This window comes from Streptomyces hokutonensis (genome assembly GCF_042751305.1).
Classification (GTDB): domain Bacteria; phylum Actinomycetota; class Actinomycetes; order Streptomycetales; family Streptomycetaceae; genus Streptomyces; species Streptomyces hokutonensis_A.
Window position 1 is genome coordinate 33,841 of sequence record NZ_JBHYWD010000036.1, and the last position, 52,692, is coordinate 86,532.

Genomic DNA, 52,692 nt, shown 5'->3' on the forward strand with positions numbered 1-52,692 from the left:
GTGTGGGGGGGGGGGGGGGGCGGCCCCGGCCGGGGGCGCGCCGCGGGGGGGGGGGGGGCGGGGGGGCCGGGCGGGGGGCGCGCCGGCGGCCGGCGCCGCGTCCCCGGCTGGATCGCCGTGGTCCCGCTGCTCGTGTTCGTCGCGGTCGCCTTCGGGGTGCCCGCCATCGCGATGCTGAACGGCGCCTTCACCGTCAAGGACCAGACGACGGGCGCCACTTCGTACAGCACCGCCAACCTGACCGAATCGCTCAAGGGCGCCTACTTCACGGCGCTGGTCGGCAGCGTCAAGCTGTCCGCCGTGTCGGCCGCCCTGGGCACCCTGTTCGGTCTCCCGCTCGCGCAGGTCGTCGTCACCTCCCGCTTCCGCGCGCTGCGCGAGGCCGTCCTCACCGCGTCCGGCGTCCTCGCCAACTTCGGCGGTGTCCCCCTGGCCTTCGCGTTCGTCGCCACCCTCGGCAACGCCGGTGTGCTGACAACCCACTTGGGCCTCAAGGACAAGGGCTGGGACCTCTACAGCTTCTCCGGCCTGGTCCTCGTCTATCTGTACTTCCTCATCCCGCTCATGGTCCTCACCATCACCCCCGCCCTGGAGGGCCTGCGCACCCAGTGGCGCGAGGCCGCCGCGAACAACGGCGCCACCGGCGTGCAGTACTGGCGCCACGTGGCCCTGCCGGTGCTGCTGCCCTCGCTGCTCGGTGGGTTCGTCCTCCTCTTCGGCAGCGCGTTCGCCGCGTACGCCACCGCCGCGGCCATGGTGGGCAGTTCGATCCCGCTGGTCACCCTTCAGATCGCCGACGCCATCTCCGGCAACGTGCTGGTCGGCCAGGAGAACGTGGCCCTCGCCCTCAGCCTCGACATGGTCCTGGTCGCGGGCCTGGTCATGGCCGTGTACCTGCCCCTGCAACGACGGAGCGCGCGATGGCTGGACGCCTGAACATCTGGCGGTGGGTCGTCCTCGGCCTCGCCGCCCTGTACTTCCTGGTCCCGCTCGCCGCGTCGGTGATCTTCACGGTCGACGTGCCGGGAGAGGGCGTCACCTTCGACGCCTACACCCAGATCGTCTCCGCCGACGGCTTCACCTCCAGCCTGGTCCTCTCGCTGGAACTCGCCGCCGCCACCATCGCCGTCGTCCTGCTCCTGATGGTCCCGGCCATGGTCGCGCTACGGCTCGGCGCGCCCCGGCTGCGCCCGGTCGTCGAGGTGATCTGCTCGCTGCCGCTGGTGGTCCCGCCGATCGCGTTCGTCGCCGGTATCGCCACGGTCCTGAAGTGGGGCCCGGACTATCTGTCCCGCACCCCGCTGTTCGAGACCTTCGTCGCCATCCAGAACCCGAGCTTCCCGTTCATCCTCGTCCTCGCCTACGTCGTGATGGCGCTGCCGTTCGTGTACCGGGCGCTGGACTCGGGGCTGCGGGCCATCGACGTGAAGACCCTTGTCGAGGCCGCCCGCAGCTGCGGCGCGGGCTGGCCGCAGGCCCTCGTGCGGGCCGTACTGCCCAATCTGCGTGGGGCGTTGCTCAACGCGTCCTTCCTCACGCTGGCGCTGGTGCTCGGCGAGTTCACCGTGGCCCAGCTGCTCGGCTTCCAGCCCTTCGCCGTGTGGATCTACAGCGTCGGCGGGTCCAACGCCCAGCTCTCCGTCGCCGTCTCCGTGCTCAGCCTGGTCGTCACCTGGGCACTCCTCCTCACGCTCGCCGGTGTCGGCGGGCGCGACAAAACCGCCAAGTCCCGGGGATGAACCATGACCGCCACCACGCTTGAGAAAACCACGACGGAGAACGCCGCCACCGTCGAATTCCGGGGCCTGCGCCGGGAGTTCGGCCCCACGGTCGCCCTCGACGGACTTGACCTGACCGTCGAGCCCGGCGAGTTCCTGGCCCTGCTCGGCCCCTCCGGCTGCGGCAAGACCACCGCCCTGCGCATGCTCGCCGGCTTCGAACACCCCACCTCCGGCGAGGTGTTGGTGGACGGCAAGGATGTGACTGACGTCCCGGCACACCACCGAGACGCCGGGATGGTCTTCCAGTCGTACAGCCTGTTCCCGCATCTCAACGCGCTCGACAACGTCGCCTTCGGACTGCGCATGCGCAAGGTCCGTACGGCCGAACGACGGTCCCGCGCGGGCGAGTTGCTCGATCTTGTCGGGCTCGGCGACAAGGGCGAGCGCTTCCCGCACCAGCTCTCCGGCGGCCAGCAGCAGCGCATCGCGCTGGCCCGCGCGCTCGCCCTGCGCCCGCGCGTGCTGCTCCTGGACGAACCGCTGTCGGCGCTCGACGCCAAGGTGCGGCTGTCCCTGCGCGAGGAGATCCGCCGCCTCCAGCAGGAACTCGGCATCACCACCCTCTTCGTGACGCACGATCAGGAAGAGGCCCTGTCCATCGCCGACCGGGTCGCCGTGATGCGCGCCGGAAAGCTCGAACAGTGCGCCGCACCGGCCGAGTTGTACGGCCGGCCCGCGACCGCGTTCGTCGCCGAGTTCGTCGGCACGATGAGCCGCCTCCCGGGACGGCTCGCGGACGGGGTCGTCGAAGTGCTCGGCGGCCAGCGGCTGCCCGTCGACGGCGAGGCCCCGGCCGGACCCGACGTGGACGTGCTCGTACGCCCCGAGGCGATCGACGTGCGCGCCGACGACACCGGTGACGCGCGTGTCGTCGCAACCGCCTTCCTCGGCTCGGTGGTTCGTGTCACTGTTCAGATCGCCGACGGCACCGAGGTCAAGGCCGACCTGCCCACGCACGAGGCCACCGCGCTGGGCGCCGGAGTCGCCGTGACGGTGTCCTTGCCGGAGCGCCCGGTACTCGTGGCGGAACGCATCAACCCGTAGGGCCGCAGTTGCCCCCCTGCAGTGCCCGTACTGAAAGAGAGAAACGTGACCCCCCACACCCAACTCCCGCTCCAGGCCGTCCTGTTCGACATGGACGGAACGCTCGTCGACACCGAGCGGCTGTGGTGGGAGGCGGTGGAGCAGGTCGCGGGCAGAACCCTCACCGACGCGGACCAGTCGGAGGTGCTCGGCCGTCCGGTCGAGCACACCGCCGACTGGCTCGCCACCGCCACGGGCGCGTCGGCGACGGACCTCGCGGCCGAACTGCACCGGGAGTTCGCCGCCCGCGTCCGCACCGGCATCGTGCCCCGCCCCGGCGCGCTCGACCTCCTCGACGCCCTGGCCCGCGACGGCGTCCCCACGGCCCTCGTCACCGCGTCCCCCCGCGCGGTCGCCGACACCGTCCTCGACGCCCTCGGCGCGAGCCGCTTCGCGGTCTCCGTCACCGCCGACGACACCGGGCCCACCAAGCCCGCCCCGGACCCCTACCTCGCCGCCTGCCGCGCCCTCGGCGTCGACCCGGCGGCCTGCGTGGCCGTCGAGGACACCCAGACCGGCGTCAGCTCCGCCGAGGCGGCCGGCTGCGCGGTCCTCGCCGTACCGTCGCTGGCCCCGATCGACACGGCCCCCGGCCGGACGGTACGGGAGAGCCTCGCCGGCATCACTGTGGCGGACCTGCGCGCGATGGTGACACCGGGCACGGCCCACGAGCTACGCGTGTTGACCTGGAACCTCTGGCTCGGCGGCAGCAAGGTCGACGACCACCGGACCAAGCAGCTGAAGGTCATCGCGGAGACCGGCGCGGACGTGGTCGGCCTCCAGGAGACGGGCGGCACAGCCGCCGAGGAACTGGCCGAGGCGCTCGGCTGGCACCACCACCGGGCCGGCGAGAACCTCGGAGTGATCAGCCGCCACCCGATCACCGCCCGCTTCGGCGACCCGGACGTCGGCTTCTACGGAGCCGCCGGGGTACGGATCGCCGTAGCCGACGGCCGAGAGATTGACCTGTGGACCTGCCACCTCGACTACACGCCCTACGGCCCCTACGAATCCGCCTTCGACGGGCTCCCGGCCGCCGAGCTGATCGCCCACGAGAAGGTACGGCTCGCCCAGATGCGGGACACCCTGGACCGGATCGCGGACGCGGCCGAGGACTCCGTACCCGTGGTCCTGGTCGGCGACTTCAACAGCCCCTCGCACCTGGACTGGCCGGACGTCGAGTGGCCGGTCACCAAGGCGGCGGCGGACGCGGGCCTGCGCGACAGCTACCGGGAGGCCCACCCGGACCCGGCCGCCGACCCCGGCCACACCTGGTCGCCGATCCACCCGCTGCACGAGGACGGCAGCGGGCGCCCCGAACCGCAGGACCGCATCGACTACATCCTGCACCGAGGGCTGACGGTGCTGGACTCCCGCACGTTCGTCACCGGCACGCCGAGCCCCTGGCCGGACGTCTCCGCCAACTGCTGGCCCTCGGACCACGCGGCCGTCCTCACGGTCTTCGCGGTGCCCAACCGGTAGGCGAGCAGCACCCACTCCTCGGGGGCGGGCAGCTCCCTGGCGTCGCCCCGGAACCGTCGCGCGTTCTTCGCCTCGTCGGCGGCGTCCATGACGGGGTCCGTCTCCGTGCACTCGTGGGAGGCGTACCCGCCGATGTGCAGCGGTCCGTCGACGACGATGTCGCCGTACGTCTGCTCCCACGTCTCGGCCGGCTCCCCGGCACGGGGATGGCCGGGGAGCGTGACGGTCTCCTCGACGGGTGTCCCCTCGGGGACGTACACGCCTCTCCGGCCCGTGCGCTGTGGTCCGGCAGCTCGGGAAACCCGAAGAGCAGCAGGCGGCCTTCCGTCGGCATCGGGAGACCCGTCACCCCCTCGGGGCAGAGCCGCGCAGTCGAGGGTGGCGAGTAACGGGAACCAGGCGTCGGGGACGTCGGCGGGCAGCAGCAGCGGACCGCCGAACCTGCCGACGACCGGCCCGTCCCCACGGGTGACGAGGGTCGCGCAGGGACGGGCGGCGGCGATCCACTGACAACGGGTCCGCCGCACCGGAACGACCTGTTCCCACCAGGCACGCAACGAATCGCCGCCCCACCGCACCCGCACGCAACAAAACGCTCACCGTCGCGCAACGGCTCCTTCTTGTCCGGCCCAGCCGCTCGGCCGTACCGTCTAGGTGGCCCCCGAAAGGTGCCTCTTCAACCTCTTCAACCTTTTCGTACCGGTGAGGAACCCGCATGCGCACCGCCCTGCTCCAGAGCTCCGGCCGTCCCGGCTCCGTCGTCGAGAACCTCAAGGTCCTCGACGAGGCCGCCGGCCGGGCCGCGGCAGGCGGTGCCGCGCTGCTCGCCGCGCCGGAGATGTTCCTCACCGGATACGCGATCGGCGACGACATCGGCCGCCTTGCCGAGCCCGCCGACGGCGACTCCGCCGACACGGTCGCAGAGATCGCCACCCGCCACGGGCTCGCCATCGCCTACGGCTACCCGGAGCGCGACGGCGACACCGTCCACAACTCGGCCCAGTTGATCTCCGCCGACGGCGACCGCCTCGCGAACTACCGCAAGACCCACCTCTTCGGCGACTTCGAGCGCGCCCACTTCACCCCCGGCGAACAGCCCGTCGTCCAGGCCGAGTTGAACGGCCTGACCATCGGCCTGATGATCTGCTACGACGTCGAGTTCCCGGAGCCCGTCCGCGCCCACGCCCTCGCCGGCACCGACCTGCTGCTCGTCCCGACGGCGAACATGGTCCCGTTCCAGCTGGTCGCCGAGTCCGTGGTCCCGGTGCGGGCCTGGGAGAACCAGATGTACGTGGCGTACATCAACCGCATCGGCCAGGAAGGGGAGTTCGACTTCTACGGCCTCTCCACGCTCGCGGGTCCGGACGGAGTCGCCCGCACCAAGGCCGGCCGCGGCGAGGAACTGCTCCTCGGAGACATCGACGCCGAGTTCCTGGCCAACTCCCGTGCGGCGAACCCGTATCTGACGGACCGTCGCCCCGGCCTCTACGGCTCCCTCGCCTGAGTCCCCTCCCCGCCACCCCTGTTGTCCGCAAGGAGTCCCCACCCCATGACGTCCACGGTGCCCAACGCCGTCCAGCACGCCGACGAGCGGCAGCCGCCGATCACCATGTTCGGGCCGGACTTCCCCTACGCCTACGACGACTTCCTCGCCCATCCGGCGGGCCTCGGCCAGATACCCGCGACCGAGCACGGCACCGAAGTCGCCGTCATCGGGGGCGGATTGTCCGGCATCGTGGCCGCCTACGAGCTGATGAAGATGGGCCTCAAGCCCGTCGTCTACGAGGCCGACCGGATCGGCGGCCGACTGCGCACGGTCGGCTTCGAGGGGCCCGGCACCGAGGAACTGACCGCCGAGATGGGCGCGATGCGCTTCCCGCCCTCCTCCACCGCCCTCCAGCACTACATCGACCTGGTCGGTCTCGAGACCCGCCCGTTCCCCAACCCCCTTGCGGAGGCGACCCCTTCGACGGTCGTCGACCTCAAGGGCGAGTCCCACTACGCGACGACGGTCGACGATCTCCCGCAGGTCTACCGCGATGTGATGCACGCCTGGAACGCCTGCCTCGAAGAAGGCGCCGACTTCTCCGACATGAACCGCGCCATGCGCGAACGCGACGTCCCGCGCATCCGCGAGATCTGGTCGAAGCTCGTCGAGAAGCTCGACAACCAGACCTTCTACGGCTTCCTCTGCGACTCCGAGTCCTTCAAGTCCTTCCGGCACCGCGAGATCTTCGGCCAGGTCGGCTTCGGCACCGGCGGCTGGGACACCGACTTCCCCAACTCGATCCTCGAGATCCTGCGCGTCGTCTACACCGAGGCCGACGACCACCACCGAGGCATCGTCGGCGGCTCCCAGCAACTCCCGCTCCGCCTCTGGGACCGCGAGCCGCAGAAGATCGTCCACTGGCCCTACGGCACCTCGCTCGCGTCCCTGCACGTGAACGGCGAACCCCGCCCCGCCGTGACCCGGCTGCACCGCACGGCCGGCAACCGGATCACCGTGACGGACGCCAACGGCGACATCCGCACCTACCAGGCGGCGATCTTCACCGCCCAGTCCTGGATGCTGCTCTCCAAGATCGCCTGCGACGACTCGCTCTTCCCGATCGACCACTGGACCGCGATCGAGCGCACCCACTACATGGAGAGCTCCAAGCTCTTCGTCCCGGTCGACCGCCCGTTCTGGCTGGACAAGGCCGTCGACGACAGGGGAAATCCGACCGGCCGGGACGTCATGTCGATGACCCTCACCGACCGTATGACGCGCGGGACCTATCTCCTCGACGACGGCCCGGACAAGCCCGCCGTCATCTGCCTCTCGTACACCTGGTGCGACGACAGCCTCAAGTGGCTGCCGCTGTCGGCCAACGAGCGGATGGAGGTCATGCTGAAGTCGCTCGGCGAGATCTATCCGAAGGTCGACATCAGGAAGCACGTCATCGGCAACCCGGTGACCGTCTCCTGGGAGAACGAGCCTTACTTCATGGGCGCGTTCAAGGCCAACCTGCCCGGTCACTACCGCTACCAGCGGCGCCTGTTCACCCACTTCATGCAGGACCGGCTGCCCGAGGACAAGCGCGGTGTCTTCCTCGCCGGCGACGACATCTCCTGGACGGCCGGCTGGGCCGAGGGCGCCGTCCAGACCGCGCTGAACGCGGTCTGGGGCGTCATGCACCAGTTCGGCGGCGCGACCGACCCGACCAACCCCGGACCCGGGGACGTCTACGACGCGATCGCACCGGTCGAACTGCCCGAGGACTGACGGGAGTTCAGACCCCGGCCGCCCGCGCCTTCTCGTACACCTCGGCGGCGACGGCCTTGAGTTCCTGGGCGTCCCGCGGGGTGGTCTGGAGGTCGATCAGGATCTCCTCCAGGCCGACCTCCGCATGGGCCACCAGGTCCTCGACGATCTGGTCGGCGCTGCCCTGGAAGGGCTGGCGGTCGGGTCCGTCGTAGGGCTTGGCCGTGTACACGGTGTTGACCCGCACGACCGTCTGGATCGGTTCGGTGCGTCCGCGTTCGGCCGCCAGGTCCTGCAACTCCTGCCACTGGGCGGCCAGTTGCTCGGCGCCCATGCCCACCGGCAGCCAGCCGTCGGCGTGGTCGACCAGCCGCCGCTGGGCCTTCTTGTTGGTCGCGGCCAGCATGATCGGGATCGGCCGGGCGGGCTTGGGACCGACCACGGCGGAGGCGATCTTCGTCAGCTGCCCGTCGTACTTCACCGGGTCGGGGCCCCATATCGCCCGGCACACCTCGATCAACTCGTCGAGCACAGTGCCGCGGTCCTCGAACGGCCGGATTCCGGAGGCCGCGTACTCGTCGAGCGACCAGCCGGTGCCCAGACCCGCGATCACCCGGCCGCCGCTCGCCGCGTCCAACGAGGCCAGGGACTTGGCCAGTTGGAATGGCGTGTGCAGCGGCGCCACCAGCACGCTGCTGCCCAGCCGCGCCCGCTCGGTGGCCGCCGCCGCGAGGGTCAGCGTGACCAGCGGCTCGGCCACGTTCCGGTACGCGTCCGGCCAGGGCAGGCCCGGGACGCCGTACAGGCCTTGGGTGGCGGGCTCGGGGAAGAGGGCCCGCTCGAAGACCCACAGGCTGTCGTAGCCGATCTGTTCGGCCGTGCGGGCCACGTCGGGAACGTCCGCGCCGATGCTGTACTGCCGCATCTGGGGAAGGCTGAGGCCGAGCCGAGTCGTCATACCGGTGCTCCTTCGCAGTCGGGTGGCGTGCCGTCAACGTAGGGCGATCACCGGGAGATTCCGAAGCGGCTCGCACACCGATCGGATCAGGCCACCTCAGCCGGGCAGCGGGGTGAGCATCATGCGGCCCGCGAGCCCCACCGCCGAGTCCAGCCGTTCGGTGAACTCCTCGGCCACATCGGGCAGTCCGCGCAGCGCCCACAGGGCCCGGGCCGCCGTCCAGGTGGCGTCCCGGGCGCGCTCCAGGCTCCACGAGCCGAGCAGATGGGTGAGCGGATCTGCGATCTGGAACAGGTCGGGACCCGGCATCAGCTCTTCGCGGATGCGCTCCTCCAGCGACACGAGGAGATCGCCCACGCGGTCGAACTCGTCCTCCAGGTCGGCCGGTTCGCAGTCGAGCGTACGACAGGCGTCCACCACGGCGAGCGCGAGGTCGTGGCCGATGTGCGCGTTGATGCCCGACAACGCGAACTGCATTGGTCGTACGCCGGGATGGCGGCGCAGCTGGAACAGCGGTCGCCAACACGCGGGCGCGCGCCGCCCGTTGGTGACCGCGTCCACCGCCGCCAGATAGCGTTCGGCGAACCTTACGTCCAGCGTGATCGCGGCCCGTGGGTCCGTGAACCGCCCGGCGTCGACGCTCCGGTCGACAGCCTCCGTGACGGCGAGGTAGACGCGGTTGAACACCGCGATCCCGTCCCGGGCGGGCAGCTCCTCGTCGAGCGCGCGCAGCCGGGAGACGACCTTGTCCACGGGTGTGGTGAAGTGTGCCAATTGCCCCATGGGGGCAGCGTCCCAGTCCTAGGCTGGCCGAGGTGTCGGCGGGCCCGACACTTCCCCAGAACGGGGGAACGGGCGCGACGCACGGGAGGGGGCGGCAGCGTGGCGGGTTCGCGTGGCCGGCGGCGCGGGCGGGCCGCCCGGCGGAGCGTGCTGGTCGTGGCCGCGTCGGTCGTGGTCGCGGTCGGCACGGTGACCGGGATGATCAAGGCACTGGACGACGGCAGTGGTGCGGACTCGGCGCGGCGGCCCGACGCGACCGGGGCGACGCTGCTGGTGCCGCTGCCCGAGGTGCCGTCGGCGTCCAACTCCCCGTCCGCGAAGGCGAGTTCGTCCGCCCGTCCGAAGAAGACCGCCACGACCGGCACCGCACGCAAGCCGCGACGGACCGCCACCGCCGCCCCGCGCCTCTACCGCCACCCCGAGTCCCAGGTCCTCGACTGGGTCCGCGACCACCCCGACGACCCCCGTACCGAGGTCATAGCGGACCGGATCGCCGACCAGCCCGCGGCCGTGTGGTTCGCCGACTTCACACCGTCGACCATCACCTCCCGCGTCCGCGCGGTCACTTCGGGCGCCGCCGCGCAGGGCAGGGTGCCGGTCGTCGTGCCGTACGCGATCCCGGACCGCGACTGCGGCGGGGCCTCCGAGGGCGGCGCGTCCGACTTCGCCGTGTACGACGGCTGGATCGACAACTTCGCGGCGGGCCTGGGCTCCCGGGAGGTCGTCGTGATACTCGAACCCGACTCCATAGCCCAGGCCGACTGCCTCGACGACACCCAACGCGCCGAACGTTTCGAGGCGTTGGCCCGCGCGGGCCGCGTCATGAAGGCCGCCGATCCGCAGGCCCGCGTGTACTACGACGCCGGCCACTCCGACTGGAATCCGGCCGGGCAGCAGGCGGCCCTGCTCAAGCAGGCGGGCGCGGCCTCCGCCGAGTCCTCCGACGGGATCTTCAGCAACGTCTCGAACTTCCACACCACTTCGGCCGAGATCGCCTACGACCGTCAGGTCCTCGACGCGCTCGGCGGCCCCGCGGATCTGGGCGCCGTCATCGACACCAGCCGCAACGGCAACGGCGCGCCGGCCGACGGCCAGTGGTGCGACCCGGCCGGCCGGAAGATCGGCCGGGCACCGACGCTGAACACCGGGGAGGACCGGATCGACGGCTATCTGTGGGTGAAACTGCCGGGGGAGTCGGACGGCTGCAAGGGCGCGGCGGGCACGTTCACGGCGTCGTACGCCTATGACTTGGCCCGTTGATCCGCTCGTCCACGGGAAAGGACTGTGCGCCGGCACGAAAGACGGCTCCGCCACGCCTTGGCGGAGTCGTGCGCGAGTCACCGCCCGGGTGTCTCGGTCGGTACTCGTGAACTGTGAACGGTGGCGGAACGAACATGTCAGAGGCGGGCATCAGCACCTACGCGATGGGGCGAACCTCCGCGGAGACGGCCAGACTTGATGTCCAGGACGCGCTGTACGGAGGCTTCACCGAATACTTCTTGAGGGCCGCCGGCCTGCGGGAGGGAATGCGCGTCCTCGACGTCGGCTGCGGCACGGGCGGAGTGTCACTCGCCGGCGCGCGAATCGTCGGCCCGCAGGGCCGCGTTGCGGGCGTCGACATGTATCCGGAGGTACTGGAGACCGCGCGCCAATGCCGCAGCGGCCGCGCTGGAGAATGTCGTCTTCGAGCACCATGTGCTGCCCGATGTCGAACTCGCGGAACCCGTCGACGCGTTGGTGGGCCGGCTCATCCTGATGCATCTCGCGGACTCCGTGACGGTCGTGAAAGAGCTGACCAGGTGTGTACGCCCCGGGGGTCTCGTGACATTCCAGGAGATCAATATCTCCCGGGCACGCGCCATTCCGGACGTGCCCCTGGTGACGACCTGCCGCGAGTGGATCTGCGCGGCGCAGCGAGAGGCCGGCAGCAACCCCGACATGGGCGAACAACTGGCCCAGGTACTGTGGTCCGCGGGGCTGGCCCGTCCCGAAGTCGCCGTCGCCGTCTCGACGGGCGGCGCGGATTCCCCGGCGGTGTCCCTCATCGCCGAAACCGTGCGCAGTCTCCTGCCGCTGATCGAGCGCGGCGGTGCCGCCGACGCCCGGACCGAGGACATCGACACGCTGCGCGGCCGCCTGCTTGCACGCGTGCGAGCAGGCGCAGGCGATCGTCTACCTGTCGGAGCTGGTCGCCGCGTGGGGGCGGCTCGAGTAGTACGCGGGGTTCGGCGGATGCCGTCCGCCGGGCCCACGCATCGCCGACCCGAGTACGAGGCCGGGCCCGCGCATCGTTGACCCACATTCGACGGCCGACACCGCTACCGGGCGGCCTCGGCCACGGGCTTCCGATCGCCCATCTCACCGTCCCCGACCTGCCGTTCGGCGGTGTGGGGGAGGGTGGGTCGGGCAACTGCCACGGCCGCACAACCATTGCTCTCGCGCGGGGAATTCGGACTCTCAGCTCGATTCGGGCCAGTCGGCGTACCGAATACGGCGCAGGTCGAGAACATCGCCGACGGTGCTCCACTCGTCTTTTCCGAGGCGTGCCAGGGGGCGTAGGCGCGTGATTTCCGGATGGCCGTTCTCCAGCACGGTTTCGTCGATCGCGATATGTACCACCCGTCCGAATACCACCGTGGAGTCACCCAGCCGAAGGGTGCTGTGGAGTTCGCATTCCAGCGCCACGGGGGAGCGGGCGACGCGTGACGCCTTCACGCGTGCACTGGCCTCGCGTGCCACTCCCACCGCGTCGAACTCGCTGACACCGTGCGGAAAGTCGGTGGCGGTCCTGTTCACCTCGTCGACAAGCGGTTCCGGAGCGAGGTTGACCACGAACTGCCCGGTGGCCTCGACATTGCGCAGCGAGTCCTTACGACCGACCGACGTGAACTGAACGATGGGCGGCGTGACCGACGAGATCGTGAAGAAGGAGTGCGGGGCGAGATTGTCGACGCCGTCGGCGGAGACGGTCGAAACCCAGGCGATGGGACGCGGAACGACGGTCGATGTGAGCAGCCGATAAACCGCGATGGGTTCGAGCTCGGCCGGGTTGTATTCAGAGCGCATACCAGCGATATATCAGATGCCCGTGCGGCGCTGTGCCGCTGTCCCGGCGGTCGTGGCCCGACACCACGTGCGTGAGAAATAACTGTGCGCCGACGCGAAAGCGGGGCGGCGCCGCTGGGTCCGAGCCCCGTCGCGAGGCTCACCGTCTCCGTATATGAAGGCGGTCCGGACCATTGCCACGTGTACCTGGCAGTCCTACGCTCACACGGTCCCACTCATGAACTGCGTTCACATTCATGATCGGAGTCGCCTGGTGAGTGCACCGATGAGATCCCTGGTGAATGCGAGACCGAGACTGGGCGTCCTGCTCGCGGCGGTGGCCACGCTGACCGCCGTGGTCGTCCCCTCCGCCGCCGCGCGCCCGTTGTCGGCCGCCCCCGGCACCGCCGTTCTCGACGGTGCCCGCCTGCAGCAGACCAAGCTCCGCCTGCACGACGGCGACCCCCAACTCCGGCGCGCCCTCGGCAACTTGACGACCCGCGCCGACAACTGGCTGAATCAGGGCCCCTGGACGGTCGTGGACAAACCGAAACCCTCCCCCGGCGGCGACGTTCACGACTACCTCAGCCAGGCACCGTACTGGTGGCCCACGACCACCCCGACCGCCGACAACCCCTGGGGCTGCCCGTACGTCCAGCGCGACGGCCAGCGCAACCCCGAGGTCGACACGGGCACCGACCGCCAGGACGTCGAGAAGGTCTTCGACTCGACGTACGACCTCGCGCTCGCCTGGTACTACACCGGCGACAAGCGCTACGCGCAGAAGGCCGGCCAGGTCCTGCGCACCTGGTTCCTCGACCCGGCCACGAGGATGAACCCCAACCTGAACCACGCCCAGTTCATCCCCTGCAAGTACGACGGCCGGGCCATCGGCATCATCGACTTCTCCCAGTCGTACACCAGCGTCGTCGACGCCCTCGCGATCCTCGCCACCGGTGCCCCCGGCTGGACGAAGACCGACCGCACGGCGATGACCAAGTGGAACTCCGACTTCCTCGGCTGGCTGAAGAACAGCGACTTCGGCAAGGCGGAGGGCGCCGCCGCCAACAACCACGGCACGTTCTACGACATGCAACTCGCCGCCCTCGCCTACGCGACCGGAGACAAGGCGCTGGCGAAACGGACCGTGCTGGACGCCCGCGCCAAACGCATCGACCCGCAGATCGCCGGCGACGGCAGCCAGCCGCAGGAGCTGGCACGGACCCGGAGTTGGCACTACTCGACCTTCGACCTGGTCGCGTACACCCGGCTCGCGGCCATCGGCCGCCATGTCGGCGTGAACCTGTGGACCTATCAAGGCTCGGACGGTCAGGCCCTGTTGAAGGCCGTGGACTACCTGCTCCCCGCCGCGACCGGAGCCGTCCCGTGGCCGCATCCGGAGCTGGAGTTCTACCGCTACGCGGCGAGCGACATCGTGCACGCGGCGGCAGACGCGGGCGACGCACAGGCCAGGTCCGCCGTACCCAAACTCCAGACACCGCCCGGCGGCGACCTGTGGGCACTGCGCCCGGCGGCCGAGCAGCTGGACTCGATCGCAGGCTGACCGGGGCGAGAGGGCCTGCCCGTCGTGGGCTGGCCGGCACGCGGGCCCGTCCGCCGTCGGCCGTCCAATCCACGAGGCCCCGCCCATTGCCGACTGACCGGCACGCGAAGGCTCACCTGTGGTCGGCCGGCCAGTTCGTACAGGCTCGCCGGTTGTCATCGGGCGACGCACGGGCCGGGGCTGCCGCTGTATCGAAGCTGGTGGCACGGCCGGGAGGCGACCTGCGGGCGCTGCGCCCGGCGGCCGAGCAGCTGGACTCGATCGCAGGCTGACCGGCGCGCGAGGGACTGCCGGCCGTCGGCCGGCCAATCCACGTGGGACTGGCCGCCGTCGGCGGTCCAATCCACGAGGGCTCGCCCATCGCTGGGTGACCGGCCCGCTAAGGGCCGCCTGCCATCGGCTGACCGGCCCGCCAAGGCACGCCTGCCGTCGGCCGACCGGTCCGTACAGGGCCGCCTGCCGTCGGCCGACCGGCTCGTACAGCCCGCCTGATGTCGGCCGACCAGCTCGTACAGCCCGCCCTCGGCCGACCGGCCCGCGCAAGGCCGCCGGTCGTGGGTCAGCCAACTCGTACAAGCCCGCCGGTCGTTTGCCAGCCAACTCGTTCAAGCCCGCCGGTCATCGACCGCCCGACCTCCGCAAGCCCACCCGTCACCCGCCACCCGCCGCCCGACCCGCACAGGCCCGCCCGACCTCGGCCTCTCGAACAGGGGTTCCTGAGCGGTCGCTTAGAATGGGGTGTCCCCACAGTCTCCACCGCCCCACTCAGCACCGCTCGGGAGCCCCGCCGTGACCGTCGAATCGCCGTCCGCCACAGCCACCGCCCTTACCCACGGCCGGCTCATCCCCGTCACCGTTCACTTCGACGACCTCGACGCCCTCGGCATGCTGCACAACGCCCGCTATCCGCTGCTCGTCGAGCGGGCCTGGACCGAGCTGTGGCAGGAGCACGGTGTCAGGTTCGACGGCGACTGGGCGAGTGCCGGCGACGCCTGCAACGTCGTGAAGGAACTGCTGATCAGCTATGAGGCGCCGGTCACCAAGCCGGGCACGTACGCCGTACACCTGTGGCTGGACCGGCTCGGCACGACCGGCCTGACGTACGGGTTCCGGCTCTGCTCGGCGGACGGCTCGGTGACGTACGCGACCGGCACCCGCGTGCTGGTGCGGCTGGACGCGAAGACGTTGCGCCCCGCGCCCTGGAGCGAGGACTTCAGAGCTGCCGGTCGGGCACTGCTGCGCTCGGAGCGCTGACCTTCGGGCGGTCCCGGTCCCCGGCGCGCAGCACGCCCGCGAAGACGGCGAGCCCACCGGCCAGCGCCGTGACCAGGCAGAACGACACCACCAGGCTCGTCGCCTGCGCGACCCCGCCGATCAGGCTCGGCGCGATCAGCCCCGAGGTGTAGGTGATCGTGGCCACGCCCGCGATGGCCTGGCTGGGGTTCGGCCCGCTGCGGCCCGCCGCCGCGAAGCACAGCGGTACGACCACGGCGATGCCCAGACCGAGCAGCGCGAAGCCGCCCATCGCCAGCGCCGGGCTGTCCGCGACGACGATCAGGAGCCCGCCGCAGACGGCCAGAACCCCGCCCGCGCGGACCGTGCGTACCGAGCCGAAGCGGTTCACCACCGTGTCGCCCACCAGCCGGGCCACCGCCATCGTCAGCATGAAACCGGTCGTCGAGGCCGCCGCCAGCCCTGCCGACGTGCCCAACTGGTCGTGCAGATACACCGCCGACCAGTCCAGGCTGGCCCCCTCCGCGAACACCGCGCAGAAGCCCACCGCACCGATGAGCAGCGCCGACCGGGGCGGCAGCGTGAACCGGGGCGGCGCCTCCTCCTCCACCCCCGGCTGGATGTCGAGCACCCAGCGACAGGCGGTCACGCCGAGCAGCGTGAGGATCAGGGCGGCGATGAGATGGTGCACGCGCGCGTCCGAGCCGAGATGCGCGGCGAGCGTGCCGCCCGCCGATCCGATCAGGGCGCCCGCGCTCCACATGCCGTGCAGACTCGACATGATCGACTTGTCCATGAGGCGCTCGATCTCGACGCCGAGCGCGTTCATCGCGACGTCGGACATGCCCGCGCTCGCCCCGTACGTGAACATCGCCAGGCACAGGGTGACGAGGTTCGGCGCGAGGGACGGCAGCACCAGGGACATCGTCCACAGCGAGATCAGCCCGCGCAGCGCCGTACGGCTGCCGAAGCGGTGGGTGATCCAACCGGCCAGCGGCATCGAGCAGGAGGCGCCGAACGCGCCGAAGGCGAGCGCGAATCCGAGCCAGCCGGCGGCGACATGCGCGTGCTCCTGGATCCATGGCACCCGGGTCGCGAAGGAGCCGGTGACCGCGCCGTGCACGGTGAAGACGGCCGCCACGGCGTACCGGGCGCGCTTCACCTCGTGTCGGTCGTAGACCACTTCGCTCATTCTCCGGCCCTCCCGCTGTTCGGATCCCGACCCCGCTGTCGGTCCCCGTCCCCACTCGCGTCGCGTAAACTATCAGGAACCCTGCCTGATAGATAGAGAATTACCGGCCGCCCGTCGCACCCCCTCGATCTGGGAGGATCCCGGCATGCCCGCATCCCCGAGCACCGCCCGGGCCATCAACGACCGGCTCGCCCTGCGTCTCCTGCAGCGCGAAGGCCCGCTGACGGCAGGGCAGTTGAAGCAGCTCACCGGACTGTCCCGGCCCACCGTCGCCGACCTCGTCGAACGCCTCACGGCCTCCGGACTGATCGAGATGGTCGGCGAGTCGGGGGCCCGACGGCGCGGTCCGAACGCCCGGTTGTACGGCATCGTCGGCGACCGCGCCCATCTGGCCGCGCTGGACGTCCGCCTGGAGAGCGTCTCCGTGCTCGTCTCCGACCTGGTCGGCCGGGTCCTCGCCGAGGCGTCCGTGCCGATCGACGCCGATGCGGGTACGGGCCCTGCGGTGGAGCAGGCCGTCGCGCTGGTGGAGCGTGCGGTGAAGGAGGCGGGAGCGGGGTCGGGTCCAACTGGGCCCGAGGAGACGGGCGTTCAGCGCCGCGAGTGGGGCAGTCTGCACACCGTCGGCATCGGCGCCCCCGGCCTCATCGACCCGGCCACCGGTGAACTCCGCGACACCACCGGCCTGCCCGCCTGGCACCGCAGCCTGGTGGGCGCCCTCCAGGAACGGCTGCCCGACGCCCGCGTCGTCGTCGAGAACGAGACCAACCTCGCGGCCCTGGCGGAGATGCGCGACGGCGCGGCCCGGGACCGGGACACCTTCGTCCTCCTCTGGCTGGACATGGGCATCGGCGCCGCGGTCGTCCTGGACGGCGCACTGCGCAGAGGAGCGTCCGGCGGCGCGGGCGAACTCGGCTTCCTGCCGGTGCCGGGCACACGGGGACTCCCGTCGGCGACGGATTGCGAGGGGGGTTTCCATTCGCTGGCCGGCGCGGCGGCGGTGCTCGAACTGGCCCGGGAATGCGGGGTGTTGGGCACCGGTGGCGCGGGGGATCAGGCGACCGCGGCGGAGGTCGTGCGGTGGGCGGCCGCCACGGTGACCGATGTCCGTGCCGCCCGCTTCCTGGACACCCTCGCCGATCGCCTCGCCCTCGGTGTCGCGTCCGTCGTCGCTCTGCTGGACCCCGGGTGCGTGGTCCTGGGCGGTGAGGTCGGACAGGCCGGCGGTGACGAACTCGCCGTACGCGTGGCCGGACGGATCGCCGCCATGTCGCCGCTGCCCGTGGAGGTGCGCCCCAGCGTCCTCGGCGACGCGGCCGTGCTGCGCGGCGCGCTGCTGACGGCACAGGACGGCGCGCAGGACGAGCTGTTCGGCTGAGGGGCCCGGGCCTGATCGGCTGAGAGGCCCGGCGGTGGGCAAGGGCCGTCGTCACCACCGCCGGACCGGTCCAGGGGGATCCTGTCTGGAGTCCGAGATCCAAAAAGGACTAGACCAGATGATCCAGCAGGTGAGGGCTGCTTGAGAAGTCCATCGACACCCTCTGTGAGCCACCCCACACACTTCACCTGGATGGACCCTTGCCCGGCGTGGCACACTTGCCGTGTACCAGAAGCAGCGCACTCCGGGGTCGGTGAAAGTCCGAACCGGCGGTTATAGTCCGCGACCCGTCCGTGTAGTTCAGCGGCCGGTTGACCAGGTGGAATTCCTGGACCGACGGTTAAAGTCCGGATGGGAGGCAGTGCGCGGCGGGCGGGCATTCGTGCGCGCCGCCGTATCGGCTCGTCCTGTGTGGGCGGGTTCTGTCCGGCGTCGTCCTCGGTGCTTCCGTTCGTTTCATTCTGTCGTCTTCGACAGGCCCCGGAGTCCGTGCCCCGATGTGGCAGGAGGACCCGGGAAGTGTTCACCGGAATCGTCGAAGAGCTGGGTGAGGTCACCGCCGTCGAGAGTCTCGACGACGCCTCCCGCTTCCGTCTGCGCGGCCCGATCGTCACCGAGGGCGCGAAGCACGGCGACTCCATCGCCGTGAACGGCGTCTGTCTCACCGTCGTCGAGCACGAGGGTGACGAGTTCACCGCCGACGTCATGGCCGAGACCCTGAACCGTTCCAGCCTCGGCGCCCTCGCCGTCGGCTCCCGCGTCAACCTCGAACGCCCCATGGCCCTCGGCGCCCGCCTCGGCGGACACATCGTGCAGGGCCATGTCGACGGCACCGGCGCGGTGTTGGAGCGCAAGCCGTCCGAGAACTGGGAGATCGTGAAGATCTCGCTCCCCGCCGACCTCACGCGCTATGTCGTCGAGAAGGGCTCCATCACCGTCGACGGCATCAGCCTCACGGTCGTCGACGCGGGCCCCGACTACTTCACGGTCAGCCTCATCCCCACCACCCTCGACCTGACCACGCTGGGCCTCAAGCAGCCCGGCGACCCGGTCAACCTCGAAGTGGACGTCATCGCCAAGTACGTCGAGCGGCTCATGGGCGACCGCGAGGTGACCCCGTGAACTGGCTCAACTCCGAGGCGTTCGTCCTGTTCGGCCAGCACATCAAGTGGTCGGACATGATCGGCAACGTCGTCGGCCTGATCGCCCTGGCCTTCGGCTGGCGGCGCTCGATCTGGAGCTGGCCCACGCAGTTCGTCTCCGGCGTCATCCTGTTCGCCGCCTTCGCCACCGCCCACCTCTCCGGCAGCGCCGGCAAGCAGCTCGTCGTCATGGTCGTCGCGGTCTACGGCTGGTGGCAGTGGAACCGCGGACAGGGCGACTCCGCCGACGGCCACATCACCCCCCGCTTCGCCACCTGGCGCGAGCGCGCGATCCTCGTCGCCTCCGCCGCCGTGGGAACGGTCGCGGTGGCCGCCCTCTTCAAGGCGTACCCCTCGCTCTCCTGGGACCCGTGGCCCGACGCCTACATCTTCGTCGGCACGATCGTCGCCATGTACGCCCAGGCCCGCGGCATGGTCGAGTTCTGGTTCGCCTGGCTCCTGGTCGACGTCGTCGGCGTCCCCCTCAACTTCGCCAACGGCTTCGCCTTCTCCGGCTTCGTCTACGTCATCTACGGCGCACTCGTCCTGTGGGGCATGCGCGACTGGTGGCTGCGCTCCCGCAAGGCCCCGCAGCCCGTCCTGGAAGGAGCGCCGGCATGACAGCGGCACCGATCCTGTACAGCACCGACGGTTTCGAGGACTTCTCGCTCGACCCGGTCGAGCAGGCCATCGCCGACATCGCGGCCGGCCGCCCGGTCGTGGTCGTCGACGACGAGGACCGCGAGAACGAGGGCGACCTCGTCATCGCCGCCGAGAAGGCCACCCCCGAGATCGTCGCCTTCATGATGAGCGAGTGCCGAGGCCTGATCTGCGCCCCCATGGAGGGCGACGAGCTGGACCGGCTCCGGCTCCCGCAGATGGTCGAGGACAACACCGAGTCGATGAAGACCGCGTTCACCGTGTCGGTGGACGCGTCCGCCGCCCACGGCGTGACCACCGGTATCTCGGCCTCCGACCGCGCGACCACGCTCAGGCTCCTCGCGAGCGGCACCACCGAGGCCGACGACTTCGTCCGCCCCGGCCACATCTTCCCGCTGCGCGCCCGCTCCGGCGGAGTGCTGACACGCAACGGCCACACCGAGGCCGCCGTCGACCTCGCCCGCCTCGCGGGGCTGCGTCCGGCCGGCGCGATCGTCGAGATCGCGGGCGAGGACGGCCGTATGCTCCGCCTCCCCGAACTGATCCCGTTCGCCCGCAAGCACGGCCTGACGATCATCTCCATCGAGGACCTGATCACCTACCGGCAGACCGCCGAACCCACCGTCCGCCGTGAGGCCGAGGTCCAACTCCCCACCCGCCACGGCCAGTTCACCGCCTACGGCTACCGCTCCACCGTCGACGGCGTCGAGCACGTCGCCCTTGTCCACGGCGAGATCGGCGAAGGCGAGGACGTCCTCGTCCGCGTCCACTCCGAGTGCCTCACCGGCGACGTCTTCCACTCCCTGCGCTGCGACTGCGGCCCCCAGCTGGAGGCCTCCCTGGAGCGCATCCAGGAGGAGGGCAGGGGAGTGGTGGTCTACCTGCGCGGCCACGAGGGGCGCGGCATCGGCCTGCTCTCCAAGCTCCGTGCGTACGAACTCCAGGAGCGCGGCCGGGACACCCTCGACGCCAACCTCGAACTCGGCCTGCCCGCCGACGCCCGGGACTACGGCGCCGGCGCGCAGATCCTGGAGGACCTCGGGGTCCGCAGCCTGCGCCTGATGACCAACAACCCCGACAAGACCGACGCGCTCGTCCGGCACGGCCTCAAGGTGACCGGCCGGGAGCCGATGCCGATACAGGCGGGCGAGCACAACCTCCGCTACCTGCGCACCAAGCGGGACCGGATGGGCCACGACCTGCCCTGGCTGGACCCGGCCCCCGTGTCCACCTGCGGCAACCAGTAACCAGTAAGAGAGCGACGAGGAGAGACGTACGTGAGCGGCAAGGGCGCACCGGAACTGTCCGTACGCAACGTCGGAGACCTGCGGGTCGCCGTCATCGCGGCACAGTGGCACGAAAAGGTGATGGACGGTCTGGTGGACGGCGCCCTGCGCGCCCTGCACGACCTGGGGATCGACGAGCCGACCCTGCTCCGGGTCCCCGGCAGCTGGGAACTCCCGGTCGTGGCAAAGGTGTTGGCGGGCCGGGGCTACGACGCGATCGTCGCCCTCGGTGTCGTCATCCGCGGTGGCACCCCGCACTTCGAGTACGTGTGCCAGGGCGTGGTCCAAGGCCTCACCCAGGTCTCCGTCGAGACTGGCGTCCCCGTCGGCATGGGCGTCCTGACCTGCGACACCGAGGAGCAGGCCCTCGACCGGGCCGGTCTGGAGGGCTCGAACGAGGACAAGGGGCACGAGGCGGTGACGGCGGCCGTGGCGACGGCGGCCACCCTCCGCTCAGTATCTGAACCGTGGCGTTAAGCCCACGATTGTTTGCAATAGGGTGGGCAGCACCATGTCCAATAAGACGTTCGAGGAGCTCTTCACCGAGCTCCAGCAGAAGGCCGCCACGGGCGACCCCGCCACTTCCCGCACCGCAGAGCTGGTCGGCAAGGGCGTCCATGCCATCGGCAAGAAGGTCGTCGAAGAGGCCGCCGAGGTCTGGATGGCCGCCGAGTACGAGGGCAAGGAGGCGGCCGCCGAGGAGATCTCGCAGCTGCTCTACCACGTCCAGGTGATGATGGTCGCCCGCGGAATCTCGCTGGACGACGTCTACGCCCACCTGTAAAAACACCTTCAGAACCGTTTGCGACACTTCACCCCTTTTCACGCGAAGGAAGCCGACCTCATGCTGCGCATCGCCGTCCCCAACAAGGGTTCCCTGTCAGGACCTGCGGCGGACATGCTGCATGAGGCCGGCTACCAGCAGCGCCGGGAGTCGAAGGAACTGCGGATCGTCGACCCGGTCAACGAGGTGGAGTTCTTCTACCTCCGCCCCCGCGACATCGCGATCTACGTCTCGTCGGGCCGCCTCGACATCGGCATCACCGGCCGCGACCTGCTCATCGACTCCGCGGCCTCCGCCGAGGAGATCCTCCCGCTCGGCTTCGCCCGTTCCACGTTCCGCTTCGCCTCAAAGCCCGGCGCGGCGAGCAGCGTGGAGGACCTGAAGGGCAAGACGGTCGCCACCTCGTACGAGGGCATCGTCGCGGGCCACCTCGCCGACAACGGCATCGACGCCTCCGTGGTCCACTTGGACGGCGCCGTGGAAACGGCCATCGAACTCGGTGTCGCCGAGGTCATCGCGGACGTCGTCGAGACCGGCACCAGCCTGCGCAACGCGGGCCTCGAGGTCTTCGGCGAGCCCATCATGAAGTCCGAGGCCGTCGTCATCCGCCGCAAGGGCGCCGAGGTCGAGGAGCCCAAGGTCCAGCAGTTCCTGCGCCGCCTCCAGGGCGTCCTGGTCGCCCGGACGTACGTGATGATGGACTACGACTGCCGGGTCGAGCAGCTGGAGAAGGCAGTCGCGCTCACCCCCGGGCTGGAGTCCCCGACCGTCTCCCCGCTGCACAACGAGGGCTGGGTCGCCGTACGTGCGATGGTCCCCGCCAAGGAGGCGCAGCGGATCATGGACGACCTCTACGACATCGGCGCCCGTGCCATCCTGACGACGGCCATCCACGCCTGCCGGCTCTGAGAAACACGTCGAGAAGTACGTCGAGGAACACGCCAGCCATGTCTCAACTCCCCGCCCTACCGGTCACGTTCCGGCCGGGCCGTACCCGGGCCGTGCTGCTCACAGCGGGCGTCGCGATCTTCGTCGTCATCACGACCGTCGCGATGCTCCTGGAGCAGCTCACCCCAGGGGAGAAGCTCAGCTTCGTCTTCACCGGTGCCCTGCTCTTCGGCGTGCTGGCCGTCCTGGCCCGGGTGAAGGTCGTCGCCGACGAGTCCGGGGTGACCGTCGTGAACATCGTCAGCAGGCGCCGTCTGGAGTGGGCCGAGATCCTCCAGGTGAACCTCCGCCCGGGTGACCCCTGGGTGTTCCTCAACCTCAGCGACGGCACCAGCCTGCCCGTTCTCGGCATCCAGCCCGGCATCGCCAAGGAGCGCGCCATCGCCGACGCGCGCACTCTGCGGGCGCTCACCGAGGCCCACTCGACAAGGGATCTGCCGTAGATGGCCATGTCTTGATTAATCTGTTGTCGGTGGCGTTTTTCCTCACGCCTCCGCCACCGGTGTTCCCCCCTGTCTTCCGAGGCCCCCTGCTACCCGAGGAGTGACTCCCTCCAGCGATGGACGGATCGTCCTGTAGTACCTGCGCCGCCCTCTCCCGACATATCGAGGCGGCGGCATGACCATCCCCCTGCTGCTCCTAGGTGCGGCGATCCTGCTGATTCTGGCCAACGGCTTCTTCGTTGCCGCCGAGTTCGGGCTCGTCACCGTGGAGCGTCCCGAGGCCGAGAAGGCCGCCGCCGAGGGCGACCGACGGGCCGCCACGGTCGTCGAGTCGCTCAAGGAGCTGTCCTTCCAGCTCTCCGGCACCCAGCTCGGCATCACCATCACGTCCCTGGTCGTCGGCATGCTCGCCGAACCGGCCCTGGCACAACTGCTGCACGGCCCGTTCAGCGCGATCGGCATCCCCGAGGGTGCCGTCTCCGGTGTCGCCGTGGTCGTCGGCATGCTGCTGGCCTCCGCCGTACAGATGGTGATCGGCGAACTCGTGCCCAAGAACTGGGCGGTGTCGCGGCCCCTGCAGGTCGCGCGCTTCGTCGCCGCGCCGCAGCACGCCTTCGCCCGCCTGTTCCGCCCGGTGATCGCCGCGCTGAACACCGTCGCCAACCGGCTCGTCCGCGCCCTGGGCGTCGAGCCCACCGACGAGCTGGCCTCCGCCCGCACCCCCGGCGAGCTGGTCTCCCTGGCCCGCCACTCCGCACAGGCCGGCGCCCTGGAACAGGACACGGCCGATCTCTTCGTACGGACCCTGTCGCTGGGCGAGTTGACCGCGCAGCACGTCATGACCCCGCGCGTGAAGGTCAGCGCGCTCCAGTCGTCGGCGACCGCCGAGGACGTGGTCAACCTGACCCGTGCCACCGGTCTGTCCCGCTTCCCCGTCTACCGGGAGAAGATCGACGAGATCGTCGGCATGGTCCACCTCAAGGACGCCCTGGCCGTGCCCGCGCACGCCCGACTCCGCACTTCCGTCACCAGCATCGCCAAGTCCCCGCTGCTGGTCCCCGAGACCCTGCCCGTCCAGCCCCTCCTGGCCCGGCTGCGCAGCGAGCAGCCGATCGCCGTGGTCGTCGACGAGTACGGCGGTACGGCCGGTGTGGTCACCCTGGAGGACATCGTCGAGGAACTCGTCGGCGAGGTCCGCGACGAGCACGACGGCCAGGACGTACCCGAACTCGCCGCGGCTCCGTCCGAGGACGGCAAACCCGCCTGGGACGCCGACGGCAGCTGCCGTGTCGACATCCTCCAGCGCATAGGCCTGGACGTGCCCGAAGGACCGTACGAGACGGTCGCCGGCCTGGTCGCCGACCTCCTCGGCCGCATCCCCGCCCCCGGTGACAAGGCCGAACTCCCCGGCTGGCGGCTCTCGGTGCGCCAGGTCGGCCACTACCGCGCCGAGCGGGTCCGCCTGGTCCGCACGGCCCCCGCGGTCAACGCCATGGAGGCGGCCCGATGACCGTTCTCCAACTCCTCTTCGCCGTACTGCTGGTGCTCGCCAACGGCTTCTTCGTCGGCGCCGAGTTCGCCCTCGTCTCCGTCCGCCGCAGCCAGATCGAACCCCTCGGCACGGCCCGCGCCCGCCAGGTCCTCTACGGCCTCGAGCGCCTGCCGCAGATGATGGCGGCGGCCCAATTCGGCATCACCGTCTGCTCGTTGACGCTCGGCGCGGTCGCCGAGCCGACGGTCGCACACGTCCTGGAGCCGGTCTTCGAGTGGATGCACCTGCCCGACGGCATGATCCACCCCCTCGGCTACGTCCTCGCCCTGGCGGCCGTGGTCTTCTTCCACCTGGTCATCGGCGAGATGGTCCCGAAGAACCTCGCGATGGCCGCGCCGGAGAAGGCCGCGATGTGGCTCAGCCCCGGCCTGGTCGCCTTCGCCAGGATCTGCAAGCCGATCACCATCGCCCTCGGCGCGGTCGCCCAGGCCATCCTGCGGCTCTTCCACGTCGAGCCCAAGGACGAGGTCGAGGCCGTCTTCACCAGCGAACAGCTCAACCGCCTGGTGGAGGACTCCGGCCAGGCCGGCCTCCTCGACCCCGAGGAACAGGAACGCCTGGAGGACGCCCTCGAGTTGGGCTCCCGCCCGGTCACCGACGTCCTGCTCCGCCGCGAGAACCTGGTCACGGTCAGCCCCTCGGTGACCCCCGGCGAGATCGTCGCCCTCACCGCCCGCACCGGCTACTCCCGCTTCCCGATCGCGGCGGAGAGCGGCGCCTTCATGGGTTACCTGCACGTCAAGGACGTCCTGGACCTGGAGGAATCCGAAAGGGCGGTCCCACAACAGATCTGGCGCCCCATGACGACCCTCCGCTCCGAACTCCCCCTGGACGACGCCCTGACGGTCATGCGCCGAGCCGCCACACACCTGGCCCAGGTGGCCGACGCGTCCGGCAAGGTGCTGGGCCTGGTGGCGATGGAGGACGTACTGGAGCTGCTGGTGGGCGAGGTGACGGACCCGGCCCACCGAGAGGTCCCGACCCAGAAACTGAAGGAAACGGTACCCAGCTGACGCAGGTCCCCCCGCGCCCCGCTTGAGGGGCGCGGGGCTGTGTCGATTTGCGGCTCCGCCGCGTGGGCGCGACCAGCCACAACGCACCCGCACTCGCGAACGAACAACAGCCACCTGAGTCAGTGCGTACCGCTCAGCCCTCCGCAGGCCCCCGCCCCGACAACACCTCTCCATACGCCTGCATCAGATCCGGCAACCGCAGAGTCGACAGGTCGTCCCGCGACAACATCCCGGGATACACCGACAACCGCAGATCCCGGTACGCGCAGCTCTTCTCATACAGGGTCCGCAGGAACCGCCCGTTCCCGAGCTCGTCGATCCACCCCTGATCCACCACATGCCCGGCGATGGACCGCAGCTCGTCCAACGCCTCCTCGTCCCACACGTCCCCGTTCTCCGCGGCCAACACCTCACCGATGGAGGTGAGTTCGAGAGGCCGGTACGAGGGAAAGTCGACGCGCGTGGTGAAGCGGGACGACAGCCCGGGGTTCGCGGCGAGCAACCGGTCCATGCCCTCGGGATAGCCGGCCAGTATCACCACCAGGTGATCGCGGTTGTCCTCGGCCCGCTTCAGCAGCACCTGCAACGCCTCGTCGCCGTACGCGTCGCCCTTGCCGTAACCGGAGTTGGAGAGCGAGTAGGCCTCGTCGACGAAGAGCACGCCACCGATCGCGGAGTCGATCAACTCGTTGGCTTTCACGGCTGTTTGGCCGAGGTACTCACCGACGAGATCGGCCCGCTGCGCCTCGACGAGATGGTCGCCGCCGAGCAGCCCGAGGGCGTAGAAGACGCGGCCGAGTATGCGGGCCACGGTGGTCTTGCCGGTGCCCGAGGGACCGGAGAAGACGAAGTGCCGTTTCGGCGGCTGGACCGGCAGTCCCTGCCCGGCACGCAGCCGGGCCATGTTCAACTGGGCGGACAGCGCCTTGACCTGTCGCTTGACCGGCTCCAGCCCCACCATGCGCTCAAGCTCGTTGAGTGCCTCCTCGAGTAAGACGGGGTCGGTGGGACCGGTGGGCAGCGGCGGCACCGGCACCGAGGTCTTCTCGCGCACCGAGTCGGCCGCCGAGGCCAGCGGCCCGGTCGGCGGAAGGCCGGGCTCCGACAGCTTCAGATCGCGCCCCTCCGCGCCGAACAGCGGATCGAGCCCGTCGGGGCTCTCCAGCGCGTCCTGGCCGCCGGAGAGCGTGATCGCCGCGAGGTCGGTCACGTCCTCGGAGCCGTCGTACCCGTCGGAGTCGGTGATCGCGGCGAGCCGCGCCGAGGTGTCCATGAACGCGGGGTCGACGCGGTGCACCGCCCGGTAGAGGGGAAGCGCGGCGGCACTGCGGCCGGTGCCCTCGTGGGCCCGCGCCAGCCAGTACCGCAACTCCTTGCGCTGCGGCTGTTCGCTGCGACAGCGCATCAGCGCGGAGGACAGCAGCGGCTCGGCCTGGCCGTACATCTCAAGGCGTACCCGGGCCATCCCGCCGAACAACCCGGCCTCGATGCCCAGGAGTTGGTCGTTCAGCAGCGGATCGGTGTGCCGGACCAGCTGCTCCCAGTCCTTGACCAGATAGGCGCGGCAGGCGTGCAGGAAGCGGACCTGGTGGTCGGTGTCGACGGGCGGCAGTCCGGCCAACGCGCGGTCCAGTTCGGGCACATGGCGGCCGTCCAGCCAGTGCGAGGCGTGCGCGAGCAGCAGATCACGCGGACTCTCCAGCACGGGCTGGACCCACCAGCCAAGCCAGTACCAGGAGTTGAGCGTACGGCGGTGTCTGGTGCGCTGTTCCCCGAAGCGTTCCCGGTGCCGGTACATCCGCAGCAGCGCGGTGGTGGTGTCGACGCGCAGCGCGTGCAGTCCGAGCCAGCCGTCGGCCATCCCGGGATCCATCCGTACCGCGGTGCGGAACTCCTCCTCCGCCTGCGGATAAGCGCCCATCGTGTAGGCGTCCACGCCTCGCAGCCACGCGAGGTCGGCCGGGGCCTCGGGGCCCTGCGTGCCGAAGTCCATCACGTCCCCCCACAAACCGTGCCCCCGTTGATTCGCCGCCGGGCCGGCGCCCGTCGGCATTCTGGGTCGAACCGCTGTGCCGCGGACGGGAGTTGCCGTGGTGCGCGAAGCAGCCGTCCGTTGGTCGCACCCTGGGCATCGTACCTGCGGGGGAGTCGCCCATCGAAGGGTGCCGCACAGGCCGTTTGGCGAGGTGGGAGCAGATGGGGCGCACTCGGGCCGGTGACCCAGGGTGAGCAAATCACGGCTCGTAGCGGCCGGAAAAGAGGCTGAGAGCAGAACGAAGCCCCCGATCACGGGGGAACAACCGGGGGCTTCGCGACTCTGGGCGGCTCCGAACGGCCGCACATTCAGAACGTAAGACCTGTACGGCCCCTGGGTCAAGCCGAGTTGAGGCACTCAGGCAAGTTCACGCAGGACGGTCTTCACAAGTTCAGCACACTGCGGGCGGTTCGTCACGGTGGGTGATTTCGTGGTCCGGTCCAATCGTCCCGGAGGGCCCCGGCAGCACCTCGTACCCCTTCAGCAACTGCCGTACCAGGAGGTCCGCGTGCGGTCGCGAAGGGTCCTCGGCGAAGTGTTCCCGTTCCGCCTCGACCCACCCGTCCCAGAAGTCCCGTTGCTCACTTCCGTCCCGCAGCCGTCCCCGTGCCCAGGACTCGTCCCGGGGCAGCTCCATCCACAGCAGCCGCGCGAGGAACGGGCGTACCGCCCGGCGTCCGGCGCCGACGCCCTCGATCAGGACCACGGGCGCGGGCGGCAGCGCGCGGGGTGTTCCGAAGCGTCGGGTGTGCCAGTCGTAGGGGGCGTAGTGGGCGGTCCCGCCCTGGCCGAGCGGGGTGATCACCTGGCTCAGCAGCCGGTCGGTCCAGCCGAACAGCTCGTCGTGCGTGGCCAGGTCGTCGAGGTGCAGCACGGGCGCCCCGCCCAGGGCCGCGGCCAGCCGTCCGGCGAACGTGGACTTCCCGGACCCGGCGTGCCCGTCGACCCCGACGAGCCGGACCGGGCCGCAGGACGGGGGCAGGCGGCGGAGCCGGTGGGCGAGGTCGTGCATGAGGGGTCCCGGGAGGTCGTGGGTGATGCCGCAGGTCGCCGGGACAGTCTAGGGAGCGGTGGCTCCCGCCCCAGGTCATGCCAGTGGTCGATACCAATATTGGTGGGTGTGGCGAGGTTCGAAGTGCTGGCAGCGGGGAGCCGCGTGTGCCCATAGTGGGCGCACATCCGTCCATTGGATCTGTCCCGACTCGGAACACCCGGGGGTCTTCCGCCCATGAGCAGAGCCGAACAACCGTCCCGCAGAGCCGTCCTGGCCGCCGCGGTCGCCGCCGCCGTCGTGAGCGGGTCCGCCCCCGCTGCCGCCGACACCGGCGCAGCCGACTCCGACCCGGCCCCGACCCTGGTCGACTACCACGCATGGACCACCTACGCCGACTGGTGCCGCGGCACCGCCAAGGGCACCCGGGCCGTCGCGGGCCTCCGCCCCGGCCTCGTCATCGGCGCCGCCCTCGGCAGCGTCGACTACACGGACCCGCACACGGGCAGGACGGCGAGCTGGGAGTACGCGACCTGGACGTCCCCCGTCCACAAGCTCTCCGTCCCCGCGACGGAGGCCATCGCCTCCTGGAACGCGCACACCCCCGCCGGCACCTGGATCCAGGTCGAACTGCGCGGCACGTACTCCGACGGCACGGACACCCCCTGGTACGTGATGGGCCGCTGGGCCGCCGGCGACCAGGACATCAGGCGGACCTCCGTCGACGGCCAGAAGGACGGCAGGTCCGCCGTCTGGACGGACACCTTCGCGATCGACGACGCGACCACGGGCCTGCGCCTGGCGTCGTACCGGCTGCGCCTGACCCTGTACCGCAAGCCCGGCACCGGGCTCACCCCCACCGTCTGGCGGCTCGGCGCGATGGGCTCCGACATCCCCGACCGCTTCACCGTCCCGGCCTCGACGCCCGGACTCGCCGGGGAGCTGATCGTCCCGCGCTACTCGCAGGAGATCCACACCGGCCAGTACCCCGAGTACGACAACGGCGGCGAGGCCTGGTGCAGCCCCACCTCCTCGCAGATGATCATCGAGTACTGGGGCGGTCGCCTCACCCCGGAGCAACTGGCCTGGGTCGACCCGGCCTACGCCGACCCGCAGGTCGACAACGCGGCCCGCTTCACCTACGACTACCAGTACCAGGGCTGCGGCAACTGGCCGTTCAACGCGGCCTACGCGGCGACGTACCAGGACCTCCAGGGCGTGGTCACCCGGCTCGGCTCGCTCACCGACCTGGAGACGCTGATCACGGCGGGCATTCCGGCCATAACGTCGCAGTCGTTCCTCAGCAGCGAGCTGACCGGCGCGGGGTACGGCACGGCCGGCCATCTGATGACCGTGATCGGCTTCACCGCCGCCGGCGATGTGATCGCCAACGACCCCAACTCGCCCAGCGATCCGGCCGTCCGCCGCGTCTACAAGCGCCGCGAGTTCGAAAATATCTGGCTGCGCACCAAGCGGTACAACGCCTCCGGCAATCTCTCCTCCGGTACCGGCGGCGTCTGTTACCTCTACTTCCCGGCGCAGCCGACCGCCCGCCAGCGCACCGCACTCGCGGCGGTGGGTGTGTGCTGACGCGGAGCCTGTGACCAAGGTCTCCGACTCGAAAGACGATATGGATGGCAAGGTGGACAGAACGGGGGAGTCCACCGCACATCCGACCTCTGTGAGCCACCATGACCGCACACTCGGCCGGCGCCGTCCGCGCCCGCACCCGCACCGGCGGCCCCAAGGGCGACGGCCCGAAGATCGTCGAACACGTCATGGGCTGGACCCTCGTCGTGGTGATCGCGATGCTCGTGACCCAAATCGGCCTGCTGTGACCTGACGCATAGTTGACCTGCCATACTGCGGTTGACCAAGCCCAGTTGGAGAGCCAGAGTCGAAATTGGAAATCAGTCAGCAGCGTGACGTAGCGCGTCCCCGGGCGCGCGGTACCGAGCGTTCCTTGGCGCGCCGCGCCGAACTCATCACCATCGGCCGGAAGTTGTTCGCCGACACGTCATACGACGCGCTGTCCATGGACGACATCGCGCGGCAGGCCCATGTCGCCAAGGGGCTGATCTACTACTACTTCCAGTCCAAGCGCGGCTACTACCTGGCGATCATCAACGACTCCGTCGCCGACCTGGTGACCTTCGCGGCGAGCGGCTACGAACTGCCCCAACTGGACCGCGTACAGCGCACGATGGACAGCTATCTCCGCTGGGCCGAGCACAACCAGGCCGCCTACCGCACCATCGTCAGCGGCGGCGTCGGCTTCGACACCGAGGTGCACGCCATCCGCGACGGCGTCCGCGCGGCCATCGTCGAGACCATCGCCGCCGGGGCCTACGGCCGCAGCGACATCTCCCGACTCGCACGCATGGGCCTCTTCGGCTGGGTGTGCAGCGTCGAGGGCGCGACCCTGGAGTGGATCAGCGGCCCCGACCTCTCCCGCGAGACGATGCGCGAGCTCCTCGTGAAGACCCTCGGCGGCACCCTGCGCGCCATCGAGGAACTGGACCCGACGTACCCGGCGCCGGCCCCGGCCCGCCGGGACGGCTGAGCGGGCGCTCCCGACCGGTTCCGGACGACCGGGTTATTCTCGAAGTGAGCGGTCGTTAACTGGTGACGGCAGACCTCCGATCGGGCATACTCACAGCGCAGAGTCGCTGGTCAGCCGCTTCCGAGACCCGGGAGCGGGAGCAGCGGCCGTACCCGTGCGATATCCGGCGCAGGCGCCTCGACCCCAGGCGTACGCCCGCCGATGTCCCGACAGGGAGGAGAGCGTCGCCATGCCCGACCGCGCCCCGCAGCCGGTGGACCGGCAACTGCCCACGGACGAGGCCCGGGATCTGATCTCGCTGGTCCGCGACATCGCGCAGCGTGAGATCGCCCCGAGGGCGGCCGAGGAAGAGGACGCCGGACGCTTCCCGCGCGAGGTCTTCACCCTGCTCTCCGAGTCCGGACTGCTCGGCCTGCCGTACGACTCCGAGTACGGCGGCGGCGACCAGCCGTACGAGGTCTACCTCCAGGTACTCGAAGAACTCGCGGCGGCCCGCCTCACGGTCGGCCTCGGTGTCAGCGTCCACTCCCTGTCCTGCCACGCGCTGGCCAACTACGGCACCAAGCAGCAGCAGGTCGAACACCTGCCCGAGATGCTCGGCGGCGGACTGCTGGGCGCCTACTGCCTCTCCGAGCCGTCCTCCGGCTCCGACGCGGCCTCCCTGCGCACCAGAGCCGTGCGCGATGGCGACGAGTGGGTGATCGACGGCACAAAGGCCTGGATCACACACGGCGGGATCGCCGACTTCTACACGGTCATGGCCCGCACCGGCGAGGACGGCCCGCGCGGGATCAGCGCCTTCCTGGTGCCCGGTGACGCGCCCGGTCTGAGCGGCGCGGCGCCGGAGAAGAAGATGGGCATGAAGGGCTCGCCCACCGCCCAGGTCCACTTCGACGGCGTCCGGGTCTCCGACGAGCGGCGCCTCGGCGAGGAGGGCCAGGGCTTCGCGATCGCCCTGTCCGCGCTGGACTCCGGGCGGCTCGGCATCGCGGCCTGCGCGATCGGCGTGGCCCAGGCGGCGCTGGACGAGGCGGTGGCGTACGCGACCGGACGGCAGCAGTTCGGGCGGCCGATCTCCGACTTCCAGGGGCTGCGCTTCATGCTCGCCGACATGGCCACCCAGATCGAGGCGGGCCGGGCGCTCTACCTCGCGGCGGCCCGGCTGCGCGACGCGGGCCGGCCGTTCGCCAAACAGGCGGCGATGGCCAAGCTGCACTGCACCGACACCGCGATGAAGGCCACCATCGACGCCGTCCAGGTGCTCGGCGGCTACGGCTACACCGCGGACTTCCCGGTCGAGCGCTACATGCGCGAGGCCAAGGTCCTGCAGATCGTCGAGGGCACCAACCAGATCCAGCGCATGGTCATCGCCCGCCACCTAGCGGGTCCCGAGGTCCACCGAACTGGCTGAGCCCGACCGGCGGCGCCGCCAGCCGCACCCACTCCGGGTCGTGCCGCCCCGGCAGGGTGCGGCCCCGGTCGGCCCAAGTCCGCATGAGATCACGGTAGATGGGCGGATCCTGCGGCTGCGGCGGCGCCAGCGGAACCGATTCTGCGGGTGCGGGGACGTAGATCCGGCGCTGACGCCCGGTCGGCGCATATGTGGGGGTCATACCAGGGCAACGTAAGAGCCCGCCGACAGGTCACCGGCGCGGGAAATCGAGCGTGAGTTCACCGGCGTACGGCTCTCGCCTCTGGCCACCGCACGCCACCTGACGTACCGTCACCTCCACTGTCTCCAGGGGAGGTTAGCCGTGGCAGACGACCGTCCCGTGCCCCTCGACGAGTACCCCGTGCACCAGGTCCCCCTGTCGATGAAGCACGTCGCGACCGGCGACCGGAACGCCTACGACCGCTGCATCTTCCACGTCCTCGACCACGAGGGCCGCGCCCTGCTCATCCTCGGCCTCGGCGTCTACCCCAACGTCGGCGTGATCGACGCCTACGCCACCCTCCGCACCGGCGACACCCTGCACGCCGTCCGCGCCTCGGACGCCCTCGGCGACGACCGCATGCACCTCGCGGTCGGCCCGCTGCGCATCGAGGTCGAGGAGCCACTCCGCCGGCTGCGCCTGCGCTGCGACGACAACTCCCTCTCGTACGACCTCACTTGGACCGCCGAGTTCCCCGCGCTCTGGGAACCCCACCACGTCCAGTACCGCGGCGACCGGCTCACCCTCGAAGGGCGCCGCTTCGTCCAGGCGGGCGGCGTGGAGGGCGTGATCCGCGCCGGTGACGAGGAGTTCCGGGTCACCGCAGACGGCTGGACCGGTACCCGTGACCGCAGTTGGGGCGTGCGGCCCATCCCCGGCGAGGAGGGCGGCCGGCTCGCCGCGGACCACCCGACCGAGGGCTTCCACTGGATCTGGTGCCCGGTCCGCTTCGAGGACCGCTTCCTCATGGTGATCGTCCAGGAGGACGCCGACGGCCACCGCACCCTGAACGAGGCGACCGTCGTCCGCCCCGGCCACCGCGACCGCCAACTCGGCTGGCCACAGGCCGAGATCACCTACCGCCCCGGCACCCGCCACCCCGAGCGCGCCCTCATCCACCTCGGGGACACCCGCAAACCGCAGGAACTCGAGGTAGAGATCCTGACCTCCTCACCCCTGGCCATCGGCGCCGGCTACCCACCCGCCGACGACTGGCAGCACGGCACCTGGCAGGGCCGCGAATGGCTCGACCGCCGCAGCTACGACCTCACTCACCCCGCCCCGCTCACCGCCTACGGAGTCACCGACCACGCGGCCCGCTTCCGCCTCGACGGCCAGGTGGGCCACGGGATCTTCGAGCACGGCTCCTTCGGCCGCCACGACCCGAGCGGCTTCACCGGCTTCGACTCGGTTGCCCCGTAGGGGAGTTGACACATGGCCACGGCACCCCGCCCGCGCACCACCACCCGCGACCCCGAGGAACTCGCCCACCGCCTCACCGCCTGGCTCGACACCCGCCTGCCCGGCGCCAAGGCCGTCGACATCAGGGTCCCCGCGTCGAACGGCATGTCCAGCGAGACCCTGCTCTTCGACATCGAACACCCCGAACCACCCTTGCGGGCCTGCGCGTTGAGACTCGCGGCCGACCCTGCGGCGTACACCGTCTTCCCGGTCTACGACCTGCCGCGCCAGTTCCGCACCATGCGCCTGGTCGCCGACCGCACGGACCTCCCGGTACCGGAGGTCCGCTGGCTGGAGGAGGACCCGGACCCGCTCGGCGCCCCGTTCTTCGTGATGGAACGCGTGGAGGGGCGCGTACCGCCGGACGTCATGCCCTATACGTACGAGGGCAATTGGCTGCACGCGGCGACCGACGCGGAGCGCGAGCGTCTGGAGGCCGCCTCGATCGGACTGATCGCCCGCCTGCACGACCAAGTCCCTCTTCCCGAGGCCGAGTTCCTCACCCTCCCCGGCGAGGGCGACGCGCTCGGCCGCCACGTCGCATCCCAACGCGCCTACTACGAATGGGTCGTTGACGGACTCGCCCGCTCACCGCTCATCGAGAGCGCCTTCGACCGGCTGACGGAGCTCTGGCCGGCCGACCCCGGCGAGACGGTCCTCAACTGGGGCGACGCGCGCATCGGGAACGTCGTCTACGACGGGTTCGACCCCGTCGCCGTCCTCGACTGGGAGATGGCGGCACTCGCCCCGCGCGAGGTGGACCTCGGCTGGACCGTCTATCTGCACCGCTTCTTCCAGGACCTCACGGCGGCCTTCGGGCAGCCGGGGCTGCCGGAGTTCTTCCGCCGGGACCGGGTGGAGGTCCGGTACGCCGAACTCACCGGCCACACCCCGCGCGACATGGACTTCTACACCCTGTACGCGGCCCTGCGGCACGCGATCGTGATGCTGCGCATCGCCTACCGGCAGGTGCACTTCGGGGAGACGGCCGTCCCGGCGGACCCGGACACACTGATCCTGCACCACGGCAGCCTGCGGGCCATGGTGCAGGGCAGCTACTGGGATTGAGCGAGAGCGCTCAGGCGGCGCGGCGGATGTCGGGCACCCGCATCGGACGCGAGCTGGGGCCACCGACGTGCGAGAAGGGCTGCGTCCGCCAGTCCAGGCCCTGAGGGAGCGTCAACAGCAGCGCGGTGTCCTGCTCCTGGGGTTCCGCGGACTCGTCGGCGGACCGGGCGTCGGACGCCTCGCGGCCCGTGCCGGCGCAGACCGTCAGCCCGAACGGGTTCCACGGCGAGGCGCACAGCGCGTGCTCCGGCAGGACCTCCTCGTCCGCGAGGAGCGCGATGGGCTGCACGCAGTCCGGGCAGATCACCCGGTACATCTCGAAGGTGTCGTACTCGTCGAGCTCGTCGGCCTCGAAACCGTCGGGTTCGACGCCCTCCGGCTCGGAATCGACGACGAGCTGCGGCCGCTTGGGCGCGGTGCGTCCAGGGCGCTTAAGACTCTGCATGGGTTTCTCCCCCTACTGGGCTGGGCCGTGAAGGCGCTGCGGCCTCGACCACAGCAAGCACTTCCCGTCCGGTCTCCGCGGTAATCACGAGAACATCACGGAGACGGTCCAGGACCTGTGGCGTTCGTCACATGCCGCCCGCAGATGCCCGTGGCGGCGGTTTTGTCCCCGGCAGACTCACAGACTGCGCTCCGCCACATCACGAACCGGGTATGACCTGCGCCGCTGAGCTATCCGAGGAGATCAGCGGCCATGTAAGTTCTTGCGCCATGGAGGAGCTGGACCGACAAATCGTGCAGCTGCTCGTCAAGGACGGGCGGATGAGCTACACAGACCTGGGCAAGGCCACGGGCCTGTCCACGTCGGCCGTGCACCAGCGGGTGCGCCGGCTTGAGCAGCGTGGCGTCATTCGCGGGTATGCCGCGGTCGTCGACCCGGAGGCGGTGGGTCTGCCCATGACCGCCTTCATCTCGGTGAAACCGTTCGACCCCAGCGCCCCCGACGACATCGCGGACCGACTCTCCGGCGTCCCCGAGATCGAGGCCTGCCACAGCGTCGCCGGCGACGAGAACTACATCCTCAAGGTGCGGGTCTCCACCCCGCACGAACTGGAGGAGCTGCTCGCCCGGCTGCGCGGCCTGGCCGGCGTCTCGACCCGCACCACGGTGGTCCTCTCGACGCCGTACGAGGCACGCCCGCCGCGTATCTGACCGACCTGCGTGCGGGGCCGCGCGGGCGAGGCGCGAGACTGTTCCCCATGAGTGAGCGCACCCCCGAACCGGCCACCCTCCTGCTCCGCCGCGGCGAAGTCCACAGTCCCGCCGACCCCTTCGCGACCGCGATGGTCGTGGAGCGCGGCCAGGTCGCCTGGGTCGGCTCCGAGGGCGCCGCCGACGCGTTCGCGGACGGTGTCGACGAGATCGTCGACCTGGACGGCGCACTGGTCACCCCCGCGTTCACCGACGCACACGTGCACACCACCGCGACCGGCCTCGCGCTCACCGGTCTGGGCCTCTCCGACGCGCCCTCCCTGGAGGCGGCCCTCTCCCTCGTCCGGGACTTCGCCGCCGCCCGCCCCGCCGACCGCGTCCTGCTCGGCCACGGCTGGGACGCCGCCCGCTGGCCGGGAGGCCGCCCGCCGACCCGCGCCGAACTCGACGCGGCGACCGGCGGACGCCCGCTCTACCTCTCCCGCATCGACGTCCACTCCGCGGTCGTCACCACCGCCCTGCTCGACCTGGTCCCCGGCTTCGACGCCCCGGACGGTCCACTCACCGCCGACGCCCACCACACCGTCCGCGCCACCGCGCTCGCCGCCATCACGCCGGAGCAGCGCGTCGAGGCCCAGCGCACCGCCCTCGCCCACGCGGCCTCCCTGGGAGTCGGCTCGGTCCACGAGTGCGCCGGGCCCGACATCTCCTCCGAGGACGACTTCACGGGCCTGCTGCGGCTCGCCGCCGAGGAGCCCGGGCCGCGCGTCGTCGGCTACTGGGCCGAGCAGGACGTCGCGAAGGCGCGGGAGCTGGGCGCCGTAGGAGCGGCCGGGGACCTCTTCGTGGACGGGGCGCTCGGGTCGCACACCGCGTGTCTGCATCAGCCGTACGCCGACGCCGGGCACACCGGGATCGCCTACCTCGACGCGGACGCCGTCGCCGCCCATGTCGTCGCCTGCACCGAGGCGGGCCTCCAGGCGGGCTTCCACGCCATCGGGGACGCCGCCGTGACCGCCGTGGTCGAGGGCGTCCGGGCGGCCGCCGAGAAGGTCGGTCTGGCCCGCGTCCGCGCCGCCCGGCACCGCGTCGAGCACGCCGAGATGCTCACCCCGGAGACCATCGCGGCCTTCGCCGAACTGGGCCTGACCGCCTCCGTGCAGCCCGCCTTCGACGCGCTGTGGGGCGGCGAGGAGGGCATGTACGCCCAGCGCCTGGGCGCCGAACGGGCGCGTGCCCTGAACCCCTTCGCGGCTCTGCTCCGGGCCGGGGTGCCGCTCGCCTTCGGATCCGACAGCCCGGTCACCCCGGTCGACCCCTGGGGCACGGTCCGCGCCGCCGCGTTCCACCGGACGGCCGAACACCGCGTCTCCGCGCGGGCCGCGTTCACCGCACATACGCGGGGCGGCTGGCGGGCCGTAGGACGGGACGACGCGGGTGTTCTGGTCCCCGGCGCGCCCGCCGACTACGCAGTCTGGCGGACCGACGCCCTGGTCGTGCAGGCGCCCGACGACCGGGTCGCGCGCTGGTCGACCGACCCGCGCTCCGGCACACCCGGACTGCCCGACCTGACGCCGGGCGGCGACCTTCCGGTATGTCTGCGGACCGTCGTGGGCGGACGGACGGTGTTCGTACGGCCGGGCGAGTGATCTCCCGGGGTGGCGCGCTCCCGATCCGCGCCCGCCGCCCCGTCGCGCGACCTGCGCATCCTCTGCCCTGACCAGCCAGTTGATGGGGAAAGCGCAGATCAGACGGCTGTTGACAGTTGGGCGCAGGGGGCCGGTAGGTTCGTCCGAGTCCACCACCGGACGCCCGACCGGGGAACCTCCGAACAATCGCCGAAGCGCCGCTGGGTCAGGGACGGTGTGCCGCACCGGGGCACCGCCACTGGGAGCCAGGCTCAGCGCCCGCGCCACGGCGAGGGAACGTTCCGGCCGGTCGGCTGGTGTGACCCGGGTGGGGCCCGGACGTCCAGTAGACAACGGCTTTGGTCGACCCGCAGCCGGCGGGTCCCAGGTCGGCCCGAAGGGCGCCGGGCCCCCATCCGCAGCACATCAGTGCCCAAAAGGCACAGTCTTACCCCGTTCTTGTCGAATCGACACCACCGTACGAACGACGTGGCACGTCATCCCAGGCGGCGGCCACTATGGTGGACGCCTGCGTACGGACATGAAGGGGCAGTAGTGAACGACGGCGACGGAGCCCTCGCGGCACAGGCCCAGGGGCGGAACTTCGGCCCGCTCGGCACGGCCTTGGTGATCATTCCGACCTACAACGAGGCGGAGAACATCAAGTCCATCGTCGGGCGGGTGCGAAAGTCGGTCCCCGAGGCTCACGTCCTCGTGGCCGACGACAACAGCCCCGACGGCACGGGCAAGCTGGCCGACGAGCTGGCGGCCGAGGACGAACAGGTCCAGGTGCTGCACCGCAAGGGCAAGGAAGGCCTCGGTGCCGCCTACCTGGCAGGCTTCCGCTGGGGCATCGACAACGGCTACGGCGTCCTCGTCGAGATGGACGCCGACGGCTCCCACCAGCCCGAGGAGCTGCCCCGGCTGCTCACCGCCCTCAAGGGCGCGGACCTGGTGCTCGGTTCCCGCTGGGTGCCCGGCGGCCGGGTGGTGAACTGGCCGAAGTCCCGCGAGTTCATCTCCCGGGGCGGCAGCCTCTACTCGCGCGTGGCGCTCGACCTGCCGCTGCGCGACATCACCGGCGGCTACCGCGCCTTCCGCAAGGAGACCCTCGAAGGCCTCGGCCTGGACGACGTGGCCTCTCAGGGCTACTGCTTCCAGGTCGACCTGGCCCGCCGCGCCGTCAAGGCCGGCTACCACGTCGTCGAGGTCCCCATCACCTTCGTGGAGCGCGAACTCGGCGACTCCAAGATGAGCCGCGACATCCTCGTCGAGGCCCTGTGGCGGGTCACGACTTGGGGCGTGGGGGAGCGGATCGGCAAGCTCCGCGGCCGGGGCAAGCCCGGAGGAAAGCCGTCACAGCCGTAGCCCCACAACCTCACAGGCCTCGTTGATCGTCCCCTTATCCCGCACTGAGCCGGGCCCAGGCACACTGGACGTATGACGACTGGCGCATCCACCCGTTCCGCCGCCGCCCGGCCACCGCGTTCCCGGCTGCGTACGTTCCTGCCGCTGGGCATCGCCGCGTGGCTGGTGCTGGAGATCTGGCTGCTGACCGTGGTGGCGGGCGCGTCGAGCGGTCTTACGGTCTTCCTGCTGCTGCTCGCCGGGTTCGTGCTCGGCGCGGTGGTGATCAAGCGGGCGGGCCGGCGGGCCTTCCAGAACCTGAGCCAGGCCGTGCAGCAGGGCACCGCACCGGCCAGCGGCGGTGGCAGCGGCCTGATGATGCTGGGCGGCCTGCTGCTGATGATCCCGGGGCTGATCTCGGACGCGGCAGGGCTGCTTCTGCTGGTCCCGCCGGTCCAGCGGGCGCTGGGGCGCTACGCGGAGCGCACGGTCGAGCGGAAGCTGCGCAGGGCCGCCCCCGGCACCCTCGGGGACGCCTTCCAGCAGGCCCGGATGCACCGCCCGGACGGCAAGGTCGTCCAGGGCGAGGTCATCACCCGGGACGAGCCCGGCGGTGACACCCCGCAGGGCCCGCGCCCGCCGCTCACCCGCTGACCGGGAGACGGACAGGCAAAAGCGCGGGCGCCGTACATGTTCGTACGGCGCCCGCGCTTACTTGCTTGTGCCACTTGCGTGTGCGGTAGAACCGCTCCGCACCTTCGGGGCTAGGCCGACTTGCGGCTGTCCCTCGGGTGAACCGCGATATTCATCGCGCCGGAACGGAGAACGGCAAGACGCTCCTCGAGGACCTCTTCGAGTTCCTCGCGGGTGCGCCGCTCCATCAGCATGTCCCAGTGGGTACGCGCGGGCTTGGCCTTCTTTTCCTCAGGGCCGTCGCCGTCGACCAGGAGTGCCTGGGCCCCGCAGACCTTGCACTCCCACTCCGGCGGAATCTCCGCCTCGACCGAGAAGGGCATCTCAAAGCGATGTCCCTTCTCGCATGCGTACTCCACGGCCTGGCGTGGTGCCAGGTCGATACCGCGGTCCGTCTCGTAGCTGGTCACCACGAGGCGCGTGCCGCGAAGAGCTCGCTCACTCATGAATCGTGCCTCCCGGGCTTGTCGCCCACAGGACAGGTGTCGCTGTCGTCGTCATCCGGTCAACGTCCGGTCGGCGGTAAAGATTCCCGTACGGGGTCATGCGTCGCCGTCGTAGCCGCCCCTTGTTGTACCCACCAGCGCCCGGTTTGTCACATCTACTAGCAGATGTCACCTAGCGATTCGTCATCTTTGACGCGCAGTAACGGTACGCCAGGCAGGCCAAACGCGTACACTACCGCCCTTTCGCCTCCAGCGCTAAATCCTCTCGGGAAGAGGATTGCCCGCGTCGCCGATCGCCCGTGCCACCGGAACCCGTGCGAGCAGCACGAACCCGACGACGAAGAAGACCACCAGGGAGATGATCGCGTCCCGGTAGCTTCCGGTCAGCTGGTACGTCACCCCGAACAGAAGCGGTCCCAGCCAGCTCATGCCCCGATCGCTCATCTCGTACGCCGAGAAGTACTCGGCTTCCTTGCCGGGCGGCACCAGATGCGAGAACAGGGACCGGGACAGCGCCTGGCTGCCGCCCAGGACGAGGCCGATCCCGGCGGCCAGCACGAAGAACCAGACGGGCGCACCGGCGGGCAGGAAGTACCCGGCGCCCAGCGTCACCGTCCACGCCACCAGCGAGCCGAGAATCGTCCGCTTGGCCCCGTAGGTCCGGGCGAGTCGCCCCATGCCGAGCGCGCCCGCCACCGCCAGCACCTGGACCATCAGCACGGCCGTGATGAGCGTCGACTGGCTCAGCCCCAGCTCCTCGGAGCCGTACACGGAGGCCTGGGAGATCACCGTCTGGATGCCGTCGTTGTAGATCAGGTAGGCGAACAGGAAGGACAGGGTGAGAGGTTTGCCGCGCATGTCCCGGACCGTCGCCGCGAGCTGCCGCCAGCCCTGCGCCGTCGGCGCCTCGGACGGCGTACGGCCGCGGTCGCGCAGCCGTTTCAGCGGTACGAGGGTGAAGGCGCCCCACCAGATGCCGGCCGAGGCGAGACAGATGCGGACGGCCATCGACTCGGACAGGCCGAAGGAGTCGTGGGCGGTGAACAGGATCAGGTTCGCGACCAGGACCAGGGAGCCGGCCGCGTAGCCGAAGGCCCAGCCGCGTGAGGAGACCGCGTCGCGTTCCTCGGGTGGGGCGATCTGCGGAAGGTAGGAGTTGTACAGGACCATCGAGACGGCCACGGAGGAGTTGGCGACGATCAGCAGGAAGCCGCCCAGGAGATAGCGGTCGCCGTCCAGGAAGAACAGTCCCGTGGTGGCGGTGGCGCCCACATAGGCGGCGAGCGCCAGGAGGGGCTTCTTGCGGCCCGTACGGTCGGCCGCGGCACCCGCGAGGGGCATGATCAGGATCGACACGATCACGGACGCGGAGACGGTGTAGGCGAAGAAGGAGCCCGCGCGGACCGGTATCCCCAGGGGATGCACGAACCCGTCCGGGTCCGCCGCCGACTTCGCGACCGAGGTCAGATAGGGGCCCAGGAACACGGTGAGCACGCTCGTCGAGTAGACGGAGCAGGCCCAGTCGTAGAAGTACCAGCCGCGCTGTTCGCGCCGCCGTTCGGCTGCCTCGTCGGCCTCCGGTGACCGCAGGGTGTCGGTACCCACCCGTGCCCTCGCTTCCCCGTGCACGCGCCGGCGCCGGGGGCTCAGGCCCAGACGCCCCGCTCCACCATGACCTCGCGCAGTGTGTCGATGTGATCGGTCATGATGCCATCGACTCCCAGGTCAAGGAGCCGGTGCATGCGATCGGCCTCGTTGATGGTCCACACGTGGACCTGCACTCCACGCGCGTGGGCAGCGCTGACGAAGCGCCGGTCAACGACGGGGACGCCCGACTGCTCCTCGGGCACCTGTGCGGCGATCGCCGAACGGCGCACCGGGAGGGGCGCGCCCCAGGAGCGGAGCCGCAGATTCAGCACCCCGCGCGTGCCGAACGACGTGGCCAGGCGCGGCCCGGCCAGGTGCTGGGCGCGGACCACGCGCTTCTCGGAGAAGGAGCCGACGCAGACGCGGTTCCAGGAGTCGGTGCGCTCCAGCAGGTCCAGGAGGGGGTGGAGCGCCGGTTCCGCCTTGATGTCGACGTTCCAGCGCACCTCGGGGAAGGTCTCCAGCAACTCCTCGAAGAGGGGCACCGGTTCCCGGCCCGCCACGCGCGCCTGGCTCACGTCGGACCAGAAGAGGTCCGCGATCCGGCCCGCGCCGTCGGTCACCCGGTCGAGGGTCTCGTCGTGGAAGGCGACGAGTTTCCCGTCCGCGGTGGCGTGCACGTCGGTCTCGATGTACCGGTAGCCCAGCTCGACCGCGCGCCGGAACTGGAACACCGTGTTCTCCAGGCCGTCCGCCGCGCCGCCCCGGTGGGCGAAGGGGATCGGACCGGGATGGTCGAGGTAGGGATGACGTATGAGCGTGGTCACCCGGGCAGTATCGCCCGTTCCGGTGACCCGGTGGCTACCACCGTGCTGCCGCCGGGTGCCGAGGGGACGGCGAAGACGCGAAGGAAGAGCTGGGCGAGCGGGCCGATCGCCAGGGCGTAGAGCAGAGTGCCTACGCCCACCGTGCCGCCCAGCGCGAAGCCGGTGGCCACGACGGCGACCTCGAGGCCCGTGCGGATCAGACGGATGGAACGGCCGGTGCGCTGGTGCAGCCCGGTCATCAGCCCGTCGCGGGGGCCCGGTCCGAAGCTCGCGGAGATGTAGAGGCCGGTGGCGACCCCGTTGAGCAGGATGCCGGCCAGCAGCAGCGGAATCCGTACGGCCAGGCCGTGCGCGTCGGGAACCAGCGCGAGGGTGCCGTCCATGGCCAGGCCGACCACGAACACGTTCGAGACGGTGCCCAGTCCCGGGCGCTGGCGCAGCGGTATCCACAGGAGCAGCACCGCCGCGCCCACGATGATCGACACGACACCGATCGTCAGGCCGGTCAGTTCGGCGAGGCCCTGGTGCAGCACGTTCCAGGGCTCCAGGCCCAGGCCGGAGACCACGAGGAGGGCCGAACTGGCGCCATAGAGCGCGAGTCCGACGTAGAGCTGGACCAACCGTCGGCCGAGACGGTTCCGCGTGGACAAGAGGTGCCCCCTGGTGGTGGTAGTGGCCTGACGCATGACACTCTGTGGCTTGAGAACAGACGTCATCCATGGCCAATTCCGGGAAGGTGGACTGGTTTCCATGGCGCAGTGGACCTCGGCGATGGGCGCCGCGCAGCTGGCCCGGCTGCTCAACTCCCAGCAGGACCGCCCGGCCGGGCCCGGCACCCGCCGGCCGCCCGCCTACCGGGCCCTCGCGGACGGCATCCGCCTCCTCGTGCTGGAGGGGCGCGTCCCGGTGGCCGCCCGGCTGCCCGCCGAGCGGGAGCTGGCCCTCGCGCTGTCCGTCAGCCGCACCACGGTCGCCGCCGCCTACGAGGCGCTGCGCGCCGAAGGGTTCCTGGAGTCCCGGCGCGGAGCCGGCAGCTGGACCGCCGTACCGGCCGGAAACCCGCTCCCCGCGCGCGGGTTGGAGCCGCTGCCCCCGGAGGCCCTCGGCTCGGTGATCGACCTGGGCTGCGCCTCGCTGCCCGCGCCCGAGCCGTGGCTCACCCGGGCCGTCCAGGGCGCCCTGGAGGAGCTGCCGCCGTACGCCCACACGCACGGCGACTACCCGGCCGGGCTGCCCGCGCTGCGCGCGATGATCGCCGAGCGGTACACCCTGCGCGGGATCCCGACCATGCCCGAGCAGATCATGGTCACCACCGGCGCGATGGGCGCCATCGACGCCATCTGTCATCTCTTCGCGGGACGCGGGGAGCGGGTCGCCGTCGAGTCGCCCTCCTACGCCAACATCCTCCAGCTGATGCGGGAGGCGGGCGCCCGGCTTGTGCCCGTGGCGATGGCCGAGGGGCTGACCGGCTGGGACATGGACCGCTGGCGGCAGGTCCTGCGGGACGCGGCGCCCCGGCTCGCGTACGTCGTCGCCGACTTCCACAACCCGACCGGCGCCCTCGCCGACGACGACCAGCGGCGGCAGCTCGTGGACGCGGCCCGCTCGGCCGGCACCGTGCTCGTCGCCGACGAGACGATGACCGAGCTGTGGCTGGACGACGTCGAGATGCCGAGGCCCGTCTGCGGGTTCGACCCGGCCGGTTCGACCGTCATCACCGTCGGCTCCGCCAGCAAGGCCTTCTGGGCCGGCATGCGCATCGGCTGGGTGCGCGCCGCCCCCGATGTCATCCGCAGCCTGGTCGCCGCCCGCGCCTACGCCGACCTCGGCACCCCGGTGCTGGAACAGCTCGCCGTCAACTGGCTGTTCAGCACGGGCGGTTGGGAGCAGGCAGTCGACATCCGGCGTGCCCAGGCCCGCGAGAACCGCGACGCGCTGGTCGCGGCGGTACGGCGGGAGCTGCCCGGCTGGGAGTTCGAGGTGCCCAGGGGCGGGCTCACGCTCTGGGTGCGCACGGGCGGACTGTCGGGTTCCCGGCTCGCCGAGATGGGGGAGCGCGTGGGGCTACGGGTGCCGTCCGGGCCGCGCTTCGGCGTCGACGGGGCCTTCGAGGGGTATGTGCGGCTGCCGTTCACGGTGGGCGGCGCGGTGGCCGAGGAGGCGGCGGCACGGCTGGCCGCGGCGGCCCGGCTGGTGGAGAACGGGGTTGGCGGGGGCGGGGGCGAGTCGCCGCGGACGTTTGTGGCGTAGCCGGCGAAGGGGTGTATCCGGGGGCCGGTGCGGTCGCCCGCACCGGCCCCGGCTTCTACGAGGACTCCGCCACCGCGGCCTCCACCACCGCTTCCGTGGCCACTGTCTCCGCCGCGTCCGCCGGTGTCGTGCGCGGCGGGAGCAGGGCCAGCACCGCCTGGCGGTCCGTGTCGCTCGTCGCGTCGTCGTACGGGTCCGGGGTCGCCGGGACCTGGAGGCGGTGCACCGGACCGTTGCCGAGGCGGGCGTAGCCGCGGCCGGGCGGCACCTGGGCGATCGGCGTGGTGTGCGGGGGAGCGCCGAGGACCGCCTCCAACTGGGCGGCGGTGGCGGGGCCGAGGACGACACGCGCGCGCGTGTGCTGTCGTACGGCGTCGCTCAGGGTGTCCGCGCTGTCGAACTGGTCGGCCACCACCACCGTCACATGGGCCGCGCGGCCGTGCCGCAAGGGGACCTGGAGGAGGGACTGCGGGTCCTGGCGGCCGTCGGCGGCGGCCAGGTGGGCGAAGGCGCTCGGGCGGTCGAGGATGATCCACAGGGGGCGCCTGGTGTCGTCCGGCGCCGGGTGGCCCGACTGGCGGGCGTGGTTGGCCGCGATCAGCCGGCGTTCCGTCTCCTGGGAGGCCCACTCCAGGCTGGCCAGGGTGCCGGTCAGCCCGCACTCGACGGCGAGGACCCCGTCCCGGCCGGTGAGGCACGCGTACTCGCCGGTGCCGCCGCCCTCCACGATCAGGACGTCGCCGTACTGGAGGGCCTGGAGGGCGATGGAGCGCAGCAGGGTGGAGGTGCCGCTGCCGGGCTGGCCCATGACCAGCAGGTTCGGCTCGGTGGAGCGGACGCCGGTGCGCCAGACGACCGGCGGGACGTCACGCTGTTCCGTGCCGTGGGTCAGGGGGAGCGTGCGGTGGACGTGGGTCGCGTCGGTGAAGCCGAGGACGGTCTCGCCGGGGGCGGTGACGAAGTGCTGGGCGGCGATGTCGGTGGGGAGCGGGGCGAGGACACCGATGGCGAGCTGGTTGCCCTCCTCGTCCCACTCGAACCGGTACTCCCGGCCGCGGCCGGACTTCGCGGTGAGCAACTGCTCGATCCGCGCGCGGGAGTCGGCCTCGCCGTCGGTGAAGTAGGCCGGGTAGCGGACGACCAGGTGGGTGATGCGGCCCGCGCCGTCGAACTCGTAGGCGGGGAAGGCCTTCTCCCAGTCTCCGCCGTGGGCGAACAGGGGCGAGGGATCCTCGGCGGCCGAGAAGTAGGGCACCAGCGCCTCGTAGAGGGACTGCAGGCGCTGGGTCTGGGACTCGTCGGGCCCTTCGGGCGCCGGCGGGGTGCGGTCGCGGCCGTGCCATGCTGCCGCCGCCATCAGGACGATGGCGGCGAGCAGCGGGCCGTACGGCACCAGTGCCACCACCAGGACCACCGAGGCCACCAGGAACAGCAGTGGCCCGCGCCTGTCCTTGGGGGTGTCGGCCCATCTGCGCCGCCCGGCGGATGCCAGCCGGCGCAGACCGCGAGTGATCGTGATCAGCGGATGGAGGACGTCGGTGGCGCTGTCGGCCGCCGTCCGGGCCAGCTCCCGGCTGCGGGCGATCTGTGCGCTGCCGTTGCTCAGGATGCGGGGGAGGGGGCGCCGGGCCACTGCTGTCTCCTGGTGGTGCGTACGGGTGGGTGTGTCAGAACTTGATGCCGCCGAGGAGGCTCGCCAGGCTCTCCCCGCCGGCCTTGATGCTCGGCGCGATGGCCGTGCTGGCCATGTAGAAGCCGAAGAGCGCGGCCACAATGGCGTGGGAGGCCTTGAGTCCGTCCTTCTTGAAGAAGAGGAAGACGATGATGCCGAGAAGGACGACGCCTGACATGGACAGGATCATTTGAGCTCTCCTGGTTCGTGGGGACAGTCACCATGAGTTCTTCCAGGATCACAGGATGTATCCATACGATAAAAGGTGCAAGTGGGTGAATTTCGGCGGATTTCCCTCTGATGGCGGAGCGCATTCGGGCCGTCTGAGCAGGGGTTTCACCTGTGTCGGGCCCTGTGGTGATCTTTGCCTCGGAGGGGGCCGGTCATGTGTCGGCGGAGCCAGTACGCTGGCGATTCACCCGTACTAGTGAGAGGCGGTCAGGCCGATGAGTGAAGCCCCCGACCCCGAGGTCGTGGAGCTCGCGACCAAGATCTTCGATCTGGCCCGCCAGGGTGGGACCGAGGCGCTGGTGGCGTATGTGGACGCGGGCGTTCCGGCCAACCTCACCAATGACCGCGGTGACTCCCTGGTGATGCTCGCCGCGTACCACGGGCACGCGGACGCCGTACGGGCCCTGCTGGCGCGGGGGGCCGAGGCCGACCGGATCAACGACCGGGGGCAGACCCCGCTCGCCGGAGCCGTCTTCAAGGGCGAGCAAGAGGTGATCGAAGTCCTGCTGGAGGCCGGAGCCGATCCGGCCGCGGGCACGCCGTCGGCACTCGACACGGCCCGGATGTTCGGCAAGGCCGAGCTGCTGGAGCTGTTCGGCGCGCACTGAAGTGTGGTCCGTCAGCCACTGGGACGGGCCGTGTGACCAGGTACGACAAGGAAAACGGGGGAAAACGGGGGAAGGCAGCACGGGGCCGCCCGAAATTTCGGTCGCGGCAGCGAGAACTGCCGGGTCATCATGACGTCGTGATTCACGGACGCGATGGCCGGGCAGGTGTTGCCGCACCGCGCGGGCCGTGAGGGCCCGCTTGGGCCACCGACGAGAGGCAGAGGAAAATGGTCTACAGCAAGCAGGAAACGGCGGGCGCCCCGACGTGTTGTCACGCGGCCAGGTAGTGCACGTCCCCCGGTTGCGTCGACGCTTGATGTGAGGCTGTTTCCCATGTTCGATCCGGTCATAGCGCCCAGCGGTACGCTGCTCGGCCTGCTTCAGCGGGGCCGCGGCGACGGCACACTGCACGCGCTCACCGCACCCCGTGCCGAGGCACTGGCTGCGCTGAACCACTGTGTGCTGCGCGACCCCCGCCACGACTGGCAGGTGGAGAACCGCTCCCTGTACTACGCCCGTCTGTACCTCGATCTCAACGGCGACCTGGACGCCGTCGAGGCCCACCTCTTCGACAATGAGGACGTCCTCGACACCGAGGAGTCCCGCACGGGGCTCGCCCTCGCCGTCCTCGGGCACCTCGCCTCCTACGGCAGGCGGGACGCGCTCGCGCTGCTGCGCCGGTACGCGGCCACCGGGACCAACTGGGCCTGGGCGCTCGACGAACTGGCCCTCAGGGACGACGACGCGGGCCTGCGCGCCCTCGCCGCCCCCGTGCTGGCCCGTTTCCCGGCCGATCCCGAGGGCGAGGCCGAACTGGCCACCGCCGTCCGCGACGCCTTCGAACCCCGGCCCTGGCGGCTGTGGGCCGAGGACTCACGCGAATCGATCGCCACGCGCGTGCGTGCCGCCCAGGAAGCCGGCTGCTTCGACCGCTGGCAACGGCAGATGCGACCGAGCGGGCCCCGTCCGGGGTGGAGCGTGCAAGCGGTGTTCGAATGGGCCCAACAGGGCATCGAACGCGGCGCCGCGCTGCACGTCCCCGCCGCCCGCTGCCTCAGTGCGGTGGCCGGCCCCGAGGACCGGCCCGAGATCGTCGAGGCGGCCAAGGAAGGCAGCGAGGGAGCCCGCTGCACCGCCCTGCGCTATCTCGCCGACAGCAACGACTCCGAAGCCCTCCAGCTGATCGAACGCGCGGTCGCCACCGGCTCCGCGCCCGTGGTCGAGGCCGCCGTCGACGCCTTCGAGCGGATGCGCTCCGTCGCCGCCGTCGACCGGGCGCGCGGCTGGGCCCGACGGCCCGACCCGCTCGGCGCCGCCGCCGGCCGGATGCTCGCCTGCCGGGGCGGAGCCCAGGACAGCGACCTCGTCCTCGGCGCCCTCAGGGAGGCCGTCATGGGCGAAGGACCCGACGCCCCCACCCTGTGGACCCTCGTCGACGGCGCCGGCCGCCTCGGCATCGTCTGTGCGGCACCCGTTCTGCGCCATGTCTACCGGGAGACCGCCTCGTCCCATCTGCGCGGCCGGGCCGCCCGGGCGCTGGCCGCCACCGACCCCTCCTTCCCCACCGGCTTCGCCGTCGAATGCCTCTGGGACTGCGAGGAGACCACCCGGGAGATCGCCGCCCGGCACGCCGAGACCGGCGACGCCAGGGTCGTGGAACAGCTCCGCAGGCTCGCCGCAGACCCGGCCGAGGAAGCGGAGGTCCAGACAGCCGTTCGGAGCCGGATCGGGCCCGACGCCCCCGCAGTGTGAACACGGGATGACCCGCGGGTCAGACGCGCATGGACGCCGTCTGACCTGCTCGGGTGTGCAGCGTAACGCTCATGGGACGTTCACCGTTCGCATAGATCCACGTTGACGCGGGCACGTCCAGCGCGGCGACAACACGGGTATGCGTGTCGTCATCGTGACCGAATCCTTTCCCCCCGATGTGAACGGCGTGGCCCACTGCGCGCTCCAGACCGCCCGGCACCTCGTGGATCGCGGTCATCATCCGCTCGTCGTCGCGCCGGCCACCGCGGCCGGTTCCGGGCCCGACGCCCAGTCGCCGTGCCCTGTCATCCGTATCCCCTCCCTACCGCTCCCGGGCTACCCCCAGGTCCGCGTCGCCCTCCCCAGCCGACGCGTCGCCGCGGCCATCACCGAACACCGCGCCGACATCGTGCACCTGGCCAGCCCCTTCATCCTCGGCGTCCGCGGCATGGCCGCCGCGGCCCGGCTCGGCATCCCCGCCGTGGCCGTCTACCAGACCGACCTGGCCGGATACGCCCGTACGTACGTCGGTGCCGGTGAGTCCACCGCCTGGCGCCGCATCCGCTCCGTCCACGCCGCCGCCGACCGCACCCTCGCGCCCTCCAGCGCGGCCCTCGGCGACCTGGAGGCACACGGCGTGCCCCGGGTCAGGCTCTGGCCGCGCGGGGTGGACACCGAGCGCTTCCGCCCGGAGTACCGGGACGAGGCGCTGCGCCGCGAACTCGCCCCGAACGGCGAACTGATCGTCGGCTACGTCGGCCGGCTCGCCCCCGAGAAGCAGATCGAACTCCTCGCCGGAGTCTGCGGTCTGGAGGGCGTCCGTGTCGTGGTCGTCGGCGACGGACCCAGCCAGCCGCACCTCAGCGAGGCGCTGCCGGGCGCGGTCTTCCTCGGACGCCGTACGGGCGACGAGCTCGCCCGTATCTTCGCCTCGTTGGACATATTCGTGCACACCGGACCTTTTGAGACCTTCTGTCAGACCGTCCAGGAAGCCATGGCCAGCGGCGTTCCCGTCGTCGCGCCCGCCGCCGGCGGACCGCTCGACCTGGTCGCCCACGGGCGCACCGGGTTCCTCTTCCCGCCGCGCGACGAGACCGCCGTGACGGACGCCGTACGGACCCTGGCCGCCGATCCCGCGCTGCGGGCCGAGTACGGAACCGCCGCGCGGGCCATGGTCGAGGGCCGCACCTGGGCGGCCGTCGGCGACCAGCTGATCGCCCACTACGGCGACGTCCTCGCCGCCCGCAAGGTGGTGGTGGCGGCGTGAACACCGCTGCGCTGCGGATCGTACGGCTCGCCAACTTCGTGGCCCCCTCCTCCGGGGGGCTGCGCACCGCCCTGCGCGAGCTGGGCAAGGGCTTCAAGGAGGCCGGGCACGACCCGGTCCTCATCGTGCCCGGCGAGCGCCACACCGACCGCGAGACCGAGCAGGGCCGCATCATCACCCTGCCCGGTCCGCTGCTGCCCGGCACCGGCGGCTACCGCGTCCTCGCCGACAAGCGGCGCGTGGCCAACCTCCTGGAACAGCTCGCCCCCGACCGCCTCGAGGTCTCCGACCGTACGACCCTGCGCTGGACCGGCAAGTGGGCCAGGCGGGCCCGCATCCCCGCCGTGATGGTGTCCCACGAGACCGCCGACGGCGTCCTGCGCACCTGGGGCCTGTCGGAGAACATGTCCCGGCGCACCGCGGACGCCCTCAACGTCCGTACGGCGCACACCTACGCGCGCGTGGTGTGCACCACCGAGTTCGCCGAGCGGGAGTTCGTCCGAATCGGCGCCCGCAATGTCGTACGGGCGCCGCTGGGCGTCGACCTGGTGGGGCGCAGTCCGGCACTGCGGGACCCGGTCGTGCGTGCGGAGTACGCGCGCGTGGACCAGGTTCTGCTGGTGACCTGCACGAGGCTCTCCGTGGAGAAGAAGCCCGGTACGGCGCTCGACGCCCTGGAGGCGCTGGTACGGCGCGGGCGGCGGGCGGTCCTCGTGGTCGCCGGGGACGGGCCGCTGCGCGCCCGGCTCGAACAGCGGGCCCGGGAGCGCGGGCTGCCGGTCACCTTCCTCGGGCACGTGTCCGACCGGCGGCTGCTCGGCGCGCTCCAGGCCTCCGCCGACGTGTGCCTGGCACCCGGGCCCGCCGAGACCTTCGGGCTCGCCGCCCTGGAGGCCATGGCCTGCGGCACGCCCGTGGTGGCCAGCGCCTCGTCCGCGCTCCCCGAGGTCATCGGCTCCGCCGGGGCCACGGCCGCGGACAACGGGCGGGCCTTCGCGGACGCCGTGGACATGCTGCTCGAACGCTCCGAACCGGAGCGGCGGGAGATCGCACGCGCGCGTGCCGAGTGCTTCGGCTGGGACACGGCGGTCGACGCGTTCCTCGCCGCGCACGACGCGGATGTTCCGGTACGGCGCTTCGTGCCCGGAGGCGTGGCATGAGAACGGTCCGTTTCGTCGCCCTCGGTGACTCGCTCACCGAGGGCGTGGGCGATCCCGTCGGCGAGGCATGGCGCGGCTGGGCCGCGCTGCTCGCCGACGGGCTGGCCGGGCAGCCCGAGGCGTCCGTGGAGTTCACGAACCTCGCGGTCAGCGGGGCGCAGTCGCGGGACGTGCTGGAACGGCAGACCCCGGCCGGGCTCGCCCTGAACCCGGACATCGTGTCCGTCGTCATAGGCGTCAACGACACCCTGCGCTGCACCTTCGACATCCAGGCCCTGGCCGCCCGGCTCGACAAGGTCTACGCGGCCTTCACGGCCCAGGGCGCGGTCCTCCTTACGGCCTGTCTGCCCGACCCGGGTGCGATGCTCGGCCTCCCGGGCGCACTGGCCCGTCCGCTTGCCCGGCGGCAGCGCGCCGTCAACACGGTGGTGCACGCGCTCTCCGAGCGGTACGGGGCCGTGCATCTGCACGCCGCGGAGGGCGAGTGGATCATGGACCGTGCCATCTGGAGCGCGGACCGGCTGCACCCCGGGGAGCGGGGCCACCGCCAACTGGCCCTGCGGTTCCACGCGTTGCTCGCCGAGGAGGGTGTGGCCACGGGGGCCGCGCCGTCGCCCGAGCCCGAGTTCCCGGCACCCACCAGGTCGGCCAGCCTGTGGTGGCTGGCGACCGCGGGCACCGGGTGGGTGGCCCGCCGCTGCACCGACCTGCTGCCGCAGCTGCTCAGGCTGGCCGCCGACGAGATGCGCCACCGCGCGCGGGGCACCAGCGCGCGGCTCGACCTGAGCGCGTCCCACGCGGTGTCGGCGGCGCTGGCCGCCCTCTCGGTGGGGGAGAAACAGCCGGACGCCGCCTAGAAGGCTGATGAAGATCTTGTTGAGGGGCTGTCCGGCCGGAGGCCGGATGGCCCTTCTTTGTTATGTGGTGGCTGGGGCGAGGTGCCAGGC

The 52,692-nt window shown here is 71.1% G+C and carries 50 protein-coding genes, 1 pseudogene and 1 riboswitch; of the genes and pseudogenes, 37 read left to right on the forward strand and 14 right to left on the reverse strand.

Annotated features, from left to right (window positions below; genetic code table 11):
• The first annotated feature begins 111 nt into the window (after positions 1 to 111).
• From ACFXC1_RS48060 to ACFXC1_RS48085, 6 genes are all read left to right on the forward strand, one after another.
• Entirely contained in the window at positions 112 to 936 is an 825-nt protein-coding gene (locus tag ACFXC1_RS48060) for an ABC transporter permease (protein WP_381256009.1), read from the forward strand.
• A complete protein-coding gene (locus ACFXC1_RS48065; RefSeq protein WP_019066429.1) occupies positions 921 to 1,739 on the forward strand; it encodes an ABC transporter permease in 819 nt (272 codons plus the stop codon). Before ACFXC1_RS48060 ends, ACFXC1_RS48065 begins: the two co-directional genes overlap by 16 nt.
• A gap of 3 nt (positions 1,740 to 1,742) precedes the next feature.
• Positions 1,743 to 2,825: an ABC transporter ATP-binding protein gene (locus tag ACFXC1_RS48070; RefSeq protein ID WP_381255892.1), complete on the forward strand. Its 1,083-nt coding sequence runs from the start codon at positions 1,743 to 1,745 to the stop codon at positions 2,823 to 2,825.
• A 45-nt stretch (positions 2,826 to 2,870) separates the two neighbouring features.
• Positions 2,871 to 4,346: an HAD-IA family hydrolase gene (locus ACFXC1_RS48075; RefSeq protein WP_381255895.1), complete on the forward strand. Its 1,476-nt coding sequence runs from the start codon at positions 2,871 to 2,873 to the stop codon at positions 4,344 to 4,346.
• 715 nt (positions 4,347 to 5,061) lie between these two features.
• Positions 5,062 to 5,850, forward strand: coding sequence for a carbon-nitrogen hydrolase family protein (locus ACFXC1_RS48080; protein ID WP_381255898.1), 789 nt, complete (start codon positions 5,062 to 5,064; stop codon positions 5,848 to 5,850).
• A gap of 45 nt (positions 5,851 to 5,895) precedes the next feature.
• On the forward strand, positions 5,896 to 7,611 hold the full coding sequence (locus tag ACFXC1_RS48085; protein WP_381255901.1) for a flavin monoamine oxidase family protein: 1,716 nt from the start codon (positions 5,896 to 5,898) through the stop codon (positions 7,609 to 7,611).
• A 7-nt stretch (positions 7,612 to 7,618) separates the two neighbouring features.
• Here ACFXC1_RS48085 and ACFXC1_RS48090 read toward each other — a convergent pair whose 3' ends face one another.
• Both ACFXC1_RS48090 and ACFXC1_RS48095 read right to left on the reverse strand, forming a co-directional pair.
• The gene (locus ACFXC1_RS48090; RefSeq protein WP_381255904.1) at positions 7,619 to 8,548 is read right to left on the reverse strand and encodes an LLM class F420-dependent oxidoreductase; all 930 of its coding nucleotides are present in this window, start codon (positions 8,546 to 8,548) and stop codon (positions 7,619 to 7,621) included.
• A 96-nt stretch (positions 8,549 to 8,644) separates the two neighbouring features.
• Complete coding sequence (locus ACFXC1_RS48095) at positions 8,645 to 9,331, reverse strand: DUF5995 family protein (RefSeq protein WP_381255907.1); 687 nt, start codon at positions 9,329 to 9,331, stop codon at positions 8,645 to 8,647.
• 147 nt (positions 9,332 to 9,478) lie between these two features.
• Here ACFXC1_RS48095 and ACFXC1_RS48100 point away from each other — a divergent pair, with 147 nt between their 5' ends.
• From ACFXC1_RS48100 to ACFXC1_RS48110, 3 genes and pseudogenes are all read left to right on the forward strand, one after another.
• A complete protein-coding gene (locus ACFXC1_RS48100) occupies positions 9,479 to 10,591 on the forward strand; it encodes a glycoside hydrolase family 6 protein (protein WP_381256012.1) in 1,113 nt (370 codons plus the stop codon).
• A 266-nt stretch (positions 10,592 to 10,857) separates the two neighbouring features.
• A pseudogene (locus tag ACFXC1_RS48105) lies at positions 10,858 to 10,932 on the forward strand (hypothetical protein); the annotation flags it as partial.
• Positions 10,933 to 11,026: 94 nt separating this feature from the next.
• Positions 11,027 to 11,626: a hypothetical protein gene (locus tag ACFXC1_RS48110; RefSeq protein WP_381255910.1), complete on the forward strand. Its 600-nt coding sequence runs from the start codon at positions 11,027 to 11,029 to the stop codon at positions 11,624 to 11,626.
• A 162-nt stretch (positions 11,627 to 11,788) separates the two neighbouring features.
• Here the strand turns inward: ACFXC1_RS48110 and ACFXC1_RS48115 are convergent, their stop codons facing one another.
• Positions 11,789 to 12,397 (reverse strand): flavin reductase family protein, encoded by a 609-nt coding sequence (locus ACFXC1_RS48115; RefSeq protein WP_381255913.1) that lies wholly within the window; start codon positions 12,395 to 12,397, stop codon positions 11,789 to 11,791.
• 277 nt (positions 12,398 to 12,674) lie between these two features.
• On the opposite strand from ACFXC1_RS48115, the gene ACFXC1_RS48120 reads away from it, so the two are divergent.
• Together ACFXC1_RS48120 and ACFXC1_RS48125 are read left to right on the forward strand one after the other, a co-directional pair.
• Complete coding sequence (locus tag ACFXC1_RS48120; RefSeq protein WP_381255916.1) at positions 12,675 to 13,940, forward strand: alginate lyase family protein; 1,266 nt, start codon at positions 12,675 to 12,677, stop codon at positions 13,938 to 13,940.
• 789 nt (positions 13,941 to 14,729) lie between these two features.
• Complete coding sequence (locus ACFXC1_RS48125) at positions 14,730 to 15,194, forward strand: acyl-CoA thioesterase (RefSeq protein ID WP_381255919.1); 465 nt, start codon at positions 14,730 to 14,732, stop codon at positions 15,192 to 15,194.
• Here ACFXC1_RS48125 and ACFXC1_RS48130 read toward each other — a convergent pair.
• Positions 15,154 to 16,365 carry an MFS transporter gene (locus ACFXC1_RS48130; protein ID WP_381255922.1) on the reverse strand — a complete coding sequence of 404 codons (1,212 nt, stop codon included), beginning with the start codon at positions 16,363 to 16,365 and terminating at the stop codon, positions 15,154 to 15,156. The two genes, ACFXC1_RS48125 and ACFXC1_RS48130, sit on opposite strands and share 41 nt — an antisense overlap.
• 145 nt (positions 16,366 to 16,510) lie before the next feature.
• Here ACFXC1_RS48130 and ACFXC1_RS48135 point away from each other — a divergent pair, with 145 nt between their 5' ends.
• The 10 genes from ACFXC1_RS48135 (at position 16,511) to ACFXC1_RS48180 (ending at position 25,571) form a co-directional block, all read left to right on the forward strand.
• Complete coding sequence (locus tag ACFXC1_RS48135; protein WP_381255925.1) at positions 16,511 to 17,743, forward strand: ROK family transcriptional regulator; 1,233 nt, start codon at positions 16,511 to 16,513, stop codon at positions 17,741 to 17,743.
• Between the two features lie 235 nt (positions 17,744 to 17,978).
• Positions 17,979 to 18,112: riboswitch (FMN riboswitch) on the forward strand.
• 150 nt (positions 18,113 to 18,262) lie between these two features.
• Entirely contained in the window at positions 18,263 to 18,865 is a 603-nt protein-coding gene (locus ACFXC1_RS48140; protein WP_381255928.1) for a riboflavin synthase, read from the forward strand.
• Positions 18,862 to 19,506, forward strand: coding sequence for a nicotinamide riboside transporter PnuC (gene pnuC / locus ACFXC1_RS48145; RefSeq protein WP_381255931.1), 645 nt, complete (start codon positions 18,862 to 18,864; stop codon positions 19,504 to 19,506). The genes ACFXC1_RS48140 and pnuC overlap by 4 nt, the downstream gene beginning before the upstream one ends.
• Complete coding sequence (locus ACFXC1_RS48150) at positions 19,503 to 20,792, forward strand: bifunctional 3,4-dihydroxy-2-butanone-4-phosphate synthase/GTP cyclohydrolase II (protein WP_381255934.1); 1,290 nt, start codon at positions 19,503 to 19,505, stop codon at positions 20,790 to 20,792. Before pnuC ends, ACFXC1_RS48150 begins: the two co-directional genes overlap by 4 nt.
• Before the next feature lie 30 nt (positions 20,793 to 20,822).
• Positions 20,823 to 21,308: a 6,7-dimethyl-8-ribityllumazine synthase gene (gene ribH / locus ACFXC1_RS48155; RefSeq protein ID WP_019059681.1), complete on the forward strand. Its 486-nt coding sequence runs from the start codon at positions 20,823 to 20,825 to the stop codon at positions 21,306 to 21,308.
• Positions 21,309 to 21,342: 34 nt separating this feature from the next.
• Entirely contained in the window at positions 21,343 to 21,615 is a 273-nt protein-coding gene (locus tag ACFXC1_RS48160) for a phosphoribosyl-ATP diphosphatase (RefSeq protein ID WP_018534786.1), read from the forward strand.
• A gap of 60 nt (positions 21,616 to 21,675) precedes the next feature.
• A complete protein-coding gene (gene hisG / locus ACFXC1_RS48165; RefSeq protein WP_019066449.1) occupies positions 21,676 to 22,524 on the forward strand; it encodes an ATP phosphoribosyltransferase in 849 nt (282 codons plus the stop codon).
• Positions 22,525 to 22,562: 38 nt separating this feature from the next.
• Positions 22,563 to 23,006: a PH domain-containing protein gene (locus ACFXC1_RS48170; RefSeq protein WP_381255938.1), complete on the forward strand. Its 444-nt coding sequence runs from the start codon at positions 22,563 to 22,565 to the stop codon at positions 23,004 to 23,006.
• A gap of 175 nt (positions 23,007 to 23,181) precedes the next feature.
• The gene (locus ACFXC1_RS48175) at positions 23,182 to 24,516 is read left to right on the forward strand and encodes a hemolysin family protein (protein WP_381255941.1); all 1,335 of its coding nucleotides are present in this window, start codon (positions 23,182 to 23,184) and stop codon (positions 24,514 to 24,516) included.
• Positions 24,513 to 25,571, forward strand: a complete 1,059-nt coding sequence (locus ACFXC1_RS48180) for a hemolysin family protein (RefSeq protein ID WP_381255944.1) — start codon at positions 24,513 to 24,515, stop codon at positions 25,569 to 25,571. The genes ACFXC1_RS48175 and ACFXC1_RS48180 overlap by 4 nt, the downstream gene beginning before the upstream one ends.
• A 133-nt stretch (positions 25,572 to 25,704) precedes the next feature.
• On the opposite strand, the gene ACFXC1_RS48185 is transcribed toward ACFXC1_RS48180, so the two are convergent.
• On the reverse strand, positions 25,705 to 27,564 hold the full coding sequence (locus ACFXC1_RS48185; protein WP_381255946.1) for an AAA family ATPase: 1,860 nt from the start codon (positions 27,562 to 27,564) through the stop codon (positions 25,705 to 25,707).
• Between the two features lie 433 nt (positions 27,565 to 27,997).
• On the reverse strand, positions 27,998 to 28,618 hold the full coding sequence (locus ACFXC1_RS48190; protein WP_381255949.1) for a uridine kinase family protein: 621 nt from the start codon (positions 28,616 to 28,618) through the stop codon (positions 27,998 to 28,000).
• 216 nt (positions 28,619 to 28,834) lie between these two features.
• Here ACFXC1_RS48190 and ACFXC1_RS48195 point away from each other — a divergent pair, with 216 nt between their 5' ends.
• The 4 genes from ACFXC1_RS48195 (at position 28,835) to ACFXC1_RS48210 (ending at position 32,571) form a co-directional block, all read left to right on the forward strand.
• Positions 28,835 to 30,187, forward strand: coding sequence for a peptidase C39 family protein (locus ACFXC1_RS48195; protein WP_381255951.1), 1,353 nt, complete (start codon positions 28,835 to 28,837; stop codon positions 30,185 to 30,187).
• A gap of 101 nt (positions 30,188 to 30,288) precedes the next feature.
• Positions 30,289 to 30,435, forward strand: a complete 147-nt coding sequence (locus tag ACFXC1_RS48200; protein WP_381255953.1) for an SCO1431 family membrane protein — start codon at positions 30,289 to 30,291, stop codon at positions 30,433 to 30,435.
• 65 nt (positions 30,436 to 30,500) lie between these two features.
• Positions 30,501 to 31,160 (forward strand): TetR/AcrR family transcriptional regulator, encoded by a 660-nt coding sequence (locus ACFXC1_RS48205; RefSeq protein ID WP_381255956.1) that lies wholly within the window; start codon positions 30,501 to 30,503, stop codon positions 31,158 to 31,160.
• A gap of 229 nt (positions 31,161 to 31,389) precedes the next feature.
• Positions 31,390 to 32,571 carry an acyl-CoA dehydrogenase family protein gene (locus ACFXC1_RS48210; RefSeq protein WP_381255958.1) on the forward strand — a complete coding sequence of 394 codons (1,182 nt, stop codon included), beginning with the start codon at positions 31,390 to 31,392 and terminating at the stop codon, positions 32,569 to 32,571.
• Here ACFXC1_RS48210 and ACFXC1_RS48215 read toward each other — a convergent pair.
• A complete protein-coding gene (locus tag ACFXC1_RS48215; RefSeq protein ID WP_381255961.1) occupies positions 32,525 to 32,773 on the reverse strand; it encodes a hypothetical protein in 249 nt (82 codons plus the stop codon). The two genes, ACFXC1_RS48210 and ACFXC1_RS48215, sit on opposite strands and share 47 nt — an antisense overlap.
• 141 nt (positions 32,774 to 32,914) lie before the next feature.
• On the opposite strand from ACFXC1_RS48215, the gene ACFXC1_RS48220 reads away from it, so the two are divergent.
• Complete coding sequence (locus ACFXC1_RS48220) at positions 32,915 to 34,015, forward strand: Rv3169 family protein (RefSeq protein WP_381255964.1); 1,101 nt, start codon at positions 32,915 to 32,917, stop codon at positions 34,013 to 34,015.
• Positions 34,016 to 34,027: 12 nt separating this feature from the next.
• Positions 34,028 to 35,122 (forward strand): phosphotransferase family protein, encoded by a 1,095-nt coding sequence (locus ACFXC1_RS48225; protein WP_381255967.1) that lies wholly within the window; start codon positions 34,028 to 34,030, stop codon positions 35,120 to 35,122.
• Positions 35,123 to 35,132: 10 nt separating this feature from the next.
• On the opposite strand, the gene ACFXC1_RS48230 is transcribed toward ACFXC1_RS48225, so the two are convergent.
• Positions 35,133 to 35,567 carry a hypothetical protein gene (locus ACFXC1_RS48230; RefSeq protein WP_381255970.1) on the reverse strand — a complete coding sequence of 145 codons (435 nt, stop codon included), beginning with the start codon at positions 35,565 to 35,567 and terminating at the stop codon, positions 35,133 to 35,135.
• Between the two features lie 269 nt (positions 35,568 to 35,836).
• On the opposite strand from ACFXC1_RS48230, the gene ACFXC1_RS48235 reads away from it, so the two are divergent.
• From ACFXC1_RS48235 to fxsA, 4 genes are all read left to right on the forward strand, one after another.
• On the forward strand, positions 35,837 to 36,277 hold the full coding sequence (locus ACFXC1_RS48235; protein WP_043683290.1) for an Lrp/AsnC family transcriptional regulator: 441 nt from the start codon (positions 35,837 to 35,839) through the stop codon (positions 36,275 to 36,277).
• A 47-nt stretch (positions 36,278 to 36,324) separates the two neighbouring features.
• Positions 36,325 to 37,926: an amidohydrolase gene (locus ACFXC1_RS48240; RefSeq protein ID WP_381255973.1), complete on the forward strand. Its 1,602-nt coding sequence runs from the start codon at positions 36,325 to 36,327 to the stop codon at positions 37,924 to 37,926.
• A gap of 534 nt (positions 37,927 to 38,460) precedes the next feature.
• Positions 38,461 to 39,273, forward strand: a complete 813-nt coding sequence (locus tag ACFXC1_RS48245; protein WP_381255975.1) for a polyprenol monophosphomannose synthase — start codon at positions 38,461 to 38,463, stop codon at positions 39,271 to 39,273.
• Between the two features lie 72 nt (positions 39,274 to 39,345).
• Positions 39,346 to 39,906 carry an FxsA family membrane protein gene (fxsA, locus tag ACFXC1_RS48250; protein ID WP_381255978.1) on the forward strand — a complete coding sequence of 187 codons (561 nt, stop codon included), beginning with the start codon at positions 39,346 to 39,348 and terminating at the stop codon, positions 39,904 to 39,906.
• 110 nt (positions 39,907 to 40,016) lie between these two features.
• Here the strand turns inward: fxsA and ACFXC1_RS48255 are convergent, their stop codons facing one another.
• The 4 genes from ACFXC1_RS48255 to yczE form a co-directional block, all read right to left on the reverse strand.
• Positions 40,017 to 40,391 (reverse strand): RNA polymerase-binding protein RbpA, encoded by a 375-nt coding sequence (locus ACFXC1_RS48255; protein ID WP_003977404.1) that lies wholly within the window; start codon positions 40,389 to 40,391, stop codon positions 40,017 to 40,019.
• Between the two features lie 255 nt (positions 40,392 to 40,646).
• Positions 40,647 to 41,996: an MFS transporter gene (locus tag ACFXC1_RS48260; RefSeq protein WP_381255981.1), complete on the reverse strand. Its 1,350-nt coding sequence runs from the start codon at positions 41,994 to 41,996 to the stop codon at positions 40,647 to 40,649.
• Positions 41,997 to 42,037: 41 nt separating this feature from the next.
• Positions 42,038 to 42,805: a glycerophosphodiester phosphodiesterase gene (locus ACFXC1_RS48265; RefSeq protein ID WP_381255984.1), complete on the reverse strand. Its 768-nt coding sequence runs from the start codon at positions 42,803 to 42,805 to the stop codon at positions 42,038 to 42,040.
• The gene (yczE, locus tag ACFXC1_RS48270) at positions 42,802 to 43,491 is read right to left on the reverse strand and encodes a membrane protein YczE (protein WP_381255987.1); all 690 of its coding nucleotides are present in this window, start codon (positions 43,489 to 43,491) and stop codon (positions 42,802 to 42,804) included. Before yczE ends, ACFXC1_RS48265 begins: the two co-directional genes overlap by 4 nt.
• Positions 43,492 to 43,555: 64 nt before the next feature.
• Between yczE and ACFXC1_RS48275 the strand changes: the two genes are divergently transcribed.
• Positions 43,556 to 45,055: an SCO1417 family PLP biosynthesis transcription factor gene (locus tag ACFXC1_RS48275; RefSeq protein WP_381255990.1), complete on the forward strand. Its 1,500-nt coding sequence runs from the start codon at positions 43,556 to 43,558 to the stop codon at positions 45,053 to 45,055.
• A 55-nt stretch (positions 45,056 to 45,110) separates the two neighbouring features.
• Here the strand turns inward: ACFXC1_RS48275 and ACFXC1_RS48280 are convergent, their stop codons facing one another.
• On the reverse strand, positions 45,111 to 46,688 hold the full coding sequence (locus tag ACFXC1_RS48280) for a hypothetical protein (RefSeq protein ID WP_381255993.1): 1,578 nt from the start codon (positions 46,686 to 46,688) through the stop codon (positions 45,111 to 45,113).
• A 34-nt stretch (positions 46,689 to 46,722) separates the two neighbouring features.
• Positions 46,723 to 46,917 (reverse strand): hypothetical protein, encoded by a 195-nt coding sequence (locus ACFXC1_RS48285; protein ID WP_019066471.1) that lies wholly within the window; start codon positions 46,915 to 46,917, stop codon positions 46,723 to 46,725.
• 256 nt (positions 46,918 to 47,173) lie between these two features.
• Between ACFXC1_RS48285 and ACFXC1_RS48290 the strand changes: the two genes are divergently transcribed.
• From ACFXC1_RS48290 to ACFXC1_RS48310, 5 genes are all read left to right on the forward strand, one after another.
• Positions 47,174 to 47,566, forward strand: a complete 393-nt coding sequence (locus ACFXC1_RS48290; protein ID WP_019066472.1) for an ankyrin repeat domain-containing protein — start codon at positions 47,174 to 47,176, stop codon at positions 47,564 to 47,566.
• 333 nt (positions 47,567 to 47,899) lie between these two features.
• On the forward strand, positions 47,900 to 49,318 hold the full coding sequence (locus ACFXC1_RS48295) for a HEAT repeat domain-containing protein (protein WP_381255997.1): 1,419 nt from the start codon (positions 47,900 to 47,902) through the stop codon (positions 49,316 to 49,318).
• Between the two features lie 139 nt (positions 49,319 to 49,457).
• Positions 49,458 to 50,585 carry a glycosyltransferase family 4 protein gene (locus ACFXC1_RS48300; protein WP_381256000.1) on the forward strand — a complete coding sequence of 376 codons (1,128 nt, stop codon included), beginning with the start codon at positions 49,458 to 49,460 and terminating at the stop codon, positions 50,583 to 50,585.
• A complete protein-coding gene (locus ACFXC1_RS48305; protein WP_381256003.1) occupies positions 50,582 to 51,745 on the forward strand; it encodes a glycosyltransferase in 1,164 nt (387 codons plus the stop codon). Before ACFXC1_RS48300 ends, ACFXC1_RS48305 begins: the two co-directional genes overlap by 4 nt.
• A complete protein-coding gene (locus ACFXC1_RS48310) occupies positions 51,742 to 52,602 on the forward strand; it encodes an SGNH/GDSL hydrolase family protein (RefSeq protein ID WP_381256006.1) in 861 nt (286 codons plus the stop codon). Before ACFXC1_RS48305 ends, ACFXC1_RS48310 begins: the two co-directional genes overlap by 4 nt.
• Positions 52,603 to 52,692: the final 90 nt, after the last annotated feature.

What these genes read in the sequence shown, in the direction of transcription:
- ACFXC1_RS48295 (WP_381255997.1), top strand. Translation starts at nt 47,900, where the DNA reads ATGTTCGATCCGGTCATAGCGCCCAGCGGTACGCTGCTCGGCCTGCTT.
- ACFXC1_RS48290 (WP_019066472.1), top strand. Translation starts at nt 47,174, where the DNA reads ATGAGTGAAGCCCCCGACCCCGAGGTCGTGGAGCTCGCGACCAAGATC.
- ACFXC1_RS48135 (WP_381255925.1), top strand. Translation starts at nt 16,511, where the DNA reads ATGCCCGCATCCCCGAGCACCGCCCGGGCCATCAACGACCGGCTCGCC.
- ACFXC1_RS48215 (WP_381255961.1), bottom strand. Translation starts at nt 32,773, where the DNA reads ATGACCCCCACATATGCGCCGACCGGGCGTCAGCGCCGGATCTACGTC.
- ACFXC1_RS48185 (WP_381255946.1), bottom strand. Translation starts at nt 27,564, where the DNA reads ATGGACTTCGGCACGCAGGGCCCCGAGGCCCCGGCCGACCTCGCGTGG.
- ACFXC1_RS48175 (WP_381255941.1), top strand. Translation starts at nt 23,182, where the DNA reads ATGACCATCCCCCTGCTGCTCCTAGGTGCGGCGATCCTGCTGATTCTG.
- ACFXC1_RS48235 (WP_043683290.1), top strand. Translation starts at nt 35,837, where the DNA reads ATGGAGGAGCTGGACCGACAAATCGTGCAGCTGCTCGTCAAGGACGGG.
- ACFXC1_RS48225 (WP_381255967.1), top strand. Translation starts at nt 34,028, where the DNA reads ATGGCCACGGCACCCCGCCCGCGCACCACCACCCGCGACCCCGAGGAA.
- hisG (WP_019066449.1), top strand. Translation starts at nt 21,676, where the DNA reads ATGCTGCGCATCGCCGTCCCCAACAAGGGTTCCCTGTCAGGACCTGCG.
- ACFXC1_RS48095 (WP_381255907.1), bottom strand. Translation starts at nt 9,331, where the DNA reads ATGGGGCAATTGGCACACTTCACCACACCCGTGGACAAGGTCGTCTCC.
- ACFXC1_RS48070 (WP_381255892.1), top strand. Translation starts at nt 1,743, where the DNA reads ATGACCGCCACCACGCTTGAGAAAACCACGACGGAGAACGCCGCCACC.
- fxsA (WP_381255978.1), top strand. Translation starts at nt 39,346, where the DNA reads ATGACGACTGGCGCATCCACCCGTTCCGCCGCCGCCCGGCCACCGCGT.
- ACFXC1_RS48085 (WP_381255901.1), top strand. Translation starts at nt 5,896, where the DNA reads ATGACGTCCACGGTGCCCAACGCCGTCCAGCACGCCGACGAGCGGCAG.
- ACFXC1_RS48170 (WP_381255938.1), top strand. Translation starts at nt 22,563, where the DNA reads ATGTCTCAACTCCCCGCCCTACCGGTCACGTTCCGGCCGGGCCGTACC.
- ACFXC1_RS48090 (WP_381255904.1), bottom strand. Translation starts at nt 8,548, where the DNA reads ATGACGACTCGGCTCGGCCTCAGCCTTCCCCAGATGCGGCAGTACAGC.
- ACFXC1_RS48065 (WP_019066429.1), top strand. Translation starts at nt 921, where the DNA reads ATGGCTGGACGCCTGAACATCTGGCGGTGGGTCGTCCTCGGCCTCGCC.
- ACFXC1_RS48310 (WP_381256006.1), top strand. Translation starts at nt 51,742, where the DNA reads ATGAGAACGGTCCGTTTCGTCGCCCTCGGTGACTCGCTCACCGAGGGC.
- ACFXC1_RS48180 (WP_381255944.1), top strand. Translation starts at nt 24,513, where the DNA reads ATGACCGTTCTCCAACTCCTCTTCGCCGTACTGCTGGTGCTCGCCAAC.
- ACFXC1_RS48275 (WP_381255990.1), top strand. Translation starts at nt 43,556, where the DNA reads ATGGCGCAGTGGACCTCGGCGATGGGCGCCGCGCAGCTGGCCCGGCTG.
- ACFXC1_RS48190 (WP_381255949.1), bottom strand. Translation starts at nt 28,618, where the DNA reads ATGCACGACCTCGCCCACCGGCTCCGCCGCCTGCCCCCGTCCTGCGGC.
- yczE (WP_381255987.1), bottom strand. Translation starts at nt 43,491, where the DNA reads ATGCGTCAGGCCACTACCACCACCAGGGGGCACCTCTTGTCCACGCGG.
- ACFXC1_RS48210 (WP_381255958.1), top strand. Translation starts at nt 31,390, where the DNA reads ATGCCCGACCGCGCCCCGCAGCCGGTGGACCGGCAACTGCCCACGGAC.
- ACFXC1_RS48255 (WP_003977404.1), bottom strand. Translation starts at nt 40,391, where the DNA reads ATGAGTGAGCGAGCTCTTCGCGGCACGCGCCTCGTGGTGACCAGCTAC.
- ACFXC1_RS48240 (WP_381255973.1), top strand. Translation starts at nt 36,325, where the DNA reads ATGAGTGAGCGCACCCCCGAACCGGCCACCCTCCTGCTCCGCCGCGGC.
- ACFXC1_RS48300 (WP_381256000.1), top strand. Translation starts at nt 49,458, where the DNA reads ATGCGTGTCGTCATCGTGACCGAATCCTTTCCCCCCGATGTGAACGGC.
- ACFXC1_RS48285 (WP_019066471.1), bottom strand. Translation starts at nt 46,917, where the DNA reads ATGATCCTGTCCATGTCAGGCGTCGTCCTTCTCGGCATCATCGTCTTC.
- ACFXC1_RS48150 (WP_381255934.1), top strand. Translation starts at nt 19,503, where the DNA reads ATGACAGCGGCACCGATCCTGTACAGCACCGACGGTTTCGAGGACTTC.
- ACFXC1_RS48195 (WP_381255951.1), top strand. Translation starts at nt 28,835, where the DNA reads ATGAGCAGAGCCGAACAACCGTCCCGCAGAGCCGTCCTGGCCGCCGCG.
- ACFXC1_RS48230 (WP_381255970.1), bottom strand. Translation starts at nt 35,567, where the DNA reads ATGCAGAGTCTTAAGCGCCCTGGACGCACCGCGCCCAAGCGGCCGCAG.
- ACFXC1_RS48080 (WP_381255898.1), top strand. Translation starts at nt 5,062, where the DNA reads ATGCGCACCGCCCTGCTCCAGAGCTCCGGCCGTCCCGGCTCCGTCGTC.
- ACFXC1_RS48160 (WP_018534786.1), top strand. Translation starts at nt 21,343, where the DNA reads ATGTCCAATAAGACGTTCGAGGAGCTCTTCACCGAGCTCCAGCAGAAG.
- ACFXC1_RS48130 (WP_381255922.1), bottom strand. Translation starts at nt 16,365, where the DNA reads ATGAGCGAAGTGGTCTACGACCGACACGAGGTGAAGCGCGCCCGGTAC.
- ACFXC1_RS48200 (WP_381255953.1), top strand. Translation starts at nt 30,289, where the DNA reads ATGACCGCACACTCGGCCGGCGCCGTCCGCGCCCGCACCCGCACCGGC.
- ACFXC1_RS48115 (WP_381255913.1), bottom strand. Translation starts at nt 12,397, where the DNA reads ATGCGCTCTGAATACAACCCGGCCGAGCTCGAACCCATCGCGGTTTAT.